At 65.9% G+C, this 52,527-nt stretch carries 43 protein-coding genes and 1 pseudogene; 16 read left to right on the plus strand and 28 right to left on the minus strand.

The features are described 5' to 3' along the window. Positions 1-224: 224 nt before the first annotated feature. The 3 genes from ispG to ACQR2C_RS31130 all read right to left on the minus strand — a co-directional run bounded on the left by ispG (position 225) and on the right by ACQR2C_RS31130 (position 3,198). Positions 225-1,514 (minus strand): flavodoxin-dependent (E)-4-hydroxy-3-methylbut-2-enyl-diphosphate synthase, encoded by a 1,290-nt coding sequence (ispG, locus tag ACQR2C_RS31120; protein ID WP_316215289.1) that lies wholly within the window; start codon positions 1,512-1,514, stop codon positions 225-227. Between the two features lie 13 nt (positions 1,515-1,527). Continuing rightward, positions 1,528-2,481, minus strand: coding sequence for a DMT family transporter (locus ACQR2C_RS31125; RefSeq protein WP_434847482.1), 954 nt, complete (start codon positions 2,479-2,481; stop codon positions 1,528-1,530). A gap of 225 nt (positions 2,482-2,706) precedes the next feature. Next, entirely contained in the window at positions 2,707-3,198 is a 492-nt protein-coding gene (locus ACQR2C_RS31130) for a Fur family transcriptional regulator (RefSeq protein ID WP_315751916.1), read from the minus strand. A gap of 174 nt (positions 3,199-3,372) precedes the next feature. On the opposite strand from ACQR2C_RS31130, the gene ACQR2C_RS31135 reads away from it, so the two are divergent. The 3 genes from ACQR2C_RS31135 to ACQR2C_RS31145 are packed head-to-tail and all read left to right on the plus strand — an operon-like array spanning position 3,373 to position 6,563. Further along, positions 3,373-3,852, plus strand: a complete 480-nt coding sequence (locus ACQR2C_RS31135; RefSeq protein WP_315803810.1) for a MarR family winged helix-turn-helix transcriptional regulator — start codon at positions 3,373-3,375, stop codon at positions 3,850-3,852. After that, entirely contained in the window at positions 3,845-5,002 is a 1,158-nt protein-coding gene (locus ACQR2C_RS31140; RefSeq protein WP_434882836.1) for an HlyD family secretion protein, read from the plus strand. Before ACQR2C_RS31135 ends, ACQR2C_RS31140 begins: the two co-directional genes overlap by 8 nt. A gap of 4 nt (positions 5,003-5,006) precedes the next feature. Continuing rightward, positions 5,007-6,563: a DHA2 family efflux MFS transporter permease subunit gene (locus ACQR2C_RS31145; RefSeq protein ID WP_315803812.1), complete on the plus strand. Its 1,557-nt coding sequence runs from the start codon at positions 5,007-5,009 to the stop codon at positions 6,561-6,563. A 263-nt stretch (positions 6,564-6,826) separates the two neighbouring features. Here ACQR2C_RS31145 and ACQR2C_RS31150 read toward each other — a convergent pair whose 3' ends face one another. The 6 genes from ACQR2C_RS31150 to pcaF all read right to left on the minus strand — a co-directional run bounded on the left by ACQR2C_RS31150 (position 6,827) and on the right by pcaF (position 14,006). Further along, the gene (locus tag ACQR2C_RS31150) at positions 6,827-8,521 is read right to left on the minus strand and encodes a flotillin family protein (RefSeq protein ID WP_315803813.1); all 1,695 of its coding nucleotides are present in this window, start codon (positions 8,519-8,521) and stop codon (positions 6,827-6,829) included. 35 nt (positions 8,522-8,556) lie between these two features. Beyond that, a complete protein-coding gene (locus tag ACQR2C_RS31155) occupies positions 8,557-9,207 on the minus strand; it encodes an OB-fold-containig protein (protein ID WP_434882837.1) in 651 nt (216 codons plus the stop codon). Positions 9,208-9,229: 22 nt separating this feature from the next. Then, positions 9,230-10,396: a PspA/IM30 family protein gene (locus tag ACQR2C_RS31160; RefSeq protein ID WP_434882838.1), complete on the minus strand. Its 1,167-nt coding sequence runs from the start codon at positions 10,394-10,396 to the stop codon at positions 9,230-9,232. Between the two features lie 250 nt (positions 10,397-10,646). Further along, positions 10,647-11,711, minus strand: coding sequence for a phosphotransferase (locus tag ACQR2C_RS31165; protein WP_434874601.1), 1,065 nt, complete (start codon positions 11,709-11,711; stop codon positions 10,647-10,649). A 60-nt stretch (positions 11,712-11,771) separates the two neighbouring features. Beyond that, positions 11,772-12,665 carry a dioxygenase gene (locus ACQR2C_RS31170; protein ID WP_434882839.1) on the minus strand — a complete coding sequence of 298 codons (894 nt, stop codon included), beginning with the start codon at positions 12,663-12,665 and terminating at the stop codon, positions 11,772-11,774. 132 nt (positions 12,666-12,797) lie between these two features. After that, on the minus strand, positions 12,798-14,006 hold the full coding sequence (pcaF, locus tag ACQR2C_RS31175) for a 3-oxoadipyl-CoA thiolase (protein ID WP_434882840.1): 1,209 nt from the start codon (positions 14,004-14,006) through the stop codon (positions 12,798-12,800). Positions 14,007-14,369: 363 nt separating this feature from the next. On the opposite strand from pcaF, the gene mutS reads away from it, so the two are divergent. Next, positions 14,370-17,102: a DNA mismatch repair protein MutS gene (mutS, locus tag ACQR2C_RS31180; protein WP_434839909.1), complete on the plus strand. Its 2,733-nt coding sequence runs from the start codon at positions 14,370-14,372 to the stop codon at positions 17,100-17,102. Between the two features lie 327 nt (positions 17,103-17,429). Here mutS and ACQR2C_RS31185 read toward each other — a convergent pair whose 3' ends face one another. From ACQR2C_RS31185 to ACQR2C_RS31195, 3 genes and pseudogenes are all read right to left on the minus strand, one after another. Next, positions 17,430-18,236 (minus strand): hypothetical protein, encoded by an 807-nt coding sequence (locus ACQR2C_RS31185; RefSeq protein WP_434882841.1) that lies wholly within the window; start codon positions 18,234-18,236, stop codon positions 17,430-17,432. Between the two features lie 214 nt (positions 18,237-18,450). Then, complete coding sequence (locus tag ACQR2C_RS31190) at positions 18,451-18,966, minus strand: OsmC family protein (protein WP_315803820.1); 516 nt, start codon at positions 18,964-18,966, stop codon at positions 18,451-18,453. Between the two features lie 57 nt (positions 18,967-19,023). Continuing rightward, positions 19,024-19,378, minus strand: a pseudogene (locus tag ACQR2C_RS31195) (ABC transporter ATP-binding protein); the annotation flags it as partial. Positions 19,379-19,622: 244 nt separating this feature from the next. Here ACQR2C_RS31195 and ACQR2C_RS31200 point away from each other — a divergent pair. From ACQR2C_RS31200 to ACQR2C_RS31215, 4 genes are all read left to right on the plus strand, one after another. Next, the gene (locus ACQR2C_RS31200; protein ID WP_315803821.1) at positions 19,623-22,418 is read left to right on the plus strand and encodes a [protein-PII] uridylyltransferase; all 2,796 of its coding nucleotides are present in this window, start codon (positions 19,623-19,625) and stop codon (positions 22,416-22,418) included. A gap of 93 nt (positions 22,419-22,511) precedes the next feature. After that, positions 22,512-22,877, plus strand: coding sequence for a DUF1304 domain-containing protein (locus tag ACQR2C_RS31205; protein WP_315803822.1), 366 nt, complete (start codon positions 22,512-22,514; stop codon positions 22,875-22,877). Positions 22,878-23,185: 308 nt separating this feature from the next. Then, on the plus strand, positions 23,186-24,412 hold the full coding sequence (locus ACQR2C_RS31210; protein ID WP_315803823.1) for an ABC transporter substrate-binding protein: 1,227 nt from the start codon (positions 23,186-23,188) through the stop codon (positions 24,410-24,412). A 277-nt stretch (positions 24,413-24,689) separates the two neighbouring features. After that, positions 24,690-25,940: an ABC transporter substrate-binding protein gene (locus ACQR2C_RS31215; RefSeq protein ID WP_434882842.1), complete on the plus strand. Its 1,251-nt coding sequence runs from the start codon at positions 24,690-24,692 to the stop codon at positions 25,938-25,940. A 331-nt stretch (positions 25,941-26,271) separates the two neighbouring features. On the opposite strand, the gene ACQR2C_RS31220 is transcribed toward ACQR2C_RS31215, so the two are convergent. The 4 genes from ACQR2C_RS31220 to ACQR2C_RS31235 form a co-directional block, all read right to left on the minus strand. Beyond that, positions 26,272-26,889, minus strand: coding sequence for an ATP-dependent Clp protease proteolytic subunit (locus tag ACQR2C_RS31220; protein ID WP_316179172.1), 618 nt, complete (start codon positions 26,887-26,889; stop codon positions 26,272-26,274). Positions 26,890-26,930: 41 nt separating this feature from the next. Further along, the gene (locus ACQR2C_RS31225; RefSeq protein WP_316179170.1) at positions 26,931-27,290 is read right to left on the minus strand and encodes an SRPBCC family protein; all 360 of its coding nucleotides are present in this window, start codon (positions 27,288-27,290) and stop codon (positions 26,931-26,933) included. Further along, positions 27,287-27,601, minus strand: coding sequence for an ArsR/SmtB family transcription factor (locus ACQR2C_RS31230; protein WP_434874605.1), 315 nt, complete (start codon positions 27,599-27,601; stop codon positions 27,287-27,289). Before ACQR2C_RS31230 ends, ACQR2C_RS31225 begins: the two co-directional genes overlap by 4 nt. Positions 27,602-27,881: 280 nt before the next feature. Beyond that, positions 27,882-28,307 (minus strand): DUF1330 domain-containing protein, encoded by a 426-nt coding sequence (locus ACQR2C_RS31235; RefSeq protein WP_434874606.1) that lies wholly within the window; start codon positions 28,305-28,307, stop codon positions 27,882-27,884. Between the two features lie 154 nt (positions 28,308-28,461). Here ACQR2C_RS31235 and ACQR2C_RS31240 point away from each other — a divergent pair, with 154 nt between their 5' ends. Then, positions 28,462-30,666: a transglycosylase domain-containing protein gene (locus tag ACQR2C_RS31240; protein ID WP_316179421.1), complete on the plus strand. Its 2,205-nt coding sequence runs from the start codon at positions 28,462-28,464 to the stop codon at positions 30,664-30,666. A gap of 208 nt (positions 30,667-30,874) precedes the next feature. Here ACQR2C_RS31240 and ACQR2C_RS31245 read toward each other — a convergent pair whose 3' ends face one another. The 5 genes from ACQR2C_RS31245 to ACQR2C_RS31265 form a co-directional block, all read right to left on the minus strand. Next, positions 30,875-33,538 carry an EAL domain-containing protein gene (locus ACQR2C_RS31245; protein WP_434882843.1) on the minus strand — a complete coding sequence of 888 codons (2,664 nt, stop codon included), beginning with the start codon at positions 33,536-33,538 and terminating at the stop codon, positions 30,875-30,877. Positions 33,539-33,854: 316 nt separating this feature from the next. After that, complete coding sequence (locus ACQR2C_RS31250; RefSeq protein ID WP_315803829.1) at positions 33,855-34,694, minus strand: M48 family metallopeptidase; 840 nt, start codon at positions 34,692-34,694, stop codon at positions 33,855-33,857. Positions 34,695-34,902: 208 nt separating this feature from the next. After that, on the minus strand, positions 34,903-36,231 hold the full coding sequence (locus tag ACQR2C_RS31255) for a polyhydroxyalkanoate depolymerase (protein ID WP_315803830.1): 1,329 nt from the start codon (positions 36,229-36,231) through the stop codon (positions 34,903-34,905). A gap of 124 nt (positions 36,232-36,355) precedes the next feature. Then, a complete protein-coding gene (locus tag ACQR2C_RS31260) occupies positions 36,356-37,168 on the minus strand; it encodes an ABC transporter permease (RefSeq protein ID WP_316238011.1) in 813 nt (270 codons plus the stop codon). Continuing rightward, the gene (locus ACQR2C_RS31265; RefSeq protein ID WP_434839915.1) at positions 37,165-37,956 is read right to left on the minus strand and encodes an ABC transporter ATP-binding protein; all 792 of its coding nucleotides are present in this window, start codon (positions 37,954-37,956) and stop codon (positions 37,165-37,167) included. The genes ACQR2C_RS31260 and ACQR2C_RS31265 overlap by 4 nt, the downstream gene beginning before the upstream one ends. Positions 37,957-38,053: 97 nt before the next feature. On the opposite strand from ACQR2C_RS31265, the gene ACQR2C_RS31270 reads away from it, so the two are divergent. Further along, entirely contained in the window at positions 38,054-39,409 is a 1,356-nt protein-coding gene (locus ACQR2C_RS31270) for an ActS/PrrB/RegB family redox-sensitive histidine kinase (RefSeq protein WP_316215308.1), read from the plus strand. Between the two features lie 177 nt (positions 39,410-39,586). After that, entirely contained in the window at positions 39,587-40,141 is a 555-nt protein-coding gene (locus ACQR2C_RS31275; protein ID WP_315715137.1) for an ActR/PrrA/RegA family redox response regulator transcription factor, read from the plus strand. Between the two features lie 34 nt (positions 40,142-40,175). Here ACQR2C_RS31275 and ACQR2C_RS31280 read toward each other — a convergent pair whose 3' ends face one another. Together ACQR2C_RS31280 and ACQR2C_RS31285 are read right to left on the minus strand one after the other, a co-directional pair. Continuing rightward, positions 40,176-40,541 carry a hypothetical protein gene (locus ACQR2C_RS31280; RefSeq protein WP_316179158.1) on the minus strand — a complete coding sequence of 122 codons (366 nt, stop codon included), beginning with the start codon at positions 40,539-40,541 and terminating at the stop codon, positions 40,176-40,178. A 235-nt stretch (positions 40,542-40,776) separates the two neighbouring features. Beyond that, the gene (locus ACQR2C_RS31285) at positions 40,777-41,259 is read right to left on the minus strand and encodes an MmcB family DNA repair protein (protein WP_434882844.1); all 483 of its coding nucleotides are present in this window, start codon (positions 41,257-41,259) and stop codon (positions 40,777-40,779) included. Between the two features lie 135 nt (positions 41,260-41,394). Here ACQR2C_RS31285 and ACQR2C_RS31290 point away from each other — a divergent pair, with 135 nt between their 5' ends. After that, the gene (locus tag ACQR2C_RS31290) at positions 41,395-42,063 is read left to right on the plus strand and encodes an MBL fold metallo-hydrolase (RefSeq protein ID WP_434882845.1); all 669 of its coding nucleotides are present in this window, start codon (positions 41,395-41,397) and stop codon (positions 42,061-42,063) included. A gap of 6 nt (positions 42,064-42,069) precedes the next feature. On the opposite strand, the gene ACQR2C_RS31295 is transcribed toward ACQR2C_RS31290, so the two are convergent. Beyond that, entirely contained in the window at positions 42,070-43,572 is a 1,503-nt protein-coding gene (locus ACQR2C_RS31295; protein WP_434882846.1) for an extracellular catalytic domain type 1 short-chain-length polyhydroxyalkanoate depolymerase, read from the minus strand. 444 nt (positions 43,573-44,016) lie between these two features. Here ACQR2C_RS31295 and ACQR2C_RS31300 point away from each other — a divergent pair, with 444 nt between their 5' ends. Further along, a complete protein-coding gene (locus ACQR2C_RS31300; protein WP_434882847.1) occupies positions 44,017-45,255 on the plus strand; it encodes an LLM class flavin-dependent oxidoreductase in 1,239 nt (412 codons plus the stop codon). 134 nt (positions 45,256-45,389) lie between these two features. Here the strand turns inward: ACQR2C_RS31300 and ACQR2C_RS31305 are convergent, their stop codons facing one another. Beyond that, a complete protein-coding gene (locus ACQR2C_RS31305; RefSeq protein WP_434882848.1) occupies positions 45,390-45,800 on the minus strand; it encodes a response regulator in 411 nt (136 codons plus the stop codon). 349 nt (positions 45,801-46,149) lie between these two features. Between ACQR2C_RS31305 and ACQR2C_RS31310 the strand changes: the two genes are divergently transcribed. After that, positions 46,150-46,968: an outer membrane protein gene (locus tag ACQR2C_RS31310; protein ID WP_434882849.1), complete on the plus strand. Its 819-nt coding sequence runs from the start codon at positions 46,150-46,152 to the stop codon at positions 46,966-46,968. 374 nt (positions 46,969-47,342) lie between these two features. Then, on the plus strand, positions 47,343-47,501 hold the full coding sequence (locus ACQR2C_RS31315; RefSeq protein WP_315803846.1) for a hypothetical protein: 159 nt from the start codon (positions 47,343-47,345) through the stop codon (positions 47,499-47,501). 186 nt (positions 47,502-47,687) lie between these two features. Here the strand turns inward: ACQR2C_RS31315 and ACQR2C_RS31320 are convergent, their stop codons facing one another. From ACQR2C_RS31320 to ACQR2C_RS31330, 3 genes are all read right to left on the minus strand, one after another. Continuing rightward, positions 47,688-48,083: a hypothetical protein gene (locus ACQR2C_RS31320; RefSeq protein ID WP_434847466.1), complete on the minus strand. Its 396-nt coding sequence runs from the start codon at positions 48,081-48,083 to the stop codon at positions 47,688-47,690. 78 nt (positions 48,084-48,161) lie between these two features. Then, positions 48,162-48,668, minus strand: coding sequence for a hypothetical protein (locus tag ACQR2C_RS31325; RefSeq protein ID WP_434874614.1), 507 nt, complete (start codon positions 48,666-48,668; stop codon positions 48,162-48,164). Positions 48,669-48,692: 24 nt separating this feature from the next. Further along, complete coding sequence (locus ACQR2C_RS31330) at positions 48,693-50,078, minus strand: hypothetical protein (RefSeq protein WP_434847464.1); 1,386 nt, start codon at positions 50,076-50,078, stop codon at positions 48,693-48,695. Between the two features lie 933 nt (positions 50,079-51,011). Between ACQR2C_RS31330 and ACQR2C_RS31335 the strand changes: the two genes are divergently transcribed. Beyond that, complete coding sequence (locus ACQR2C_RS31335; RefSeq protein WP_434882850.1) at positions 51,012-52,388, plus strand: cytochrome P450; 1,377 nt, start codon at positions 51,012-51,014, stop codon at positions 52,386-52,388. The last annotated feature ends 139 nt before the right edge of the window (positions 52,389-52,527 follow it).

Genomic DNA, 52,527 nt, shown 5'->3' on the forward strand with positions numbered 1-52,527 from the left:
AACCCACAACAGTTGAGCCTCGCAATATGCGGAAGCTGAACCGGACAGCCGTGGGCTTGTCCCGGCCATCCACGTCGTTCGGCATCCTGGGAAAGACGTGGATGCCCGGGACAAGCCCGGGCATGACGGAGAAACTAATAAGCAGATGCTCGGGCACCGATATGAAGCACAGCGCAATCATCCCAGAGGGGCAGGAGGCGCCGCCGATTCAGATCCGGGCGCCCCTACTCCGCCGCGGTCACGCTTTCCGCAGCCTTGGCTCCGCTGCCGTAGCGCTGGTCGATGTAGTCGATCACCAGCGCCTTGAAGTCGGCGGCGATGGTCGGACCGCGCAGGGTGCGGAACTTCTTGCCGTCGACGAACACGGGCGCGGCCGGGGCCTCGCCGGTGCCGGGCAGCGAGATGCCGATATTGGCGTGCTTGGATTCGCCGGGGCCGTTGACGATGCAACCCATGACGGCGACGTTGAGCGCTTCCACGCCCGGATATTGCGTCTTCCAGGCCGGCATCTCCTCGCGGATGAAGTCCTGGATCGAGCGCGCCAGCTCCTGGAACGTGGTCGAGGTGGTGCGGCCGCAGCCCGGGCAGGCCGCCACCAGCGGCACGAAGGTGCGGAAGCCCATGGTCTGCAGCAGCTCCTGCGCGACCTGGACCTCGAGCGTGCGGTCGCCGCCGGGCTCCGGGGTCAGCGAGATGCGGATGGTGTCGCCGATGCCCTGCTGCAGCAGGATGCCGAGCGCGGCCGAGGAGGCGACGATGCCCTTCGAGCCCATGCCGGCCTCGGTGAGCCCGAGATGGATGGCGTAGTCGGAGCGCGCAGCGAGGTCCTGATACACCGCGATCAGGTCCTGCACGGCCGAGACCTTGGCCGAGAGGATGATGCGGTCCTTCGGCATGCCGAGCTCCTGCGCACGCTCCGCCGAGTGCAGCGCCGACTGCACCATCGCCTCGCGCATCACCGCGCGCGCATCGCGCGGGTTTGCGGAGGCCGCGTTCTCGTCCATCAGCTTGCTGAGCAGCTCCTGATCGAGCGACCCCCAATTGGCGCCGATGCGCACCGGCTTGCCGTATTTGTTGGCGAGCTCGATGATGGTCGAGAACTGGGTGTCGCGCTTGTCCTTGAAGCCGACATTGCCGGGATTGATGCGGTATTTCGCCAGCGCCTCGGCGCAGGCGGGATAGTCGGTCAGCAGCTTGTGGCCGATGTAGTGGAAGTCGCCGATCAGGGGCGTGGTGACGCCGCGCTTGTCGAGCTGCTCGCGGATGTGCGGGACCGCCGCGGCGGCCTCGTCGCGATCCACGGTGATGCGGACCATCTCCGACCCGGCGCGCGCCAGCGCTGCGACCTGGGCCACCGTCTGCTCGACATCGGCGGTGTCGGTGTTGGTCATGGACTGGACCACGATCGGCGCCCCGCCGCCCACGGCGACGTTGCCGACCATGACTTTGGTGGTCTGATGCCGGGGAGCGGGTCCGGCGACATCGGTCTGGGTCAGTGTCTCGGGCTTGTTCATGGGCGCTCGGATATCAGGTTTTGGTGACATTCAGCAATGGATCAGTCGCGGCCAGGACCACGCGGTTCGGGCGGTTTACGAGAAAAAGCCCAACGATCACAAGCACGGCGGCCAGGCCAAAGGCCAGCGTCAGGGCGTCATGCAGGATGAAATAGCTCGCCACCACCCCGAATAAAGGGGTGATGAAGGTAAATGCCGACAATTTGCTGGCCGAGTAGGCCTTGATCAGCGCGAACCAGATCGTGAACGTGGCCCCGACCACCCAGATCGACTGGTAGGCCATCAGGCCGGTCACGAACGGGCTGGGAACCTGATGGAGCCGTTCCCCGGCCAGCAGGGCGGCCGCCCCCAGAATCGGAATCGACATGGCAACCTGGTACGCAAGGGCCTTCTCCGGGGGTGCGAAGCGGAGCCGGGTGCCTTTCGCGACGACCGTGGTCGCGCCCCACAGCAACCCGCCCCCGACCACCATGAGGTCGCCCAGCAGCACGGTTCGATCGACATTGGCCTGGGGAACGCCGATCGCGAGCGCCACGCCCGCGAAGCTGAGCGCCAAGCCCGACCATTGCATGGCGCCGAGCCGCTCGCCCAGGAAGCGGTAGGAGCCAAGCGCGACGAAGAAGGGCGCGGTGTAGAGGAACACGACCGCGCGCGAGGCGGACGTCAGCAGCAATCCGCCATAGATCAGCACGAACTCGACGCCGAACATCGTCCCGGCGATCAGGCCCGGGCCGAGCGTGCCGTCGCGCTCGAACATCTTCACGCCGCGCACCCGGGCGATGAGCAGGAGCACGGGCAGCGCGCCGGCCGAGCGCAAGGTCGCCTGCAGCATCGGCGGAATCTCCGGCAGCGCCAGCTTGACCGCGATCTGGTTGAAGGCCCAGGAGATGCAGAGCACGAAAATGACGGCGATGGCGCCGGGGCCAAGGGGACGGGTCACGGCGGACGAGGTGGGCGTTGCGGACACGAGGACGTGGACTCCCGAAAGCGTTTCCTTGTTGGACCGCGATTGAACCTGCGGTCGGCGTGGCCGCGATCCGCCCGAGACGAGGCTGATGTGGCTGCTGCAACGGCACTGGTCACCTCGCCCCGCTGGCGGGGAGAGGGGCGCACCAGCCTCGCGGCAAGGTCATCGCATACGACGGTCGGTCACATGTGTACAGCTGTGCGACTTGAGCTCCAGTGACCGACCTCACGCCGCCTTCTGGCAATGGGCGCACAGCCCGGTGATCTCGACGACCGACAGTTTCGGCGTGAAGCCCGATGCCGCGGCAGCCAGCTTCAGGCTTTCCGCGATCGGCGCGGCCGGAACCTCGCCCACGGCGCCGCAGCTCTCGCAGATCAGGAATGCCACCAGCGCGGTCTGTTCGTGGTCGTGAGCGCAGGCGAGGAAGGCGTTACGGCTTTCGATGCGGTGCACCAGACCGTTGGCCATCAGGAACTCGAGTGCGCGGTAGACCGTGATCGGCGCCGGCCGCGCGGCCACCTTGGCGAGTTCCTCGATGATCTCGTAGGCGCCGAGCGGCCGGTGGCTCGACAGCAGCGCCTCCAGCACCTGGCGGCGCTGCGGCGTGAACTTCTGGCCACGCTGGGCGCAGATGCGCTCGGCATGGTCCAAGGCATCGGCCGCGCAGCGGCCATGATCGTGGTCCGGCGCCGGGAAGGTGGGTTTTGCGAGGGTCATTGGCGACAATCTAGCATCTCGGGCCGCTCTCGCCAAAGGCCGCGGCCGAGCCATGCATCTGCGGCGGAGCGGGTGCGCTCGGCGGGGACATGAAATATTCATAAGCTTGCTTATTATATCCAAGGCTCATTACAGCCAAAGCTTAGTTCCCTCCGATCCCGAATCGAGACCGCCATGAGCCGCACCTCCGCGGACGCCAACTTCCTGTTTACGCTCGGCGAGCTGCAGCGCCTGATGCGCGCCTATGCCGACAAGGAGGCCGCGCGCTTCGGCATGACCCGCGCGCAATGGGCCGTGCTGGCCAAGGTCGAGCGCAACGAGGGGATGAAGCAGTCGGAGCTGGCCGAGCAGCTGGAGATGCAGCCGATCACGCTGACACGGCTGATCGACAAGCTCGCCGAAGCCGGGCTGATCGAGCGCCGCGGCGACGACACCGACCGCCGCGTCAACAGGCTCTATCTGAAGAAGGCCGCGCGCCCGCTGCTCGCCAAGCTCGGCGTGCTCAAGGCCGAGCTGACCGACACCGCCCTTCAGGGCATCAGCGCCGGTGATGCCGAGCGGCTGATGACCCATCTCGAAGCCATCAAGGAAAACGTGAGAAACGCCCTGCAGTCGCTGTGCGACGAGCAGCGAAAGGAACAGCGCTATGGCTGAGCCCGCCCTGAAACTCGCCCCTGAACAGAAGGCCAGCCCGGATGCGGCGGCGCCCGCGGCCGCGGCCGCGAAGCCGGCGCGCCCCGGATTCCTGCGCCGCTACCGTCGCACCTTGCTGCTGGTCGTGCTGCCGCTCGTCGCCGCCATCGGCGGCCTCGTGCTGTATCTCAATGGCGGCCGCTACGTGACGACCGACGACGCCTATGTCGGCGCCCAGAAGGTGCTCATCACGCCCGATATCTCCGGCAAGATCGTCAAGGTCGTCGTCAAGGAAGGCCAGCAGGTGCAGAAGGGCGACGAGCTGTTCGAGATCGACCCCGTGCCCTATCGCCTGGCGGTCGACCAGGCCAAGGCGGCGCTGGAGCAGGCGCGGACCAACTACGACAACCTCACCGCCAACATCAAGATCTACGGTCAGATGCTCGACCTCGCCCAGCAGGGCATCGAGCTCAAGCAGAAGGACGTCGAGCGCAAGCAGACGCTCGCCAAGAACAATTTCGGCTCGCAGCTCGACCTCGACAACGCCGCGAACGCGCTGGTGACGGCGAGCGCGCAGGCGCAGTTCATCAAGCAGCAGCTGTCGAATGCCAGGACGCAACTGCTCGGCAATCCCGAGCTGCCGCTGGAGCAGTTCCCGCCCTATGTCCAAGCCAAGGCCAAGCTCGACGATGCCCAGCGCGACCTCGACCACACCACCTTGCGCGCGCCGATGCCGGGCATCGCCACCCAGGTCGACCAGATCCAGCTCGGCCGCTTCGTCACCGCGGGCACGCCGGTCTTCTCGGTGATCGACATCGCCAATCCCTGGGTCGACGCCAATCCGAAGGAGAGCGACTTCACCTATGTCGCGGTCGGCCAGCCGGTCGAGCTCGACGTCGACGCCTTCCCGAACCACCGCTTCAAGGGCACGGTCGGCTCGCTGTCGCCGGGCACCGGCGCGCAGTTCGCAATCCTGCCGCCGCAGAACGCGACCGGCAATTTCGTCAAGGTCGTGCAGCGCGTGCCCGTCAGAATCCATTTCGACAAGTCCGACAAGTTCGTCGCGAAGCTGAAGGCCGGCATGAGCGTCAACGTCTCGATCGACACCGGGCACGAGCGTTCGCTGGCCGGGCTGTTCGGATCGGCGCACGCGGCGGACAAGGACGAGTAGCGTCATGACCGCGCCGGCAGCCTCATCGGCGGTTCCGGGCCTGCGCCGGAACATGGTGACGATCTGCGCCATGACGGCGACGATCATGCAGGCGCTCGACACCACCATCGCCAACGTCGCGCTGCCCTACATGCAGGGCACCTTGTCGGCGTCGCAGGACCAGATCAACTGGGTGCTGACGTCCTACATCGTCGCCGCCGCGATCATGACCGCGCCGGTGGGATGGATCGCCAACCGCTTCGGCCGCAAGCGCACCTTCATCGTCTGCTCGGCCGGCTTCACCATCGCGTCCGTGATGTGCGGGCTGGCCCAGGACATCACGCAGATGGTGCTGTTCCGCCTGCTGCAGGGCGTGTTCGGTGCCTCGCTGGTGCCGCTGTCGCAGGCGGTGATGCTCGACTCCTACGCGCTGCATGAGCGCGCCAAGGCGATGGCCATCTGGGGCATGGGCGTGATGCTCGGCCCGATCATGGGGCCGTCGCTCGGCGCCTGGCTGACCGAGACCTATTCCTGGCACTGGGTGTTCTTCGTCAACCTGCCGTTCGGCGCCGTGACCGTGCTCGGCCTGATGGCGTTCATGGAGGAAACCAAGCCGAACGCGGAGCTGACCTTCGACTGGTTCGGCTTCGCCGCGCTCGCCATCGGCATCGGCTCGCTGCAGATCGCGCTCGACCGCGGCGAGGATCAGGGCTGGCTGGAGAGCAACGAGATCATCATCGAGTTCATCGTCGCCGGCGTCGGCTTCTATTATTTCCTGGCGCATTCGCTGACGACGAAGCGGCCGTTCATCCAGTTCGCGCTGTTCAAGGACCGCAACTTCGTCGGCGGCTGCGTGTTCATGACGGTGATGGGCTTGGTGCTGTTCTCGACCATGGCGCTGTCCTCGCCCTATCTGCAGAACGTCATCGGCTATCCCATCATCACCGCCGGCGTCCTGCTCGCGACCCGCGGCTGCGGCACCTTCGTCGCGATGATGCTGGTCGGCCGCCTGCTGCGCTACATCGAGGCGCGGACCTTGATCGTGGTCGGGCTGGCGCTGACGGCGCTGTCATTGTTCCAGATGACGGCGTGGACCGACCAGACCGGCGTGCCCGAGATCATCACCATCAGCATCATGCAGGGCTTCGGCTTCGGCCTCGTCTTTGTGCCGCTGTCGACCGTGGCGTTCCTGACGCTGCCGGGCGAGTTGCGCACGGATGGAACCTCGATGCTGACCCTGGTGCGAAATGTCGCAAGCTCGATCGGCATCTCCATCGCGATCGCGCAGCTCACCGAGGGAACGCGGCGCAACCACGCGATCCTGGTCGAGCACATCAATCCGTTCAATCACGCCCTGCAGATGCCCAATGTCGCCGGCCTGCTGAACCTGTCCACCGATGCCGGGCGCGCAATGGCCGACGCGATGGTCATGGTGCAGGCGCAGATCCTGGCCTTCTCGCACGACTACCAGCTGGTCATGACGTTCATCCTGGTGTCGATCCCGCTCGCGGTCATGATCGGCTCGACGCGCAGCGCGCTGCGCGCCCAGTCTGCCCCGGCCGACCACGCCGTGATGGAGTGACGCTTCCCCGTGACGGAAAATTCGCGTGCTGTTGAGACGCAGCGGGACCGGGATAGCAAAAAGGTGACCACGACGTGATGGATTTGTAACTTCAATCCGGCGCGTTTCCGGCTATCTTCTGTTCACCCCACTCGGTTCTCTGCGTATGAGTTGCGCGCAGAGACTGCACCTCATGAGCGCCCCACTCGTGATGTGCCGGGCGGGGGCGGTGGCTCCTCCAGCGCCGCCCCCAGCCCCGGGGCTTCCCTTTTCATGTGTCTTGCTTACGGCTTCTGCAGTGGCTCGATCTTCGGCCCGGCAGCGGTATTCGTCTCCGTGGCCGGCACGATCACACCCGCCAGCGCCTGCACCGGATCGTCGCCGGGCTTGAATCCGGACTGCACCAGGATCTCGTCGATCAAGGGCTTCAGCGCGTGCACGCGCAGCAGCTCGCCGGCGAGGCCTTCGCCGAAGCCGACATTGCCGCCAGCGCCGACATTGCCGTTGCCGCCGAAGGCGCCACCGGTGTGCAGGATGCGGACGTCCTTCAGGTTGGCGATCGGCTTGACCATCTCGCCGAGCGCGGCGGGCATGGTCGCGATGCGCTGCTTGGCGAGCTCGAAATCGATCACGTTGCTGCCGAGCTTGTTCTGCGCCTCGTTCTTCATCAGGATCACCGCGGCTTCCGCCTCGCCGATCTGGCGCACGCCGACGGCCTTGATCTTGTTGGCCTCGGCCTCCGCTTCGGCCAGGGTCTTCGCCGCCGCGCCGCGATCGACCGCGGCGCGCTTCTCGGCCTCGGCGGCAACGGTGATGCCGGTCGAGCGCTGCTCGGCCTCTTTCCGCGCCGCCATGACCGCGGTCTGACGCTCGCGATCGGCGATCTCGATGGCGCGCGCCGTCGTCACCTTTTCCTCCGCGGAGACCGCGAGCGCCTCGGCCGCCTTGGCGACCGCGCGCGCCTCCGAGGTTTCCTTGCTCTTGGTCGCGATCTGGATGTCGTTGTCCTGGGTGGCGATCTGGATCTCGCGGTCGGCGTCGGTCTTGCGGCGGTTGATCGCGAGATTGCTTTCGATCGCCGCGGTCTCGCGCACCTTCAATGCCTCGGCTTCGCGCTGGGCGATCTTCTGCTGCGCCTCGATGCGGGCATTCTCCTCGGTCTGCCACGCGGTCTGGGTGGCGCTCGCAACCTCGGCGCGGGTGCTCGCGGTCTTGTTGGCGATGTCGCGCTCCTGGCTGAGCTCGGCCTCCTTCTTGGTGCGCTCGATCGTCAGGGTGAGCTGGCGCGCCTCGAGGTCCTTCTGCGCAATCGCGACCTCGTTGTCGCGCACGATCGCGTTGCGGTCGCGGCGGCGGGTCTCGGTGACCGTTTTCAAGAGAGTGAGGCCTTCGGCGTCGAAGAAGTTCTCGGCGTTGAAGAACGAGATGTCGGTCTGGTCGAGCTTGGTCAGCGACACCGATTCCAGCTCCAGGCCGTTGGACTGCACGTCGGCCTCGACCGCGGCCTGGACGTGCTTGACGAAATCCGAGCGCTTCTCCTGCAGGTCCAACAGCTCCATCGTCGCCGCGACCGAGCGCAGTCCGTCGACGAACTTGGCCTCGACCTGGTCGCGCAGCAATTCGGCATTGTTGGTGACGGCGCCGAGCGTCTGCGCGGCCAGCGCGATCGAATCGACGTCGGGTTTCACGCGCACGTAGAATTCGGCGTCGATGTCCACGCGCATGCGGTCCTTGGTGATCAGCGAATCCTTCTTCGAGCGCTCGACGCGCAGCCGCAGCGTCTTCAGATTCACGCGCGCGATGGAGTGGAAGATCGGCAGCACCACGGCGCCGCCGTCGAGCACCACCTTCTTGCCGCCGAGGCCGGTGCGCACGAACGCCTCGTCGCGGGTGGAACGATGGTAGAGAACGGCAAAGACAGTGCCGAGAACGACCAGCAGCACAACGCCGATCGACGCAGGCAGAACCAGATCAAACATGGGATTTACTTTCGGGTTGAGGAAAGTGTCTTGGGCTAAAGTGTCTTGGAGCTCGTGAGCTCGTCGGCTGCGGCGATCGCGATGAAGCGACCGTCCTTGCGGTCGACGAGGAGAACCGATGCGCCCACCGGCAAGGAAGGCGAGTCCGGCGCGGCCGAGGCCGTCACCATGTGCCAATTGCCGTGGACGTCCTTGACGCGGACGCGGCCGGGCAGCCCGCCGTCGAGCGGGCCGATGGCGACCTCGCCGGTGCGGCCGACGAGATCGGACAGGCCGACCGCATAGCTCTCATCCTGCGGGACCAGCCGCGCCGCATAGCGCGTCGAGCTGCGCAGCAGCGGCACGGTGACGACGGCGGCGAGCACGCCCGCGGCCGTTGGCGGCAGCGCCACCGCTACCAGCCGCGCGGCATCCTGGATGAGAAAACCCGTGATCGAGAAGATGCCGAGCGCGAGCAGGATGCAGATCATCAGCGGCACACCGCCGACATTGATCCAGGACAGCACGTGACCGACGCTGGTGCTGTCGCCGTCGTGACCGAGATCGACGGTCTGGCCGAGCAGCTCGCTGATCGACAGGCCGATCAGCATCGAGCCGATCTCGACGCCGCCGACCAGCACGATCATCACGGCGGCGATCGCGAACGGCCGCACCTCGGGTTGCATGAAATGGTCGACGATGGTCATGGGACGACGCGCCCCTGCCCGTTCAATTCTGCGATTTCAGCCGTGCCAGCCGCTCGGCAATGTCCTTGTCGCGCTTCAGCTTCGACAATTCGTCGATGTCGGGCGACGGCGCGATGCCTTCCGCCACGCCGGTCGCGCGGGCGATGACGCGGGAGGCGCGCGCGGCCCTGGCGAGGCCGGTATCGCCCGACTTGCGCGATGTGGCCTTCGGCTGCTCGGCGAGCGCCTCGCTGCGCTCGAGCTCGACGAGACGCGCCTGCGCGTCCTGCAGGCTCGACAGGATCGCACGCAGCGTCGTGAGCACCGCATCGACGCGCTCGGCATTCTCGTCGATCGCCTTCGACAGCACCTCGAACTGGGCTTCGAGATCCATCTGCCGGGCGATGCCGGCGCGGGCGAGATCGTCGCGGTGCTCGGCGATGGCGACGCGGATCTGCTCAGCCAGCACGGTCGTCTCGCGCTCGATCTCGGCGCGACGGGCGTTGAGCCGATATTCCTCGGCGCGCGCATGCGACAGGCTCTCGCGCGATTCGCGCTCGGCCTGCTCGATCTCGCGGATCGCCTGGCTGACCAGCGCGACCCGATTCTTGTCCTCGGCCTTTTCGATCGCTCCATAAGCGATGCCGGCGATGAGGCGCCCGGCGCGTGACAGGAGCGTGTCGGGAGCCGGCGCGTGTTCGGCGAGCATGACGTGGTCCTTTCCTGGGCTGATGGTCGGATGTGAGCTGGCGGTGACGCCGAAACGGACTTCGACGTCGCCATTATCGGTGCGGACGAGTTGCGCCGGCGTCGCGTGCGTCCAGCCCGCGGCATAGCCGGTGACCTCGAACGGGATGGTGAAGCGGCCGAGGGCGGTGCCGAGCGACAGCGTGCCGGCGTCCCGAACATTCACCAGGCGGTCGTCGAGCGGCAGTCGCGGGGTCGATGCGGCGCGATAGGCGGCGCGGTCGCGCAGGCCGAGCGTGACCAGGCGCGAGGGCAGCCGGGTGGCCTTGCGGACCGGCCCATAGGCATGGCCGTGCAGCGCGACCAGATTGGCGCCGATGCCTTTGGCGGCAGCGATCTCGTCGAGCATGTCCATCATCCGGGCATAATCGGCGAAGGTCGCCTCGATCGCCGCCCGCGCCTCGGAGTTGGGGACGAGACGGTAGCGAACAGCCTGATCGTAAATTCCGGCCATGAGGAACATCAAAGCACTATTTTCGTGCTTTCGCAAGCCACCCTCTACCCCCGGGGAGCCGCACCTTTCCGTGACCACGCCGAACGCCGTGCACATGCAGATATGTCGCGCCGCCCCCAGCCGGCGGTTTAAGGCCGATGAACAATCTCTGGTGATCGTTAAGACGGCTGATAACGGCAGCGCCAAAAGCACGGCATTGACGTGCAACGTCGCGATGAACACGCCTGACGTGCAGCGACCTCAGTGGATGTCGGGACGATCAGTCCAGCAGATCGCGGCAGCCGAGGTCGTCGATGGCGAGGAAGATGCGCTCCAGATGAGCCCACCAGATCAGCGGCGGGATCTCGATCGCCCATTGCCAGACCGGCTTGGTGATGTGCCACAGCACGGCGTAACGATAGTCCCGATCGAACGCCGCGCGGTCATAGCCGGTGACACCATGCGCAACCAACGTCTCGTGATAGCAGTCGAGCAATGGCCGCTCGACGACGGAGCGGCGCTCGGGAAAGAGATGCAGCGCGATCATGTAGGCGAGATCCTGCGCCGGCACGTTGATCCGCCAATGGTCGAAGTCGAACACACGGACGTCATCGCTGCCTGCGGCCTTGGGCACGAGGAAATTCCAGACATGCGCATCGCCATGGGCGATGCTGAGATTTCGCCGCGAATGATAGCGCTCCAGAAGCTGTGGCGTGGCCGCGAGGAAACGCTCGTAGATGGCGCGACGCTCTGCGCTCAGCCGGTCACCCAGCTGATCGGCGAAGCGCGCGTAGTGGCCGGCAAACTCGCTGACATTCGCCGCCGTCTGCTCTGGTGTCGCGAAGCTACCGACGCTCACGCCGAGCCGCGGATCGTCCCACCACGCCGCATGCAGCCGCGCCAGCGCGCGCACGATTCGCTCGGCGTCCGGCACGGTCGGCGGCAGCGGCCATTGTGTCGCCATCCGATGGGTGTCGGTGAGATCCTCCAGCAGCAGGTGCCAGGTCATGGCGCCTTCGTCCCAGGCACCGCCGAAGCCGCCCGGCACGAGGCGCGGCGGCATGACCCGTGCCAGCTCCCGATAGAAGGTGACCTCGTGGCGGCCGCCCTGCCACAGCGTCTTGGCAAAGGCCGGCAGCGGGGTCTTCAGGATCAGCGTCTTCGGCGCATCCGGCGCGGCGCCATCGTAGGTCAGCCCAAGACGGATGATGCGCGACACCAGCATCGGGCGGTCGCTGATCACGGTGACATCCGACACCGTGCCAGAATCGAGCACGCCCGCGTCGCGCATCGTGGCCGTCAACGCGGCAGGCTCGGCAGCGGAGGGCAAGTCGGTTGAGGCCATGCGGGCGCTATCCCTTCAGGGTTGCAGCCTGGCCCACACTAGCATGGAAGTCGTTGAGCGCTACTTGATCGGCGCCCGCGGCAGTACGGTGTCGCCGGCTTCCATCCGGTAGACGTGATCGAGCGAGTACCAGGGCGCGGTGATATCGACCTCCGTCGGGTGCGGCGCATCGTGGCGAATGAAGTTGCCGAGCAGCGCCTTGGTCACGCCGAACTGCACGTCGCTGTCGATGTGCGGGTCGTTGGGGTCGTAGACCTGCGAGATCAGGACCTTGAAGCCGGGCTTGACGATCAGCGCATGCAGATGCGCCGGGCGATAGGGATGGCGGCCCTGCGCCTTCAGGAGACGGCCGACGACGCCGTCGGTCGGGATGGGGTAGCCGACCATCATCACCGAGCGAAACCAGAAGCGGCCGTCGGCGTCGGTCACGAGCTTGCCGCGCAGGTTCATGTCGGCCTGCTCCGGATCCTGGTTCTCGTAATAGCCGACCGGCGAGGCGTGCCAGACGTCGACCTCGGCGCCGGCAATCGGCGCGCCCTTCGGATCGACCACGCGCCCGTGCACGAACAACGCCGGACCCGGCGTCGCCGAACGCACGATCGAGCCGCCGTTCTCGGTAACAGGCGAATTCAGCCGCCAGAACGGGCCAAGCAGCGACTGCGCCGTCTCTGTGTTGCCGCCATCGCCATTGTTGAGCAGGCAGACCAGCGGCGAGACGCCGAGCGAGCCGGCCATCAGCACGACTTCGTTATGCGTGTCGTTGGTGCGCTGTCCGAGCTCGGCAATGATGGCGGCGGCTTCGCGAAATTCCGCCTCGGTCAGCCTGACATCGCGGACGAAGCCGTGCAGGTGCTTGATCAGCGACACCATGATCTCGCGCAGCCGCGGATTCTCGGTGGGCTCCATCACCGCCAATACGGCCGGCGTGACGTCCTGTTCGCGGGAGATGGTCATGGCGGCGCTCTCCGCTGTTTCCCCTCATGGTGAGGAGGCGCGAAGCGCCGTCTCGAACCATGAGGCCAGTGCCGGGCCTCATCCTTCGAGACGCCCGCCAAGAGGCGGGCTCCTCAGGATGAGGGTTTGGGATCAGTTGATCATCTCGACCGCCAGCGCGACGCCCTGACCGACGCCGACGCACATCGTGGCCAGCGCACGCTTGCCGCCGCGCACCTCAAGGCCGTGCACCGCGGTCATCGCGATGCGCGCGCCGCTCATGCCGAGCGGGTGTCCTAGCGCGATGGCGCCGCCATGCGGGTTGACGAAATCGGCGTCCTCGGCGACGCCGAGCTGGCGCAGGCAGGCGATGCCCTGGGAGGCGAACGCCTCGTTGAGCTCGATCAGGTCGAAATCGCTGATCTTCAAGCCGAGCCGCTCCATCAGCTTGCGCACCGCCGGCACCGGGCCGATGCCCATGATGCGCGGCGGCACGCCGGCGGAGGCGAGACCGAGCACGCGCGCGCGGGGCGTGAGGCCGTGCTTCTTCACCGCCGCTTCCGAGGCGAGAATCATGGCGGCGGCGCCGTCATTGACGCCGGACGCATTACCGGCGGTGACGGTGCCGGGATTGCGCACGATCGGCTTCAGCTTGGCGAGGGCTTCGAGCGTGGTCTCGGGGCGCGGATGCTCATCCTTGTCCACCGTCACAGGGCCGGCCTTGCCGCCGGGCACCATGACCGGCGTGATCTCGGCGGCGAAATAGCCCGACGCGATCGCCTTTCCGGCGCGCTGCTGGGAGCGGATCGCGAACGCGTCCTGGTCGGCGCGCGAGACCTGGAATTCCTCGGCGACGTTCTCGCCGGTCTCCGGCATGGAGTCGACGCCATACTGCTGCTTCATCAAGGGATTGATGAAGCGCCAGCCGATCGTGGTGTCGAAGATCTCGGCCGAGCGCGAGAACGCCTCGGTCGCCTTGCCCTGCACGAACGGCGCGCGCGTCATGGATTCGACGCCGCCGGCGATCGCCAGATCGACCTCGCCGGCGCGGATCGCACGTCCCGCCGCGCCGACCGCGTCGAGACCGGAGGCGCAGAGACGGTTCAAGGTCTGGCCGGGAATGGAATCCGGCAGGCCCGCGAGCAGCAGCGCCATGCGCGCGACGTTGCGGTTGTCCTCGCCGGCCTGGTTGGCGCAGCCGAAGAACACCTCGTCGACGGCAGCCCAGTCGAGATTGGGATGCTTCGCCTTGAGCGCCTTGAGCGGGGTGGCCGCGAGATCGTCGGTGCGCACCTTGGCCAGCGCGCCGCCGAAGCGGCCGATCGGAGTCCGCACCGCATCACAAATGAACACGTCTCGCATCGCTCTCTCCCGGGGATATCGGTGTTTCTGATCAAGAATTGACGGCGGTTTTAGGAGTGCGATGGAGGCAGGTCAAATGACGGGAGCGCGGGGTGGCATGCGCGGCGCTGTCGTATGCGACGCTCTCTCAACGCGAGCGGTGCGCCCCCTCCCCCGCTTGCGGGGGAGGGTTGGGGTGGGGGCCGCCCCAAGCGAGAATCCCCGTGAGGAGAAATTTCCCCCACCCGTATCGCATCTTCGATGCGATACGACCTCCCCCGCAAGCGGGGGAGGTGCGACAGCAGGCACCGCTCATCGTGGAAAACCGGGACATCGCCTGCAAAGCGGTAGGACCGTCCGGGCAAATTGGCTAGTTTCCGCGCCATGACGATCCAGCAACCCATCTCCGCCCCGGTTCCGCCTGACACCGCGCCCGCCGAGGCGCCGGCCAAGCTCACGCCGATGATGGAGCAGTATCTCGACATCAAGGCAGCGCATCCGGGGCTGATGCTGTTCTACCGGATGGGCGACTTCTACGAGCTGTTCTTCGAGGATGCGGAGGTCGCCTCGAAAGCGCTCGGCATCGTGCTGACCAAGCGCGGCAAGCACCTGGGCCAGGATATCCCGATGTGCGGCGTGCCGGTGGAGCGCTCCGAGGACTATCTGCATCGCTTGATCGCGCAAGGCATCCGCGTCGCCGTGTGCGAGCAGATGGAGGATCCGGCGGCGGCGCGGGCGCGCGGCAACAAGAGCGTGGTCAAGCGCGGCGTGGTGCGCGTGGTGACGCCAGGCACCTTGACGGAAGACAATCTGCTCGACGCGCGCGCCAACAACTATCTGCTGGCGATCGCGCGCAGCCGTGGCTCGTCCGGCGGCGACCGGCTCGGGCTCGCCTGGATCGACATCTCGACTTCGGACTTCATCGTCACCGAATGTGCCTTTGCCGAGCTCACGGCGACGCTGGCCCGTATCAACCCGAACGAGGTCATCGTCTCCGACGCGCTGTATTCGGACGCGGCGTTCGAGCCTGTGCTGCGCGAGCTCACCGCCGTGACGCCGCTGACCCGCGACGTGTTCGACGGCGCCACCGCAGAGCGGCGGCTGTGCGACTATTTCGCGGTCGCGACCATGGACGGGCTCGCGGTGCTGTCGCGGCTGGAGGCGACCGCCGCCGCTGCCTGCGTCACCTATGTCGAGCGCACGCAAGTGGGCCAGCGCCCGCCGCTGGCGCCGCCAGCGCGCGAGGCGACCGGCAGCACCATGGCGATCGATCCGGCGACCCGCGCCAATCTCGAATTGACGCGCACGCTCGCCGGCGAGCGGCGCGGCTCGCTGCTCGACGCCATCGACTGCACGGTGACCTCGGCCGGCTCGCGCCTCCTCGCGCAACGCCTCGCTGCGCCGCTGACCGAGCCCGCGCAGATCGGGCGAAGGCTCGACGCGGTCAACGTTTTCGTTGCCGATAGCGCCGCGCGCGAGGACATCCGCTCGATCCTGCGCGGCGCGCCCGACATGACCCGCGCGATGGCGCGGCTCTCGGTCGGCCGCGGCGGCCCGCGCGATCTCGCCGCTCTACGCGATGGCATCCTCGCCGCCGACCAGGCGCTGGAGCGGCTGTCGGCGCTCGACCAGCCGCCGCAGGAGATCGCCTCGGTGATGGCCGCGCTGGCGCGGCCGGCGCGCGCGCTGGCCGACGAATTCGCCCGCGCGCTCGACGAGCAGCTGCCGCTGATCAAGCGCGACGGCGGCTTCGTTCGATCAGGCTATGATGCGACCTTGGACGAGACGCGCAATCTGCGCGACGCCTCGCGGCTCGTCGTCGCCTCGATGCAGGCGCGCTACGCCGACCAGACCGGCGTCAAGGCGCTCAAGATCCGGCACAACAACGTGCTCGGCTATTTCGTCGAGGTCACCGCGCAGCACGGCGACAAGCTGATGACGGCACCGTTGAACGCGACCTTCATCCATCGCCAGACGCTGGCCGGCCAGGTGCGTTTCACCACGTCGGAGCTCGGCGAGATCGAGGCCAAGATCGCCAATGCCGGCGAGCGCGCGCTCAATCTCGAGCTCGAGATCTTCGACCGGCTGTGTGCGGCCGCGCTCGCGATCGGCGACGATCTGCGCGCCGCCGCGCATGGCTTTGCGATGCTGGATGTCGCCACCGCCCTCGCCAAGCTCGCGGTCGACGACAACTACGTCAGGCCCGAGGTCGATGGCTCGCTCGGCTTTGCCATCGAAGGTGGCCGCCATCCGGTGGTCGAGCAGGCCCTGAAGCGCGAGGGTCAGCCGTTCATCGCCAATTCCTGCGACCTGTCGCCGACGCCGGGACACAAGAGCGGCCAGCTGTGGCTGCTCACCGGTCCGAACATGGCGGGTAAATCGACCTTCCTGCGTCAGAACGCGCTGATCGCCTTGCTGGCGCAGATCGGCAGCTTCGTGCCGGCGAGCCGCGCCCGCATCGGCATCGTCGACCGGCTGTTCTCGCGCGTCGGCGCCGCAGACGATCTCGCGCGCGGACGTTCGACCTTCATGGTCGAGATGGTCGAGACCGCCGCGATCCTCAACCAGGCCGGCGAGCGCGCGCTGGTGATCCTCGACGAGATCGGACGCGGCACCGCGACGTTCGACGGTCTCTCCATTGCCTGGGCGGCGATCGAGCATCTGCACGAGAGCAACCGCTGCCGCACGCTGTTCGCGACGCATTACCATGAGCTGACGGCCCTCGCCGCCAAGCTGCCGCGGCTGTTCAATGCCACGGTGCGGGTCAAGGAATGGCAGGGCGACGTGGTGTTCCTGCACGAGGTGCTGCCCGGCTCGGCCGACCGCTCTTACGGCATTCAGGTGGCGAAGCTCGCCGGTCTCCCCCCGGCGGTGATCAGCCGCGCCAAATCGGTGCTGGCGAAGCTGGAGGCTCAGGACCGCGGCCAGAGCGCGCGTGCGCTGGTCGACGACCTGCCGCTGTTCGCGGTGCCGTCGCGCGCGGCCGTGGAGCCTGCGATGTCGAAGGAAGCGGAAGAGCTGATCGCCGCGGTCAAGGCGCTGCATCCCGACGAGATGACGCCGCGCGAGGCGATGGACGCGCTGTATCGGCTGAAGGCGAAGCTGCCGCGCAACTGATTTGTTTCTCCGTCATTCCGGGGCGCGCATCAGCGCGAACCCGGAATCCATCTCTCGTCAGCGCACGCGGCCCAATGGATTCCGGGCTCGCGCTTCGCGCGCCCCGGAATGACGGCGGTGGGCTGGGAGGCGGCTGCTCCAGACTGTCCGTCATTGCGAGGCGCCCCCGCGCCGAAGCAATCCAGAGTCCCACCTGAGCCCTGGATTGCTTCGCTTCGCTTGCAATGACGGCGGAGAGAGCCGTAGGGTGGGCAAAGACGCGCAGCGTCGTGCCCACCATGTCGAGCACGTGGCGCAGAGTGGTGGGCACGCTGCGCTTTGCCGACCCTACGCGACCCGCCTCGCCGCCTTCCGCCGACCCAGCCACCACAGGCCGAGATTCCAGCCGACGCAGGTTGCGAGCGCGCCGCTCAATCCCACTGTAGCGCCCAGATGCAGGCTGCCGAGATGCAGCACGACGACGGCGAGCGAGAAGCCGATCAGGCCCCAGGCACCGTTGGCCAGCACGGCCGCGGTCGCGGGTCCGCCGATGCGCGGCTGCAGGATCAGCATCATCGAGGTGAAGACGATCGGAAACAGCGCCAGGATGCCGGAGACGCTCGGGCCGGCCCAGCCCGACACCGAGGTCACGGTCGCAACCAGCGTCGCGACCAGCGAGGCGCGTAAGGGAACGTCGTACCAGCGCCGTGTGATCAGCGGCATCTTTGCATGACGGTAGCGCGCGAGCTGCGGCAGGCAGATCGCAAAGGTCACGACGTTGGCAGCGATGCCCATCGACAGTGTCCACTCGACGCTCTTGATTAGGGCGGCGAGACCAAGCCACACCGCGACGGCGGTGGCGCTCGCCACCCCCACGCTGTGGCGCTGCGCCAGCACGGCATAGGCGAGACTGAGGAAGATCGTCGCGGCATTGATCGGCAGGCTGGTCAGCGCGCCCTGCGCGATGAAGGCGGCGTCGTGGTCGAGCGCGAGGAACACGTAGGTCGGCCCCGCCGAGATCGGCAGGGTCGCGACTAGCGCGCCAATGACGGGTCCCGTGCGCTCGGCGATCATCGACGCCGAGACCACGAATGACGCCGCGATCGCCATGCGCAGGGCCAGCAGCAGCAGCAGGAAGGAAGGATCGAGGGACATCAGCTCATGCCGCAGCGGCGGTGGGCTCCCTCTCCCGTTTGCGGGGGAGGGCCGGGGTGGGGGCGCGGCTCGGGTGGTGCACGTCGTGTGGAGAGAATTCCCCCACCCGCCTCGCATCTGCGATGCGACCTCCCCCGCGCGCGGGGGAGGCGCAGACCGAGCGCGCCTCGCCGGCTCGCGCTCACCAACGGCGGGACACAGAATGAACGAAGGGCTACGCCGCCACCCGCTTCAGACTGACCGACACCTTCGGGCCGTTCTTGATGGTCTGATAGACCACGCAATAGCGCTCGGTGAGCTTGAGCAGCAGGTCGAGCTTGTCCTGCGGGGCGTCGGTGTCGACCTCGAAGCGCAGGCGGATCTCCTGGAAGCCGACCGGGGCCTCCTTGTCGACGCCGAGCGTGCCGCGGAAATCGAGATCGCCTTCGGCCAGCACATGGCCGCTCTTGAGCGGCACCTCGACCGCGGTCGCGACCGATTTCAAGGTGACGCCGGCGCAGGCGACCAGCGCCTCCAGCAGCATGTCGCCGGAGCACAGCTCGAGCCCGGAGCCGCCGGTTCCCGGATGCAGACCAGCCACGGCAAGCGCGCGCCCGGTCTCGAGCTTGCAGGTCAGCCCCTCCTGCCCGACCTCACCCTTGGCCTTCAAGGTGATCACGGCGGCGGACGGGTCGGCCTTGTAGCGTTCCTTGATCGGCGCCTGCATGGCGCGCAGCTCGGCAGCATCCATTTGTCGTTCTCTCCCGGATTTATTTCAGACGAGATGTACCGGGACCGGCTGCCGCTGTCACCACCACAGGCCGCCGCCGGGCTCACCCCTGCCCTGCGCGTCCGGCATCGTCCGGTCGAGCGAGCGGTCCAGCGCGGTTAGCACGTGGCGCTTGAAGTGGTCGAACAAGGGCGCGTTGCGGTCCCGCGGCCGCGACAGATTGATGGTGATCTCCTCGAACAGCCGGCCGGGATGCGGCCGCATCACCAGCACGCGGTCGGCCAGCACGAGTCCAGAGATCGAGAAGATGATCCTGCAGGTCCTTGCGGGTGAGGGCGTCGAGCGCCGAGAACGGCTCGTCGCGGCAGAGCGCACGCGCGCCGCAGACCTCATTCACCGGCTCGGCCGCGCGTAAAGCGTCGCCCCCCAGTAGAACCACGGCCGCAACCGCAGCAAATCCGCGGCCCCGACAATCACCCGTCGCAGCTCCCTTGGAGCCTCGGAAATCTCTCTTTTATTACAATAGTTTATTCCGGAAGCGCGCGAGAATTGCTTTTCCTTTCGACGGCGCGGTTCAGAACGATCATCATCCCGTGACCACCGATGACAGCATGGATCGATTGTTGCATTGGAAGTTTCGTGACAGCACAGGCCTTGTTCGATATCCGGTTGCAGCCATGGACAGCGTCGCCCCCCATTCCCACCCTGATAGCATTTCCGATTTCGACAGCGCCGGTATCGCGGCTGCGGTCGACGCGCTGGCCGCGCAGCATTCGGGACGCGAGGACATGTTCCGCGCGGCCGTGGTGCAATTCCTCAAGGCCGAGCTGGTCAAGGCGCGCGCGGCGGCCCAGGCGCAACTGCTGAAGGACCGCCACGGCCGGCGCTGCGCCGAGCAGCTCTGCTTCGTGCAGGACGAGATCATTCGCATCCTCTACGCCGCGGCCACCCAGCACCTTTATCGCTCGCAGGTGCCGAGCGGCGCCGAGCGCATGGCGGTGGTCGCCACCGGCGGCTATGGCCGCGGCCTGATGGCGCCGGAATCCGACATCGATCTGCTGTTCATCCTGCCCTACAAGCAGACCGCATGGGGCGAGCAGGTGGCCGAAGCCATCCTGTATTCGCTGTGGGACATGGGGCTGAAGGTCGGCCACGCGACCCGGTCGGTCGACGAGTCGATCCGCCAGGCGCGCGGCGACATGACCATCCGCACCGCCATCCTGGAGACGCGTTATCTCGCGGGCGACCGGCCGCTCTATGACGAGCTGGTCGCGCGGTTCGACAGCGAGGTGGTGCAGGGCACCGCCGCCGAATTCGTCGCCGCCAAGCTCGCCGAGCGCGAGGAGCGGCATCGCCGCGGCGGCCAGTCGCGCTACCTGGTCGAGCCCAACGTCAAGGACGGCAAGGGCGGCCTGCGCGACCTGCACACGCTGTTCTGGATCGCCAAATACGTCTACCGCGTGCGCGAGACCGCCGAGCTGGTCGAGCGCGGCGTGTTCGACGCGCATGAATACCGCACCTTCCGGCGCTGCGCGGACTTCCTGTGGTCGGTGCGCTGCAACCTGCATTTCGTCAGCGGGCGTCCGGAAGAACGGCTGTCGTTCGACCTGCAGCGCGAGATCGCGGTGCGGCTGGGCTACACCAGCCATCCCGGCATGCAGGATGTCGAGCGCTTCATGAAGCACTACTTCCTGGTCGCCAAGGAGGTCGGCAATCTCACCGCGATCCTGTGCGCCAAGCTCGAGGACCAGCAGGCCAAGCCGGCGCCGGTGCTGAGCCGGATGATCTCGCGCCTGACCACCGGCTCGACCTGGCGGCGCGTGCCGGAGAGCGACGACTTCATCGTCGACAACAACCGCATCAACCTCGCCGCGCCCGACGTCTTCAAGCACGATCCGGTCAATCTGATCCGCATCTTCCGGCTGGCGCAGAAGAACAACCTCGCCTTCCATCCCGACGCGATGCGTGCGGTCACGCGCTCGTTGAACCTGATCAACACCGAGCTGCGCGACGATCCCGAGGCCAACCGGCTGTTCATGGAGATCCTGACCTCCAACGATGCCGAGGTCGTGCTGCGGCGGATGAACGAGACCGGCGTGCTCGGCCACTTCATTCGCGCCTTCGGCCGCATCGTCTCGATGATGCAGTTCAACATGTATCATCACTACACGGTCGACGAGCACCTGATCCGCTGCATCGGTTTCCTGCAGGAGATCGAGCGCGGCGGCATCGACGAGTTCACCCTGGCCTCCGACCTGATGCGCAAGATCCGGCCGGAGCACCGCGCCGTCATCTACATCACCGTGCTGCTGCACGACGTCGCCAAGGGCCGCCCCGAGGATCATTCCATCGCCGGCGCCAAGATCGCGCGCCGGCTGTGCCCGCGGCTCGGCTTCAACAATGCCGACACCGAGCTGGTCGCCTGGCTGATCGAGGAGCACCTGACGATGTCGACGGTGGCGCAGTCGCGCGACCTGTCGGACCGCAAGACGATCGAGAATTTCGCCGCGGTGGTGCAGTCCGTCGAGCAGATGAAGCTGCTGACCATCCTGACCACCGCCGACATCCGCGGCGTCGGCCCCGGCGTCTGGAACGGCTGGAAGGCGCAACTGCTGCGCACGCTCTATTACGAGACCGAACCGGTGCTGACCGGCGGCTTCTCCGAGGTCAACCGCGCCAAGCGCATTACCGCGGCGCAGGCCGAATTCCGCAACGCCTTCACCGACTGGCCCGACGACGAGCTCAACACCTATATCGGCCGGCATTATCCGGCCTACTGGCTCAAGGTCGAGCTGCCGCGCAAGATCCGCCATGCCCGCTTCGTGCGATCGAGCGAGGATGCGGGACACAAGCTCGCGATCAATGTCGGCTTCGATCCGGCCCGCGCCGTCACCGAACTGACGATTTTCGCGATGGACCACCCCTGGCTGCTATCGATCATCGCAGGCGCCTGCGCCTCGGCCGGCGCCAACATCGTCGACGCCCAGATCTACACCACGACCGACGGGCGCGCGCTCGATACCATCGCGATCTCCCGCGAGTATGAGCGCGACGAGGACGAGGGCCGGCGCGCGACCCGGATCGGCGAGACCATCGAGCAGGTGCTGGAAGGCAAGCTGCGGCTGCCCGACGCGGTGGCGCGGCGCACCACGCGCGGCAAGCAGCACAAGGCGTTCTCGGTCGAGCCGGAAGTGACCATCAACAATCAGTGGTCGGAGCTCTACACGGTGATCGAGGTCTCCGGCCTCGACCGCCCCGGCCTGCTCTACGAGTTGACGACGGCGATCTCGAAGCTGAACCTCAACATCGCCTCCGCCCATGTCGCCACCTTCGGCGAGCGCGCCCGCGACGTGTTCTACGTCACCGACCTCCTGGGCGCGCAGATCAACGCGCCGACCCGGCAGGCCGCGATCAAGAGCGCGCTGCTGCATCTGCTGGCGAACGACGACGCGGCCGCTCAACCGGCGGCATGAAGGACCATCGCGCGGCCCTGAGCCGCTCGGAGCCGATTTGAAGAAGGGGACCGGCACCAGCGCCGGCCCACGCAGGCTTGGGGGAGCCGAACCATGGCATTGATTGCAGACATCGTCGTCGGGCTGATCGGCCTGCTGCACGTCTACATTCTCGTGCTGGAGATGTTTCTCTGGACCAAGCCGGCCGGCTTGAGGGCGTTCAACAACACGCCGGAGCGCGCGGAGCAGACCAAGGTGCTCGGCGCCAATCAGGGCCTCTACAACGGCTTCCTCGCCGCCGGCCTGTTCTGGGGCCTGGCCCACCCGACGCCGGCCTTCGCGTTCCAGATCAAGATCTTCCTCCTGCTCTGCGTGCTGGTCGCCGGGCTTTACGGCGCGGCCACCGCGAGCCGCAAGATCCTGTTCATCCAGAGCGTGCCGGCCGCGATCGGCCTCGTGCTGGTCTGGCTCGCGGGCTGACCATCGAGTTTGCGGCCGTCCTTCGAGACGCCGGCCTCCGGCGGGCTCCTCAGGACGAGGGCGGAATTCGCGGCGCAATCTCCACCCTCATGGTGAGGAGCGCCGCCTTTGCGGCGCGTCTCGAACCATCAGGCCAATGCTCTCGCCTAAAGGCGACGAAATCAGCACACGCCCCCGCCCCGCGGAACCGCCCCACCCGCGCTCCCCTCGCCTTGCGTCCGCCAAGCCGTTCCTCCACACTGCCTTCCAGCGATGGCGCCCATTGGGCAGACCAGCCGCACAACAAATCAGGAGGAACGATAGACCCCATGCGACAGGGATATTTCCGTCTTGCAGGGGCGGCCGCTCTGGCCGTCACCCTCTCCGTCACGTCAGCCTCGGCCCAGAAGAAGTACGATCCCGGCGCTTCGGATACCGAGATCAAGATCGGCCAGACCGTGCCGTTCTCGGGTCCCGCCTCGGCCTATGCCTCGATCGGCAAGACCCAGGCCGCCTATTTCAACATGATCAACGAGCAGGGCGGCATCAACGGCCGCAAGATCAAGCTGATCCAGTATGACGACGCCTACTCGCCGCCGAAGGCCGTGGAGCAGGTGCGCAAGCTGGTCGAGGACGACGAGGTGCTGCTGACGTTCCAGATCATCGGCACGCCGTCCAACGCCGCGGTCCAGAAATACCTCAACGCCAAGAAGGTGCCGCAGCTGTTCGCGGCCACCGGCGCCACCAAGTTCACCGATCCGAAGAACTTCCCCTGGACCATGGGATACAATCCCAACTACTTCACCGAGGGCCGCATCTACGGCCAGTACATTTTGAAGGAGCACCCCAATGCCAAGGTCGGCGTGCTCTATCAGAACGACGATCTCGGCAAGGACTACCTCAACGGCATCAAGGCCGGCCTCGGCGACAAGGCGGCGACGATGATCGTGTCCGAGGCCTCCTACGAGGTCTCCGATCCCACCATCGACTCCCAGCTCCTCAAGCTCAAGGCGGCCGGCGCCGACCTCTTGTTCTCGGCCGCGACGCCGAAGCAGGCGGCGCAGGCGATCAAGAAGCTGCACGAGCTCGACTGGCATCCGGTGCACATCGTCGACATCAATGCGACGTCGGTCGGTGCGGTGCTTCAGCCGGCCGGTCTCGAGGCGTCCAAGGGCGTGATCTCGGTCAATTACGGCAAGGACCCGCTCGATCCGCAGTGGAAAGACGATCCGGGCATGAAGCGCTATTTCGAGTTCATGGCCAAGTATTATCCTGAAGGCGACAAGAACTCGAACTTCAACACCTATGGCTACGGCAACGCCGAGCTGCTGGTGACCATCCTGCGCATGTGCGGCGACAATCTCACCCGCGAGAACGTCATGAAGCAGGCGACGTCGCTGAAGGATGTCGTCGGCGACCTGTCGCTGCCGGGCATGAAGATCAACACCTCGCCGACCGACTACCGCGTCAACAAGCAGTTGCAGATGATGAAGTTCAACGGTGAGCGCTGGGAGCTGTTCGGCCCGATCCTGGAGGACAAGGGCGCGGCAGGTTAGCACTGCTCAACGTCGTTCTGGGCGGCGCGCAGCGACGAACCCGGAACCTCGAGATTCCGGGTTCGCGCTCCGCGCGCCCCGGAACGACGTGATCGACATCGAAGGTGCGGGGCTGCGCGAGGGCGCGGCCCCGTTTTGCGTCGCGGCACGGATTGCGCCGGTTGGTCGCTCCCTGAAACGTTGCCTTGTCGACTTGCTTCCTCCACACTCGCGTGCAGCGATGGCGACATAACAACCAGGAAGAACCATCGACAACATCACCGGAGGGAGGACTCGCATGAGAACGTCACTGTTCGGTCTCGGCGGCGCCAAGACATGTGCAATCGCACTTGCTGCGTCGCTTGTCATTGCTCTGCCCACGTCATCCGCCGACGCCCAGAAGAAATACGACACCGGCGCGACCGACACCGAGATCAAGATCGGCCAGACCGTGCCGTTCTCCGGCCCGGCCTCCGCCTATGCCGGCATCGGCAAGACGCAGGCCGCCTATCTAAAGATGATCAACGACAAGGGCGGCATCAACGGCCGCAAGCTCAACCTGATCCAGTATGACGATGCCTATTCTCCGCCTAAGGCGGTCGAGCAGGTGCGCAAGCTGGTCGAAGGCGACGAAGTGCTGTTCACCTTCCAGATCATCGGCACGCCCTCGAACGCCGCCGTGCAGAAATATCTCAACGGCAAAAAGGTGCCGCAGCTCCTGGCATCGACCGGCGCCTCGCGCTTCACCGATCCGCAGAATTTCCCGTGGACCATCGCCTACAATCCGAACTACCAGTCGGAGGGACGGATCTACGCCAAATACATTCTCGCCAACCACCCCAATGCCAAGATCGGCATCCTCTACCAGAACGACGATCTCGGCCGCGACTACATCGCCGGCCTCAGAAGCGGCCTCGGCGCCAAGGCCGATACGATGATCGTGTCGGAAGCATCCTATGAGCTGTCCGATCCGACGGTCGACTCGCAAATCGTCAAGCTGAAGTCGTCGGGCGCGGACCTGCTCTACGACGCCTCGACGCCGAAATTCGCGGCGCAGGCGATCAAGAAGCTCGCCGATCTCGGCTGGAAGCCGGTGCACATCCTCGACATCAATGCGAGCCCGGTGTCGGCGACCTTGAAGCCGGCCGGCCTCGACATCTCCAAGGACATCATCAGCACCAACTACGGCAAGGACCCGGCCGACCCGCAATGGAAGGACGATCCGGGCGTGAAGGCCTATTTCGAGTTCATGGACAAGTATTATCCGGAGGGCGACAAGCTCAACACCGTCAACACTTACGGCTATTCGACCGCGGAGCTGCTGGTGCAGATCCTGCGCCAGTGCGGTGACGACCTGACGCGCGAGAACGTGATGCGCCAGGCCGCCAGCATCAAGGGCTTCGTCCCCAGCCTCGCGCTGCCCGGCCTCTCGATCACGACGTCGCCGACCGACTTCCGCATCAACAAGCAGATGCAGATGATGAAGTTCAATGGCGAGCGCTGGGAGCTGTTCGGCCCGATCATCGAGGACACGGGCGCGGCGGGGTAAGGCCACGCGACTAAGCGCAAGAGGCAACAAATCGTGCCAAAACCTCAACTCCGCTCCCTCCCCCCTTGTGGGGGAGGGTTGGGGAGGGGGTAGCCACGAAGACGGTCGCCCGGAGCTACCCCCCTCCCTAGCCCTCCCCCCACAAGGGGGGAGGGAACGGACGATTTTCGTGGCAAAGCATAATGGCCCACGCGACGCTAACGAGCCTACGCTGCCCTCACCGGCCGCGGCCGCTCGGGTCATCACGGCGGCCTCTGGAATACTAGGTCACCCGCCTTCGGCGGATGACGACACTCGTCGCGACAGCAACCACCGTCGCCTCACAGGCGCATCAATCGCTGCTGACGCTACCCAGGTCCCGCTGCTTCACGACCCGGTCGATCAAGCCCCACTGCAGGCCTTCATCCGCGGTCATGAAATGATCGCGATCGAGCGTACGTTCGACATCCTCGTAGCTGCGTCCGCAATGCTCGGCATAGAGCCGGATCATGCGGCGCTTGGTCTGCTCCATCTCCCTGGCGTGGATCAGGATGTCGGACGCCTGGCCCTGGAAGCCGCCGAGCGGCTGATGCACGTGAAGGCTCGCATTAGGCAGCGCCGTCCGCTCGCCGGGCTCTCCCGCCATCAGCAGAAACGACCCCATCGAGCGCGCCGTTCCCATGCACAGCGTGTGCACCGGCGCCTTGACGAATTGCATCGTGTCGTACATCGCCAGCCCGCTGGTGATCACGCCGCCGGGCGAATTGATGTAGAGGTGGATCGGCCGCTTCGGGTTCTCCGCCTCGAGAAACAGCAGTTGCGCGCAGACCAGGGCGGAGACGGTGTCGTTGACCTCGCCGTTGAGGAAGACGATCCGCTCGCGCAGCAGCCGCGAATAGATGTCGAAGGATCGCTCTCCCCGGCTCGACTGCTCGATGACCATGGGGACGAGTTGCATCGTGTCGCGCATGCGCGAGCTCCCGTTCAGTGAGTTGCTGATGAGTTGAAGCGTCAGGCCGCGCGCATCAAACTGCGCGTGTTGCCGTTCGCCGCCGGCGGCGTTCGCCGCATCAGCGTCGCCGCGGCCAGCCCGTGGATGATCCTGAGCCGCGTGCCGCCATCGGCGTTGGGCATGACCTGGAACGTCACGATGCTTTCGAGGTAGGGCGGCTCGTCGTCGCGCATGCGGTAGCGCACTTCCTCGCCTGGCGTCGACGAGATCGGCGCGGCATCGGCGAGGTCGCCGGGCGGCAGCCAGGTGTCGCGCAGCGCCGGACTGCTGATGGCACGCCAGACTTTCTCCGGCGGCGCATCGAGCTCGTAGTCGAGCACCAGTTCATCGCCCTGCGCGTCAGCCTCGAGGTCGGTCATTGGTCCGTGTCCTTCAGCAGGGTTTTCAATGCATCGACCCGTGATGGCCAGTAGGCGCGGTACTTCGCCAGCCAGCGCGCGATGTGCGCCAGGCCATTCGGATCGACCTCGTAGTTGACGAAGCGGCCCTGCCGCTCTTCCCGCACCAGCCCTGCGTTCCGCAGCACCGCGAGGTGCTGCGACATCGCCGGCTGGCTGATCGTCAAACCTTCGCGAAGGGCGCTGGCGTTCATGCCGCCGGCCGCGAGCTTCTCGAAGATCGCGTAGCGCGTCGGATCGGCCAGCGCCTTGAAGATGTCACTCTCGATCATGACGACACATAAGCATAAACTTATGCGTTGTGCAAGCCCGCAGCCCAAGCATTGGCGAGCCTATCGAGCGATCCCACGCTCGCGGACTGCATTCCACTGTAGAAAACACTCTCGCAAAGTCCCCCGCTGCGCTCCCTCCCCCTTGTGGGGGAGGGTTGGGGAGGGGGGCCTCCGGGCGACCGTCCTCGTAGCTACCCCCCTCCCTAACCCTCCCCCACAAGGGGGGAGGGAACCTACCGCCGATGGGGCGTCGACTTCGACCAACACTGCTGAGAAAAAACTACGCCGGCACCTCGCCAAAGTTCTTCCCCACCGGCAGTACCGCATGCCGGATGAGCCGCGAGTCTTCCACCGCCGCCTGCCTGTGCTTCACCGCTTCGCGGTAGACGGGATCCCGGATCATCTCGACGAACGCCTGCGCGGACGGATATTCCGCGATGAAGCAGTGATCCCAGCGCTCCTCCTGCGGGCCGATCAGCATCAGCTCGAAGCGGCCCTGCCAGATGATGCGGCCGCCGAGGCGCTCGAACACCGGGCCGCTCTCGCGGCCATAGGCGGCATAGGCTTCCGCGCCGCTGACCTTGCGTCCGTCGGGATAGGCCGCCTCCTTGCGCAGTCGCACCAGGTTCAGCATGTGGATCGGACCCGGGCGGTCGTTCTCCCGGAACTGCGCGAACACCTCCTTGGTGGGATCGATATGGCCCATGAACTCCCTCGTCTGTTGTTGTTTACCTTGGCTTAACCATAACGCGGCGTTACGAGCGCGAAACTCCTAATCGCGCGTTAAGCTCTTCCTAACTGCCCCTTAAACTCCGGACATTACCGTGGTCGGACGGCGGGATCGCGGGCTCGGGTTGCGTATGGCGCGGGGACGGAAACAGGGCGGCGGACGCAAGGAGCCGCGATTCGGTCTTGCGGCCGCGATGGCCGATCTGCGCCTCGACCCCAAGGATCGCATTCCCTCCGACAACGCGCCCAAGAAGTCCGCTGCAAAGAAAAGGCCGGTCGAGCCGGACGACGAGGACGATGTGCCGGCGCGCGCGCCGAAAGCCACCCCACCGAAACCGAAGCCTGCCCGAGCCAAGTCACGCTGGGGGATGTCGGTCGGCCGCATGTTCTACTGGGCACTGGTTTGCGGCCTGTGGGGCGTGATCGCGCTGGTCGGCGTCGTGATCTGGGCCGGCGCGCATCTGCCGCCGATCCAGTCGCTGGAGATCCCGAAGCGGCCGCCGACGATCGAGATCGTGGGCTATGACGGCAGCATGCTGGCGCAGCGCGGCGAGATGGCGGGCGCCAATGTCGCGCTGAAGGATCTGCCGCCCTATCTGCCGAAGGCCTTCATCGCCATCGAGGACCGCCGCTTCTATCAGCATTTCGGCATCGATCCGATCGGCATCGCCCGCGCCGTGGTCGCCAACGTCCTGCATCGCGGCGTGTCGCAGGGCGGCTCGACCCTGACGCAGCAGCTCGCCAAGAACCTGTTCCTGACCCAGGAGCGTACGCTGGCGCGCAAGCTGCAGGAGGCCGAGCTGGCGCTGTGGCTGGAGCGCAAATATTCCAAGCGCGAGATCCTGGAGCTGTATCTCAACCGGGTCTATTTCGGCTCCGGCGCCTATGGCGTCGAGGCGGCGGCGCAGCGCTATTTCGGCAAGTCGGCGCGGCAGGTGACGATCGGCGAGGCCGCGATGCTCGCAGGTCTCGTCAAGTCTCCGTCGCGGCTGGCGCCGAACCGCAACCCGGAGGGCGCCGCCAAGCGCGCGCAGACCGTGCTCGCGGCGATGGCCGACGCCAAGTTCATCACCGACGCCCAGGCGCAGGCCCAGATCGCGCACCCTTCCGTCGCAGTGAAGCCGGCGGGCGCCGGTACCATCAACTACGTCGCCGACTGGATCGGCGAGGTGCTCGACGATCTCGTCGGCCAGGTCGAGGAATCGATCGTGGTGGAGACCACGATCGATCCGAAGCTGCAGAGCGTCGCCGAGGCGGCCATCATCGACGAGCTCGCGGCGAAGAGCGTCAAGTTCAACGTCAGCCAGGGCGCGCTGGTGGCGATGACGCCGGACGGCGCCGTGCGCGCCATGGTCGGCGGCCGCAACTATTCCGACAGCCAGTTCAACCGCGCCGTCACCGCCAAGCGCCAGCCCGGCTCGGCGTTCAAGCCGTTCGTCTATCTCACCGCAATCGAGCAGGGCCTGACGCCGGACACGGTCCGGCAGGACGCGCCGCTCGATCTGAAGGGCTGGAAGCCGGAGAACTACACCCGCGAATATTTCGGCCCGGTGACCTTGACCCAGGCGCTGGCGATGTCGCTCAACACGGTCGCGGTGCGCGTCGGCCTCGAGGTCGGGCCGAAGAACGTGGTGCGGACCGCGCACCGGCTCGGCATCGCCTCCAGGCTCGATCCCAACCCGTCGATCGCGCTCGGCACCTCCGAGGTGTCGATGATCGAGCTGGTCGGCGCCTATGCGCCGTTCTCGAATGGCGGCCTCGCCGTCTCGCCGCATGTGGTGACGCGGATCAGGACGCTCGACGGCAAGCTGCTCTACATGCGCCAGACCGAGCAGCCGGTGCAGGTGATCGAGCCGCGCAACGCGGCGATGATGAATCAGATGATGCAGGAGACGCTGATCTCCGGCACCGCGAAGAAGGCCGAGATCCCGGGCTGGACCGCTGCCGGCAAGACCGGCACCAGCCAGGATTTCCGCGACGCCTGGTTCATCGGCTACACCGCGCATCTCGTCACCGGCGTCTGGCTCGGCAATGACGACAACTCGCCGACCAAGAAGGCGACCGGCGGCGGCCTGCCGGTCGAGGTCTGGACGCGCTTCATGCGATCAGCGCATCAGGGCGTGCCGGTGGCGGCGCTGCCGAATGCACAGAGCCCCGGCGTGGTCCCGACACTGGCGCAGATCGCCTCACAGATCACGGCGCCGACGGCCCCTGCCCCCAATGCCGCCTACTCCGCGCGCTCGGCGCCGCCGCCAAGCCGCAACAATGTGCGGCCGGAGCCCGCCGCCGGCCTCGATGGCTGGCTGGTCGACCGGCTGTTCGGTGGTCGGCGCTGAGCTGAGCTCATCGCGTGACGACTTGCGCCACGCCCACCGTCATTCCGGGGCAAGGCCGCAGGCCTTGAACGCGGAATCTCGATGTGGCCTGGCTGGCGTTCGTTCAACAAGCTCGGCTTCCGGGTTCAATCGTCAACGCGCATGCGCGCGTTCACGATTGCCCCGGAATGACGATGGCTCGGCTGAGGATGGATGGAGCCCGGCTGGCTCAGCCGGCCGCCTTGGCGATCGGAAGCGGAGCCGGGTCAACCGCCCCAGAACCAGCCGTCTGCGCCAAAACGCGTCCGATCTGCCGCAGCATCAGGCTCGCGCGGTGGGCGCTGTAGTCCAGCAGCCAGCGGCTGAAGGCACTGGCGGCCATCGGCCGCGCGAACAGGAAGCCCTGCATCGCATCGCAGCCGAGCTCGGCCAGCAGCTTGCGCTGCGGCTCGGTCTCGACCCCTTCGGCGACCACGGCCACGTCGAGGCTCTGGCCGACGCGCACGACCGCGGTCACGATCGCCCGCGTGCCGCTGTCGTTCTCGAAATCACGCATGAAGCTGCGATCGATCTTCAGCTCGTCGATCGGCAGCTGGGCCAGCCGGCTCAGGCTGGAATAGCCGGTGCCGAAATCGTCCAGCGACAGGCCGACGCCCATGTTGCGCAGCTCGTTCATGGTCGCGATCACCGTGGCGCGCTCGTTGAGGATCACCCCTTCGGTGATCTCCAGCATCAGCATCTTCGCCGGCAGGTCGTTGGCGGCCAGGATCTGCGCCACCATCGCCGCCAGGTTGACGTTCTGGAAGTTGATCGGCGACAGGTTCACCGAGATGCAGGGGATATCGAGACCCGCACGCCGCCACGATGCCATCTGCTGACAGGCCAGCTTGATCGACCACACACCGATCTGCTCGATCAGACCACATTCCTCGGCAAGCGGAATGAACTTGGCAGGCGAGACCTCGCCGAGCACCGGATCGTGCCAGCGCGCCAGCGCTTCGACGCCGTGGATCGCGCCGTCGCGGGTGCGGATCTGCGGCTGATAGTGCAGGGTCAGGGCCTCGCTGGCGATCGCCTCGCGCAGCGCGGTCGAATGCATCAGCCGCTCTTCGGCGAGCTTGTCGATGTCGGCGCTGAAGAAGCGGTAGGTCGCCCGTCCCCCGCGCTTGGCCTTGTACATCGCCGCATCGGCCTGCTTGATCAGGGTCTCGATGTCCTTGGCGTTGTCAGGATAGAGGCTGAGCCCCATGCTCGCCGACATCGGCACCTGCCGCTTGCCGATCGTCAGCGGCATGGCGAGCGCCGCGGTGATCCGCGCCGCCGCCAGCGAGGCCTCGAGCGGATCGCGGTTCTGCAGCACGATCACGAACTCGTCGCCGCCGAGCCGGCCCAGCATGTCGCCGGCGCGGATCTGCGCCCGCAGGCGGTTGGCGAAGCCGACCAGGAACTCGTCGCCGGCGGCATGGCCCAGCGTGTCGTTGACGTCCTTGAAATTGTCGGCGTCGAGGAAGGCGACGGCGACGTGTCCGCCTTCCGGACAGGCCTTGATGGCCTCGGCGATCAGCGACGGGATGCGGGCACGGTTGGGCAGGCCCGTCAGCATGTCGTGATAGGCGACCTGCGAGATCGTCGAGCGGACCTCCTGGCGCTCGATGGCGAGCGCACCGAGCTGGACGCAGGCGGCGACGATCTGCTCGTGCCAGGGGCTGGGGCCGCGGCATTCACGGAAGTAGAAGGCAAAGGTGCCGATGACGCGGCCGTCCTTGCCCTTGATGGGCGACGACCAGCAGGCTCGCAGGCCGGCGGCGAGCGGGCCGGCCTTGTAGGGCTGCCAGCGCGGATCATTGTCGATGTCGCGCGACAGCACCGGCTCGCAGAGATAGGCGGCGGTGCCGCAGGAGCCGACGTCCGGCCCGATCGGGATCCCGTCGAGGCTGGCGGAAAAATCGGCCGGCAGGCTCGGGCCGCCGAGCGGATGCACGTGCCCATCGGAATCGACGTGCAGGATCGAGCAGACGACGTCAGGGGCGAGCTCTTCGACCCGGCGGCACAGTTGATCGGCGATGGTCGTGATCGAAACGTCGGACGCCAGCGACGCCATGATCAGCTGCTGCAGCGAGCGCAGCTGCTTGGTCTCCCGGATGTCCGTGAGCAGCCCGAACAGATATCTGACCTTGCCCCGCCTGGTCCGGTGCGCCTTGACATAGGCGGTCGTCCAGATCTCGCGGCCGTCCTTGTCGTAGACCAGCACGTCCTCCTCGATGCCGCGGTCGTCCTCGAGGCATTGCCTCAGCCGGTTGACGATGGCGGGATCGGTGCAGGGGCCGGTCAGCAGTTCCTCGGCGCGGCGTCCGATCGCCTGTTCAGGCGTGTAGCCGAACAGGCTGGCAAAGGCGGCGTTGGTGTACAGGACGTTGAGATGGCGATCGGTGACGATGACGGCCCGGTTGGTCCGATCGGCGACCGATGTCAGCAGCGCATTGCGCTCGCGCATGTCGACTTCGGTGGTCACGTCACGAATGAACAGCAACGAACGGACCGGCTCATCCTCCCGGCCCGGCGGGAGCGCGCACAACGACAGGCGGAGGCGGGTCCGCCCGCCGTCGGCATGACGCATCGTCATTTCGCGGGCGTCGGACTGATCCGGCTCCTGCTGCGTGTCGGTCGCCTCGGCGCACGGAGTCGCCGCGATCAGATCCGCGGGGAGACCCAGGCTTTCGAGGTCGGCGCCGACCAGAGCGGCCGGCTCACGCCGCAGCAGCACCGACGCCGCCTGATTGGCGTGCTGGACGTGGCCCTGCGCGTCGAGAAAGAGAATCGCCTCGGAGGCACCGTCGAGCGCGGCAGAGAGCAATTGTGTGGATGCGGCCGGTTGAAACTCGCTTGCAAACATCGTTCGATTCGAGGCGCGCTGCACGTTTCGAGAGAAACGATCGGCGCTTTGGTTGCAGCGAACGGCCCGGCAGCTCGCTGGGACGTCACCTTGGGTTGATTGCGGTAAATCTGGCGAGCGCAGCGTTACAGCCACGTTAAGGCGCCGCCGATTTGGGCAATATCCTGCGACTGCAGGCGAGAAGGCTTAAGAATTCGATAGTCCGCAGGCGGGTTCTGAGTTCATCGATGCAGATTGGAACCCGACGAAGAAATGGCCCGGACCAGAAGGCCGGGCCATTGGGACTCACATCGTCGAGAGGTCTGTCGTCGAGACCTCAGTCGTCGATGCCATAGCGATGCAGATCGTTGCCGCAGGTGTCGAGCCACTTCTTGGCGCGCTCGACCGAGGCGCAGATTCTGCCGCACACCTTCCAGAACCGCGGCGAGTGGTTCATCTCGATCAGATGCGCGACCTCGTGCGCGGCGAGATAGTCGAGCACGAAGGGCGGCGCCAGGATGAGACGCCACGAGAACGACAGCGAGCCGGCCGAGGTGCACGAGCCCCAGCGGCTCGACTGGTCGCGGATCGACAGCCGCTTGACCTTGACGCCGAGCTGCTCGGCATAGCCGTCGGCGGCCTTCTGAAGGTCACGGCGCGCCTCGCGCTTGAGGAAGTCAAGCACGCGGCGTTCGGTGTGCTCGATCCCGCCGGCCACGCACAGGATCTTCTCGCCGCTGTCGCGCGTCTCGGTCCACACCGTGCCGCGCTCGCCGGCGCGATGCACGATCTTGTGCGGCACGCCGCGCAGCGGCACCAACGTGCCCGGCAGGAATGGCGCCGCCTTCGGCAGACGGCCGAGACGCGCCGCGATCCACGCGCCGTGACGCTGCGCGAAGTCTTTCGCTTCGATGATGGTGCCGCGCGGAGGCATCGTCAGGATCGCTTCGCGATCCGACGGATGAATTCTCAGGGTATAACGTCGCGCACGACGGTGACGCCGCAATCTAATCGAGTAGATTTGCGAGCCGTGCTTGACGAGAAGACGCGAGGGTTCGGCGGGCCGCCGATAAAGTAGCGCGCGAGTGGCCATTTCTGTCAGTCCGGGGGGTAAGAACTCGCCCGGATTTTGCCATATCCACCGCCAGGGAAAGCGCTCGGCGCAAAAACAAATCATTTGCCCAACATACAGGGGTTCCGAAGGTTCCGCACCCCAGCAGTTGGGCCTCTCAGGCTCCCGAAGATATGAATTCAGGTTCAAAAGCATCGCTCAAGGAGCGACGCCACATTCACTGCTTGAGTCACTCCTGAATTCCGGTTTCTACCGTCCCTTCAAAGAGTTACCGCGCAGCCGGATTCGGATGCGCGGTGAATGTGATTGTCGCTCATTCAGCCGCAATGGCGAGCAGCGACTTGGGATCGGCCGCCGACAACATGAAATCGTTGATGCGCGGCACGATCTCCGACTTGAATCGCGAGCCGTTGAACACGCCGTAATGACCGACACCTGGTTGCACGTAGTGAACCCGGCGATGATCCGGGATCGACGAGCAGAGTCCATGCGTCGCTTCGGTCTGACCGAGACCGGAGATGTCGTCCTTCTCGCCTTCGACGGTCATCAACGCCACACGCGTGACCTTCGACGGGTCGACCAGCGTGCCGCGGTGGGTCATCTCGCCCTTCGGCAGCGCGTGTCGGATGAACACCGTCTCAACCGTCTGCAAATAATATTCCGCAGCCAGGTCCATGACGGCGAGATACTCGTCGTAGAAGTCGCGGTGCTTGTCGACCTGGTCGCCGTCACCCTTCACGAGGTTGGCGAACAGCGCCTTGTGGGCGTCGACATGGCGGTCGAGGTTCATGCTGATGAAGCCGTTTAGCTGCAGGAAGCCCGGATAGACGTCGCGCATCACGCCGGGATGCGGGAACGGCACCTTGGTGATGACGTGGTTGCGGAACCAGTCGATGCCGCGCTCCTGGGCGAGATTGTTCACGCCGGTCGGATTGCGCCTGGTGTCGATCGGGCCGCCCATCAGGGTCATCGAGATCGGTGCGAACGGATCGCGCTCGGCCTCCATGACCGACACCGCGGCCAGCACCGGCACCGCCGGCTGGCACACCGCCATGACGTGCATGTTGGTGCCGAGGAAGCGCAGCATCTCGATGACGTAGTCGATGTAGTCGTCGAGGTCGAAACGGCCCTCGGCCAGCGGAACCATCCGCGCGTCGGACCAGTCGGTGATGTAGACCTCGTGGGTCGGCAGGAACGCCTCGACGGTACCGCGCAACAGCGTCGCGTAATGGCCGGACATCGGCGCCACGATCAAGAGCCGGGGCTGGGGCGCGCGCAGAGGGCGGGTCAGCTTGCGGTCGAAATAGAGCAGCCGGCAGAACGGCTTTTCCCAGATCGCGCGGACCTCGACCGGGGTCCGGATGCCGTTGACCTCGGTCTCGTCGAGACCCCATTCGGGCTTGCCGTAGCGGCGCGTGGTGCGCTCGAACAGCTCGCAGGCCGCTGCGACCGACTTGCCCATCTCGGTATGCGCCCAGGGATTGAGCGGGTTCTGAAACAGGATCTTGGTGGCATCGGTGACAGCGCGCGCCGGATTGAGCGATGCATGCGCCATTTCGTACATCCAGTACATCGGTGTCGTCAGGACCGGACTGCCTTCCGACGCCAGGGGCGGTGCACCGCCAAACTCACCTATCGGCATTCTCGTTCAACCTCTCTGCAACGCAGCATACTGCCGAATGCGTAATTAAGCGTCAATGCGGTGTTGTACGTGTCAACGCCGCAAAGCGACGAAATGAGCCCGGAAATCCACGGGAAAAGCGCAATTATTCCCCTGCCGCCAGCAGCGAGCCGGCGCGCCGCGCGCTGCGCAAAAGAGCAATGAATGCCGCAAACGACGCCAGCAGCAGGGCGGCATTGAGCCCGAGCGCGGTCAGCATCAGGTCGGACCGGAAGACGTGATCGGCCAGCAGCGCGCGCATGCCTTCGAACACGTAGGTCGGCGGCAGCGACCAGGCGACGAGCTGCAGCCAATGCGGCAGCACCTGGACGGGATAGTACACGCAGGCCAGCGGCATCAGCGCGAACATCAGCGTCCAGACGATGCTCTCGGCGCCGAGCCCGTTGCGCAGCACCAGACCCGACACGAAGATTCCGACCGCCCAGGAGGTGAAGATCAGGTTGCAGAAGAACGCGATCAGCGGCAGCCCGAGGCTGTAGAAGTTGAAGTCGAAGAACCAGACCGCGATCAGGGTCATCGGGATGATGCCGATGGCCAGCCGGATCAGGCTCATCGTCATCAGCGCCAGCAGGAATTCGATCGGCGTCAGCGGGCTCATCATCAGGTTGCCGATGTTGCGCGCCCACATCTCCTCCAGGAAGGAGATCGAGAAGCCGAGCTGGCCGCGGAACAGGATGTCCCACAGGATGACCGCGCCGATCAGCGTGCCGCCGGCTTTGGCGAAGAAGCCGGCATTGGCGGTGATGTAAGTCTGCAGGAACCCCCAGGTGATGATCTGCAGGGTCGGCCAGTACATCAGCTCCAGCAGCCGCGGCCAGGACGACAGCAGCAGGTACCAGTAGCGCAGGATCATCGCGCCGATCCGGTGCGGCGAGATGTGGAGGGAAAGATCGTTCATTGCGCCGCCTCCCGGTCGCGGCCGCGGGCGACGTCGAGAAACACCTCCTCGAGCGTCGAGCGGTTGTAGCGCGCCATGATCTGCGCCGGGCTGTCGTCGTCCTCGATGCGACCGCGCTTCATGATGATGACGCGGTCGCACAGACGCTCGACCTCCAGCATGTTGTGGGAGGCGAGCAGGATGGTGGCGCCGCGGCGCGCGCGATAGCGCTCGAGATGGCCGCGCACCCAGTCGGCGGTGTCGGGATCGAGCGAGGCGGTCGGCTCGTCCAGGAGCAGCAGCTCGGGATCGTTGATCAGCGCCTTCGCCAGCGCGACGCGCGTCTTCTGCCCGGCCGAGAGCTTGCCATTGGCGCGATCGATGAAGTCGGTGAGGTCGAGCTGCGACGCGAGTTCGGCGATCCGCTCCTTGAGGTGGTCCACCGCATAGAGCCGGCCGAAGATGGTGAGGTTCTGCCGCACCGTGAGACGCATCGGCATGTCGACATAGGGGCTCTCGAAGTTCATCCGCCCCAGCACGGCCGCCGCCTCGTCCGGCATGCTGTGGCCGAGCACGGCGACCTCGCCCGAGGTCGGCTGCACCAGCCCCATGATCATCGCAATCGTCGTGGTCTTGCCGGCGCCGTTGCCGCCGAGCAGCCCGGTGATGCTGCCCCGGCGGATCGCAAAGGAGATGCCGTCGACGGCCGTCGTCGTCTTGTAGACCTTGGTCAGCCGCGACACGGCAATCGCGGGCGAAACCGAGCCGGAATCGGATGAGAGGGTCGGCACTGCGTCATCTTGCGTCATGGGAGGGGTTCATTGAGGCATTGTGCCGCAAACCGCAACAGGCCACCAACGGCCGCCCAGATTTGTCGCCGCGCCTGCGCGGCATTAGGTTCCCGTCATGACCGACGACGCCCTGATCATCGACACGCCCGACACCGACTATCGCCATCCGCGCCAGCGCGTCCGGCTCGACACCATCCTGCGACTGCGCTGGCTGGCGGCGCTCGGTCAGTTGAGCGCGATCTTCATCGTGGTGCAGGGGCTGGAGTTCGACCTGCCGGTGGTGCCCTGTCTGGCGGTGATCAGCATCTCGGCGCTGCTCAATCTCGGCCTGCAGATCGCCTTCAACCCGATGCAGTTGCTGGAGCCGGCCCACGCCGGTGGCCTGCTCGCGCTCAACATCATCGAGCTGACGGTGCTGCTCTATCTCACGGGAGGGCTGGAGAATCCGTTTTCCTACATGTTCCTCGCGCCGGTGCTGATCTCGGCGACCGCGCTGCCGGTCCGCCTGACGATCATGCTCGGCCTGCTCGCCGTCGCCTGCGCCACCGCCTTGTTCTTCATGCACCTGCCGCTGCCGTGGGAAGGCGAGGAGCCGCTGATCTTCCCGCCGATCTATCTGTTCGGCGTCTGGCTCTCGATCGCGCTCGCGATCGGCGTCACCAGCCTCTATGCGTTCCAGGTGACCGAAGAGGCACGGAAGCTGTCGGACGCGCTGGCGGCCACCGAGCTGGTGCTGGCGCGCGAGCAGCACCTCACCCAGCTCGACGGTCTCGCGGCGGCCGCCGCGCACGAGCTCGGCACCCCGCTCGCGACCATCGTGCTGATCTCGCGCGAGTTGGAGCGCGCCCTGCAGGACAACAGCCAGGTCACGTCCGACATCAAGACCCTGCGCGAGCAGGCGCAGCGCTGCCGCGACATTCTCGGCAAGATCACCCAGCTGTCGTCGATCGGGTCGATGTACGACCGGATGAAGCTGTCGACCTTGATCGAGGAGACGGTCGCACCGCATCGCGACTTTGGCGTCGACATCAAGGTGCGCGTCGCGGTGGCCGCGGCCAAGGAGCCGGTCGGCTCACGGAATCCTGCGATCCTCTATGGCGTCGGCAACATCCTGGAGAATGCCGTCGATTTCGCGCGCAACGCCGTCGAGGTGAACGCCTGGTGGAACAACGAGACGGTCGAGATCGTGGTGTCCGACGACGGCCCCGGCTTCGCGCCTGACATCCTGAAGCGGATCGGCGAGCCCTATCTGTCGCGGCGGCCCAGCGCCGAGGACGGCCCGGGAGGTAACCAGGGCGGCGGACTCGGGCTCGGCGTGTTCATCGCCCGCACCCTGCTGGAGCGGACCGGGGCCAAGGTCTCGTTCAGCAATCGCACCTTCCCCGACCATGGCGCCGTGGTCCAGATCGTCTGGCCGCGGCGGCGCTTCGAGGCCAGCGAGGATGACGATGGCGAGGCGGAGCCGGAATGAAACCTGCGGGGCAGCCGCCGCTGGCGCGGTCCTGGCATACGGCACACCGGCCCCGCGCGGCGTCACGCCGCAGACTGCGGCAACCCGCGATCTTGGCAGCGGCGACTCGGCAGACCATATGAAGATGGACCAGATCGTCTCGCAACCATCGAGCCATCTTCTCAAGGATATATGACCGTGGGCGCCATCGCCGAACTGACGAACCACCCGGACCGCTCTCTCCTCATCGTGGAGGACGACAAGCCGTTCCTGGAGCGCCTGTCGCGCGCCATGGAGACTCGCGGCTTCACCGTCACCTCCTGCGAAAGCGTCGCCGAAGGTATTTCACAGATCGGCAAGGCGGCGCCGGCCTTTGCCGTGGTCGACCTCCGGCTCGGCGACGGCAACGGCCTCGACGTGGTGTCGGCGCTGAAGCGCAAGCGCCCCGAGGCGCGCGCCATCGTGCTGACCGGCTACGGCAACATCGCGACCGCGGTGACGGCCGTGAAGATGGGCGCGGTCGACTATCTCGCCAAGCCGGCCGATGCCGACGACGTGGTCGCCGCGCTGCTGTCGACCACCAGCGAAAAGTCCGAGCTGCCGCAGAATCCGATGTCGGCCGACCGCGTGCGCTGGGAGCACATCCAGCGCATCTACGAGATGTGCAATCGCAACGTCTCGGAAACGGCGCGCCGCCTCAACATGCACCGCCGCACCCTGCAGCGCATCCTCGCCAAGCGCGCGCCGAAGTAAGGCCGAAGTAAGCGAGCGTTTGCTCGCTCCGGCGTCAGTGCGACTTCACGAACGCCTGCAGCGCATGGAACACGGTGCGCCGCGGGTTGCGGCTGCACCAGTTGCGCATCCAGCTGTCCACCTCGGTCAGGTCGAGCTTGATCTGCCGGCCCTCGTCGCCGCGGTCCGCATTGATGGCTGAGACGTAGCCCATCATCCATTGCTGATATTTTGATATGGCGTTGACGTAGGGCTCGTCGCCATTGCTGATCGCCTTGTAGGTGCCGGGTGGCTGCTCCTCGGCGGCGGCGATGAATCGCTCGCAGGAATCGGCGCCCGCGCCCAGGACGTAAAACGCCTTTTCCTCCGCGCGGACTCCAGTCGCGAAGAGCAGTGCCAACGCCAAGACCACCCGTCGCATTTGTCGTCCCTGTCCGCACCCCTGGGCTGGATACTGCTCGAACCTTAAAATTGTTCCGGCATGTTGCGCCCTATGCGGGGCAATTGTCGGGCGAAGTCGGGGAAATCAGCCCGAAAACGAGATGGAGACGGCCCGCAGCAACAATGGGACCCGGCTCTTGTCCCGCCGCATCCGCAGCGACAGTCTTCACCGGTACATGGATGCTGGATGCGTGCCACGTTACACGTCGCGGCGATCAATCGCCGGCATGGCCCTGCGGGTCGATCAGCCGGTTGATCCGCCGCGCCGCCGCGAGCCCGAAGCGCACCGTCATCAGCTTGCGCGTCGGCGCCGGCAATTTGTGCTCGGGCGCCTCGCAATGCAGGTGGGCGCCGTAGGCATCGGCCACGATCAGGCCGGTGTCCCGCGGAAAGATCTCGCACGGCAGGTCCTGCGTGAAGGCGAAGAACAGCCGGTCGCAATGGGCACGGTAGTCCTCCCATTTGTGATCGGCGCGGAGGTCCTCGACCGACGACTTGATCTCGACGATCCAGATCTCGCCGCGCTCGTTCAGCGCCACCAGGTCGGCGCGACGGCCCGACGGCAGCGGCAGCTCGCTGATGGTGGCAAAGCCGAGCGAGCGCAGCAGGCGCGAGGTGCCGCGTGCGATCGCCAGCGCCGTCTCCGACTGGCGGCGGTCGACGGGAACGAGGCTGATCCTGGCGGCGGACGATTCCATCGGTGCAGCATAGCCGATTCCAGGCGTCTCCCAAGCCCGGTTGACGCCCCGATGCGGGCCGCTGCAGCGCGGAGCTCTGCACCCGACAGCCGCCTTTTCACTTGGCGCACTGCGAAAAATCGGCATGCTGGCGGCATGAGCGAACAGGACCAGACCAGGGCGAAGGCCGGCGCGATGATCGTGCCCGTGACGCCGTTCGAGCAGAACTGCACCATCCTGTGGTGCGAGGCGACGAAGAAGGCGATCGTGATCGATCCCGGCGGCGACGTGCCGAACATCCAGGCGGCGATCGCGCAGGCCAAAGTCACCGTCGAGAAGATCTGGCTGACGCATGGCCATATCGATCACGTCGGCGGCGCGGCCGATCTGCGCGACCAGCTGAAGGTGCCGATCGAGGGACCGCATGTCGCCGACAAATTCCTGCTCGACAACGTCGTCGCCAGCGGTGCGCGCTTCGGCATCACGGGCGTGCGCGACGTGACGCCCGACCGCTGGCTCGAGGAAGGCGATACGGTCGAGATCGGCGAGCTCGTCTTCGACATCCTGCACTGCCCCGGCCATTCGCCGGGCAGCATCGTGTTCTTCAACAAGGACATGCGCTTCGCCCATGTCGGCGACGTCCTGTTCAACGGCTCGGTCGGCCGCACCGACCTGCCCGGCGGCAGCCACGACACGCTGATCCGCTCGATCAAGGACAAGCTGCTGCCGCTCGGCGACGACGTCGGCTTCATCTGCGGCCACGGCGCCGGCTCGAGCTTCGGCCAGGAGCGGATGACGAACCCGTTCCTGACGGGGATGGCCTGAGACGAACTACTTCAGGCCGGCCGCCTGCAGCGCGCGCTCGATCACCGCGGCCACGTCGATCACACGGCGCCGCTTCTGCGGCGGCGCCTGCGTCGGGACGGCGGTCGCGGGCTTGAGAACCGGCGGCGCGTCGGCCGGCGTCATGTCGACCGCCTTCGCGCCTGACGGCCTTGGAGCTGAAGGCTTGATTTCGACCGGCGTAACGGCCGGCTTCGCGGCCACCGCTTGCGCGACCACCGGCGCCGATGGCCTGGATCCCGGCAACTCGGTTTTCGGCTTCGCGGCCTTGCCGGAAGCAGACCGCGTCCCCTTCGCCCGCGCCGGCGGACGCGCCGGTGTCGGCTTGACCGGCGCCGCCTTGACCGGTGTCTCCGGCACGGGCTTGGCCTCGGTCGGCTCAACCGCGGCCGGCGCATCCGGCCGCCGCAGCATCTTCGTCAGGGCCGGCAGCGCCGAGATCGGCGACACCTCGGGAATGAGCTTCGTGCTCGGGGAGGTCGCGGCGGGCTTCGGCTGGCGGATCCAGTCCGTCACGCCAAAGAACTTCGCGATCAGATACGACGAGGAGATGCCGGCTTCGAGCAGGAACGGCCCGGCCTTGCCATAGCGCTTGTCGTTGGCCGCGACGCCGATTGGCGTGCCATGCGCCATGTTGGAGATGGTGAAGGATTCGACGATCGTCTCGCCATCGGCATTCCACCACTGCTCATGCGGATAGCCGTTGACCTCACCTGCGGCCATCGGCGCCAGCGGCAGGTGATGCAGGTCGAGCCATTGCTTGACGATCTCGCCGGCATTGTCCGGATGCACCGTATAGTCGGCGGTGCCGTGCCACACCGACAGCTTCGGCCATTTGCCGCGATGGCTGGAGGCGCGGCGCACGAGATCGCCGAGCTCGCCGGCCGGACGCGCCGGCGGCATCCGCATCTGCAGGATGGCGTCGCGCATGTTGCGCGCGGTGCCGAATGGCAACCCGGCGATCACGGCGCCGGCCGCGAACACCTCCGGATGCGCCGCCAGCATCGCCATGGTCATGGCGCCGCCCGCCGACAGGCCGGTGACGAAGATGCGGTTCACATCGATGGCGTAGTCGGCCACCATGCGGGCGATCATCTCGCGGATCGAGGCGACCTCGCCCTGGCCGCGCGTGATGTCCTCGGACTGAAACCAGTTGAAGCAGCGCTGCGGATTGTTGATGCGCTGCTGCTCCGGCATCAGCAGCGCGAAGCCAAAATGCTTTGCGAGCGTCGACCAGCCAGCGCCGAGATCGTAGTCGGCCGCGCCCTGCCCGCAGCCATGCAGCACGACGACGAGCGGCAGCAGCGGCTGGCGCTGCGCCGGCACATGGGCGAACATCTTCAGACGGCCGGGATTGCTGCCGAAGCTTTCGACCTCGACCAGCGGACATTCGGGAGCGGGACGGGACTGGCGGTGGAAATCTGCGAATCCGGTGATGCCATTCAACTCGCGCAGCCGTCGCAAATACTCAACATTTTCAGCGAGGGACAACGGCAGCTCCTTGGCAGTCACGGATCAAACCCACCATCACCCAGATGGTTGCTGCAGCGCAAAAGAAAAAGCCCGCGAGATTGCGGAGCTCGGCAATTTGATTGCGAATTTCGCTCTTGCTGCGATCTAAATGCCACGCCGACGCGGCTCTTCACGCAGCAATCACCGAAATGCGAACCGACGAGACGTTCGATCGCCGCAAGCGTGAAAACGACACGCGACGCAACCCGGAAAGGCAGTGACCGCGTTTGGCATGTCGCCATTGCAGCCACAGGTCAACGAATCGACAACCCCGCGCCGAGTGTGAGCACCGATCGGTGATCAGTAAACAAACAAATGGCAGCCATGCACCGGTCGTCCCGCGCGGCAAGATGATTGCCTCGCACCGAGGCGCCAATTAGCCTGATCGGTAAGCAACAACGAATTCCGCTTGGGAGAAAACACATGGCGCGGCTCAAATTCGGCGCGTTCCTCGCTCCGCATCATCCGATCGGCGAGCATCCGATGCTGCAATTCCGCCGCGACCTCGATCTGGTCTCGCAGCTCGACGAGCTCGGCTATGACGAGTTCTGGTGCGGCGAGCATCATTCCAGCGGATGGGAGACGATCGCCTCGCCCGAGATGTTTCTCGCTGCTGCCGGCGAGCGCACCAAGCGCATCAGGCTCGGCACCGGCGTCATCTCGCTGCCCTATCATCATCCCTACAACGTCGCCCAGCGCATGGTGCAGCTCGACCACATGACCGGCGGCCGCGCCATCTTCGGCTCGGGGCCGGGCGCGCTCGCCTCCGATGCCCACACGCTCGGCATCGATCCGATGACGCAGCGCGACCGTCAGGACGAGGCGATCGCGATCATCCGCCGCCTGTTCAACGGCGAGCGCGTCACCGCCAAGAGCGACTGGTTCACGATGAACGACGCGGCCTTGCAGATCCTGCCCTTGCAGGAGGAGATGCCGTTCGTCGTGGCGTCGCAGATCTCGCCGTCCGGCATGACGCTCGCGGGCAAATACGGCATCGGCATCATCTCGCTCGGCTCGATGTCGACGCAGGGCCTGATGGCGCTGCCGCAGCAATGGGAGTTCGCCGAGGACGCGGCGAAGAAGCACGGCACCACCGTGAGCCGCGCCAACTGGCGCGTGCTGCTGTCGTGGCACATCGCCGAGACGCGCGAGCAGGCGCGCCGCGAGGCCGGTCCCGGGCTGATGCGCTGGCACAACGAATATACGGTCGGCACCCTGATGCGGCCGGGTTTGAAACCATTCGCCTCGCCGGACGAGGCTGTCGACAAGACCGCCTTCGTCGAGGGCGCGGCGTCGACGATCGGCACGCCCGACGATCTCGTCAAGACGATCAAGAACCTGATGCAGGTGTCGGGCGGTATCGGCCACATCATCGGCTTCGTGCACGACTGGGCCAATCCGGAGAACACGCGCCGCAGCTGGGACATGGTCGCGCGCTATGTCGTGCCGGAGATCAACGGCTACATCGACGGCCTGCGCCGCTCGCAGAAATTCGTCATCGAGAACCGCGACATCTTCGAGCGCGCGGGACAGGCCGTGATGGCCAAGATCATGGACAACGACAAGGCCGCCGCGGCGCTGTCGCAGACCGGACCCGGCCGCATCGCGATTCCCGCGGTGAATGCGCCGGATCTGCAGGAAGCGGCGAAGCGGAGGGGATGAGAGTGTGGGCGGATTAGCGCAGCGTAATCCGCCACATCCGGCGTAGTCGGATCCATGAAGCCGCTGAGACGCACAAATCGAGAAGGCCCGTAATTGTCGGCGGATTACGCTGCGCTAATCCGCCCTACGCACGGCTACCTCACCGCCGCGACCAGCCTCTCGCACTCAGCGAGCGTCGCGATCTGCTTCAGCGTCTCGCGCAGCGCCGGCAGGTCGACCGGCTTCTGGAATTGCGGATAGACCACGAGCCCGAGCACGGTCGCAAGGCGAACGTGCTCCTCGCGCGTGGCGTCCTCGGCGCCGCTGATGAAGATCACCGGCGTGCGCGATTTCAGCTCGTTGAGCAGCAGCAGGATGTCGGCGCCGCAGCGATCGCCGAGCGACAGATCCAAGGTGATGCAGTCGAAGGTCCGCTGGCGCAGCACCTCGGCCGCCGCCTGGACCGACGTCACGCAGGTCGCCTCGTAGCCGCACTGCGCGGCGATCTTGCGCAGAATCGAGAGATGCACCTCGGCATCCTCGATCACCAGCAACTGATTGCTCATGCCCTTGCCCTCGTCGCACGTTGACCCGACGTCAGGTCGAGCCGTTGCTAGATCAGGCCGATGGCCGGGTGGTAAACATTCGGCTCCGTGGATTTACGGGTGAAGGGGACGCGGGGGCCGCCTGGGGCGAGGCAGACCTGATGACGTGCGGGCCAGCCGGAGCAGGCTCGCAGCGATCGTATGGTCATGGATGCCATCTCGTCGAGCGCCGCCTCAACCAGGCGACGTATCCCGCCAGCAACACCATGAACTTTTTGATCCAGCCAATCGCGATGCAATTGCCGCGTTCGATGCAACCGGCGATGGTGCCGCAACCATGTCGAATCGACGTCGCGCGCTGGGGCAAAGCATGACGAAATCTGGAGTGGCCGGGATTGCGGCCGCGTTGGCGAGCATCGTCCTCGCGGGATCAGCGCTGGCGGCCGACCTGCCGGTGAAGGCATCGCCGGTTGTGGCCGCGCCGTCGTGGACCGGCGTCTATGCCGGCGTGTCGGTCGGCGCCCGCTGGGCCGACAATGATTGGCGGACCAGCGACATCTCGCCGAACTTCGGGGCCGGCGTGTTCGTGCCGACGGCCGGCACCGGCGGCGCCATGGACAGCGTGGCGGCCAGGATCGGGGGCTACCTCGGCATCAACTGGCAGTTCGCCCCGTCATGGGTCGCAGGACTCGAGGGCGACCTTGGATGGGCCGACAACAAGACGACCGCGAATCCCCTGCCGGGAACCACCGGGCTGTTCTTCGGCGCGCCGCTGGTCGGCCTTCCAGCAGGCTCCGTGAAGGAGACGTGGGACGGCAGCGTGCGCGCCCGGCTCGGCTATCTGGTTACACCGGACACGCTGGTCTATGGCAGCGGCGGCGTGGCGTGGCAGCGCCTCGAGCTGAACGCCAACTGTACCGTTGTTCCAGGCAATGCTTTCTGCTTCGGCAATCCGCACAACGAGACCCAGGCATCGACCAGGGTCGGCTGGACCGTCGGCGGCGGCGTCGAGCACTTGATCGGCGGCCACTGGATCGTGCGCGCCGACTATCGCTACGCGGATTTCGGCACCTGGACCCAGACCTTCTTCGTTCCCGGCGGCGTCGGCCCCGGATTCGACGACCGCTTCACCGCGCACGTCACGACGCGCACCCACACCGCGACAGTGGGACTCGCCTACAAGTTCTGAGGCGCGGTCGGGCCTGAAGAATGCAAGGTGGGCAAAGCAGCCGCCGCAGGCGGCAGCGTGCCCATTATTGATCTAAGAGCTCCTCAGAAGATGGTGGGCACGGCGCCACCGCAAGCGAGCCCATGGAGCGATCAACGGATCGCCTTTGCCCACCCTACGGCCGCGTGATCCGCGGCGACATCAACCTATGACTTGCCAGCTTTTGGTCGGAGTCTGATCTCCGGAGATGGAGGCGCCAGCAACCGCATGGCGGACACCGGCGCAGCGAGCGTCACGAAAATTTTCTTAACCCGGACCTGCTACCTCTCGCGCGTAGGATGCGTCAGGCAGCCCGCCGCCTCGACCGGCGGGCTCTTCCGCGGGAAAGCTCGCCAATGTCACTCTCTTCAGCCAGGAACTACGCGCTGCGCGCCGAACGGTCGCAGGATCCCAAGGAGGCCGCCGACCTCCTGGCAAAGGCGATCCTGGAGCTGGCCGCCTCGATCGAGGCAACCGACGCCAAGGTGAAGAAGATCAACAAATCGGGCGGCTGACGGTCTCGGCGTCCGCGCCGGAACAGGTGGCGACTTCTGGCCGCGCGGCTTTCTCGCCGCGAAAAGGTGCGCTCATCCGGCTTCGATCGATTGAGGGCATCGCGGACCGGCGCAGGCGACACGTACCCGAATTCGGCGACGCCGTACCTTGATCGGCAGTCGTCCCTGGCGCGACAGGGGACAGGGCTATCGCTCCGCACCTCCGATTTTCGCAATAGCGTCGTCTTGCGACGAGAGCCCCCTCTTGAAGTCCTCCACGCTCCAGTCGCGAGTATCCCCACGAACTCGACCATAAGCCCCGCGTTCAACATCGACGATCGGACTCTCACCCGCCACAACGGTCACCCACATGCGGACGTCGCCGACCTGGAGCCAATAAACCCTGTCGTCCATCTGCTCAATGTGCAGCCAATCGTCGACAACGAGCTCATCGAATGTCCCCTGGTTCTGAAGCTCGACGCTTCGACCACCGTCGCGAACGGCACGAAAGCGCCACCGTCGGCCCGTCTCGTTCGATCGTCCGGCTTGGATCGCATATCGTCGCTTCAGCGCTCCAGACAGCCTTCGGATCAATGCCAACATCCTGAAGTCTCCAATCAGCGGAGGCGTCGCTCAATCAGCTCTCGACCGATCCGGCGACATTCGACCCCTCACATCATATCAGGTTCCGTCCCCGGACAGACTTCGGTCCTTGGCAACCTGGAGCAATGCCTTTGCCTGCGCTTCGGCGCGCTGGATCTCTTCGGACTGAAACAGAAACGCGCCGAGAGCCCCGGTTGTGATGTTCATGAAGGAAATGATGATCGTGACGTAGGTCATCAGCTGCGGGAATGTCATTCCCTGATTGTATCCCGGCTGATTGGAGACGTAGAAATAGAACAGCACCGCCGCAGCAAGACACCAGAATACGGCGAACGGCGCGTAGATCAGCATCTTCAGCAGCCCCTGATCTGCGATGGTGCCGGAGGCGGGGTTGCCTCGGAACAGGAACAACACGGCAGAACCGATATAGCCGGCGAAGACGGGAAAGACGACCTGAACGACCTGCAACGCCTCCTGGGGGCCGAAGGGCGTGAAGAGCGGCGAGACGATCAGGAAGGCAGAAAAAAGAACGGTGGTCACGAGGCTCAGAAAAATCAACTTACGTCGCGCCTGCTCCGCGGTCATCGGCCCCTCCATGATTCATCTCTCTCAGGTCCCGCGCTGGGTCTTGCACTTGAACGACGGCGCTAGCAGTTGCACGACCTTGCGACGCATTGCGGTCGCTTCATTGTCCTGCAGAAGCTTGTAGCCGTCCTGATTCGGGCTGTGTGTCGACGATGTCGCCGCCGTGAGTGATACCGTCGCCGTAATGCCACTCTGCTCGTCGCTGAAAATGTCGACCCTCGTCGTGGAGATTTCCCATGTCGTCTTGTCGGTGAAGAAAGCCGACAAGCCGTAGCGGGTCGCCATGAGAACCGTGCGATTGGCACCCTTTTTGGAAATCTCGACGGCGTATGACGGGTCTGCGGTGCTTGTATTGACCTTTCGGAGGTCATTGGCGACCGCTTCAGCGAGCGTATCGACATCCACCTTGCTCAAGGCCGAGACAGGCTCACACGACACCTCATCACCGCCGATGCCGTCGAGGCCACTGACGGCATTCAAGTAGAGCGACACGCGGAGGTAGGATGCTTTTCCATCGGAAGTGAGCACCGTGTAGCAATTCTCCGGGCTCCCGGCGACCCCTGCGACACTCACCACGCTGCAGTGCGCGATCGAGCGAATATGGTCCTTCGGAGATACAAGCTCGATGGCGATGCTGCAAAGATCGGCGCAGCCACGCAGATCCGCCGTCTTCGAAAATGCGACGTAGTTCTCCCAGAATTCGACGACCTTTGCACCGTCGGCTACGCGCCTGCTGTCGGCAAAATCGCCGAACAGATCGTGCCCCTTGAAATCGAACTCCTTGTGCAGAAGCGTCTCGAAGCGGTCAGGGGCCGTCGAAACCGCGATATCCTTCAGGTCCGACGCCTTTGCGTCATACATTGAGCCGACGACCCAATCCTGGGCGATCTTGTCGAAGCGCTCCTGCTGCGGCTTCGGCGCCTCGTTGTTGTACTCGAGGGAATGGTTGAGCGCGTCGTATGTCGGCGACACCGTTCCGTCATAGGCCGCGAACGGGATGAAACCCGGATAGGGTGCCGACACCAGGACAGGCTGGACCGTGTTGTCTCTGTCCGTCGACGACCTGAAGGCATTGACGATCGTCAGACGATTCATCGGAGGGTAATCGTATTTTCGCAGGACCCGAACAGCCTTCGGCACGGCCCGCGCAGCCGAGCTCTTGACTTTGGTCTGCTCTGACAGGCTGAGATAGCGGCGCGTACAAAGCAGCCGATAGCCGAAGAAGTCGCACGGGCGTGCGTCTTGCTTGCTCAACAGCATGTCCACTGCAGCACTTGCGGCGTTGGAATATTCGGCCTCCGCAAACACCTCGCGAATGCGGGCGGCTGAGCCTTCGCCGGCCTCCGATTCCCGTTGCCCGGCGATCCAGATCGCCAGGAGAACGCATCCGAGCCGAAGTACACGCTGCATGCCCCGCCTCCGATCGGTTTGGACTCACTGCATCGCAAACGAGAAGGCCCGCCAACGGCGACACCACCAAGCTGAACGGAAACTGGCATGAAAACGGCCAGGAGTCGGCGCCGGCAGACATCCCCAAGGCGATCACAATAACACAGCAACCTGGAATTCGCCGCAAAAGCCGGTAAAGTCGGCTAGCGACCCGACGAGCAAATCACTTCGAAAACGCGCAGTCTCCTCCGCGCGGGACACCGACCACCATCGACGGCCGGGCAACCGTGCGCGCTTAAAAGGCAATTTTGCTCGCCCGCTCAACCACATCACCCGTGTCCAGTCCTTCTCGCAAAAATATTGTCGTTTCCTTTTATCCGAATTCGTGATTGTATCTCCGCGTCCCGTCTCGATCAGAGGGGCGCTTCGCGGTCGTCACGAACGTTGAGGCGGGATGCGGTGGGCGCGTCGATGTTGCAGCGTGGGGGTGATCCCGCGCCGACGAACAGCAGAGATGCGCACGGTCAAGTCGCGTGGTCCTGACACCCCGACGCTGGTGTCACGCTCGTGTTGGCGCTCACGCGCCGCGCGGGCAACGGTGGCCAGAAAGCCCGGTGCACCGGGGAGATCGCGAAGCAGCCGTCAAAACCATCGCGCGGGGAATGCCGGGATGCCTCGGCTGAACCTGTGGTACCTGCCGCCTGCATTTTTTTCTGCAGGCGGGCCATGGGTGCGGCCTGCGCCCGGCATTCCCCGTGCCCTCTTTCCAAGGAGGGCAGCAGTCCAGCAGGACTCGGACGCATGAAGCGCGTCGCGAGATCGCGAACGCGTGCGATGCAGCACAACTACACCGAGACGAAATAACGCAGCGTATTGCATGATGGCTGCAACCGCCCTTCAATGATGTGCCGGCGCATCGCCGCGCCCCGCCGATCCGAAAACGGAGCCTCCTTGATGTCGATGCAAAGTGTGGCCACGCCATCGTTCCGCCTGACCTCGCCGCGGCGCAACTCGCTGACCCATATTCCGGGCGACGAAGGCTGGCCGATCATCGGCAAGACGTTCGAGACCCTCGCCGACCCCAAGGGTCACGTCGAGCGTAACGCCAGGAAGTATGGCCCCGTCTACCGCACCCACATGTTCGGCGACGTCAACGTCGTGCTGCTCGGCCCCGAAGCCAACGAGCTGGTGCTGTTCGACCAGGCCAAGCTGTTCTCCTCGGCGCATGGCTGGGGCCACATCCTCAATTTGCTGTTTCCGCGCGGCCTGATGCTGCTCGATTTCGACGAGCACCGCATGCATCGCAAGGCGCTGTCGGTCGCCTTCAAGGCCGGGCCGATGAAGTCCTATCTCGCCGGCCTCGACCGCGGCATCGCCGCGCGCATCGCGCAGTGGAAGGCAAATCCGGGCGAGATGCTGTTCTATCCCGCGATCAAGCAGCTCACGCTCGACCTCGCCGCGACGTCGTTCCTCGGCACCGAGATCGGGCCGGAGGTCGACGCGATCAACCGCGCCTTCGTCGACATGGTCGCGGCCTCGGTGGCGCCGATCCGCAGGCCGCTGCCGGGCACGCAGATGGCGCGCGGGGTCAAGGGCCGCCAGCGCATCGTCGCCTATTTCTCCGAGCAGATCCCGTTGCGCCGCGCGAAAGGCGATGGCGACGACCTGTTCTCGCATCTGTGCCGTGCCACCGACGACCACGGCGCCCTGCTGTCGACGCAGGATATCGTCGACCACATGAGCTTCCTGATGATGGCGGCGCACGACACCCTGACCTCGTCGCTGACCTCCTTCGTCGCCCAGCTCGCCGCACATCCGCAGTGGCAGCAGAAGCTGCGCGACGAGGTGACGAGCCTCGGCCTCGCCAAGGACGAACCGATGAGCTCGGAGCATCTGGAGAAGATGAAGCTGACCGAGATGGCGTTCCAGGAGACGTTGCGGCTGATGCCGCCGGTGCCGTCGCTGCCGCGCCGGCCGATCCGGGATTTCACCTTCAAGGGCTACGCGATTCCCGCCGGCACCGGCGTCGGCATCAACCCGATGTACACCCATCACATGCCGGAGATCTGGCCGGAGCCGGAGCGGTTCGACCCGATGCGCTTCACCGACGAGGCCCAGCGCGGCCGCCACCGCTTCGCCTGGGTGCCGTTCGGCGGCGGCGCGCACATGTGCCTCGGCCTGCACTTCGCCTACATGCAGGTGAAGTGCTTCGCGCGGCACTTCCTCGCCAACCTCGAGGTCTCGTTCGCCCCCGGCTATCAGCCGAACTGGCAGGTCTGGCCGATCCCGAAACCGCGCGACGGTCTGAAGGTGATGTTGAAGGCGGTGTGATCGGTCCGCATAGATGCAGCAAACGCGCCAAGGATCTCGGTTTGTCGCGGACTCGTTCCTCCTCGTCATGGCCGGGCTTGTCCCACGGCTGTCCGGTTCAGACAGACTGGACATGGTGCATGGCGTGGATTCTTCTGCG

Origin of the sequence: Bradyrhizobium sp. HKCCYLRH3061 (genome assembly GCF_051168015.1) — a bacterium.
GTDB lineage: Bacteria > Pseudomonadota > Alphaproteobacteria > Rhizobiales > Xanthobacteraceae > Bradyrhizobium.

Coding starts and splice junctions, on each gene's coding strand:
- ACQR2C_RS31235 (WP_434874606.1), bottom strand. CDS start 28,307: ATGGGCCATATCGATCCCACCAAGGAGGTGTTCGCGCAGTTCCGGGAG.
- ACQR2C_RS31255 (WP_315803830.1), bottom strand. CDS start 36,231: ATGCCGATAGGTGAGTTTGGCGGTGCACCGCCCCTGGCGTCGGAAGGC.
- ACQR2C_RS31205 (WP_315803822.1), top strand. CDS start 22,512: ATGGCATTGATTGCAGACATCGTCGTCGGGCTGATCGGCCTGCTGCAC.
- ispG (WP_316215289.1), bottom strand. CDS start 1,514: ATGAACAAGCCCGAGACACTGACCCAGACCGATGTCGCCGGACCCGCT.
- ACQR2C_RS31265 (WP_434839915.1), bottom strand. CDS start 37,956: ATGACGCAAGATGACGCAGTGCCGACCCTCTCATCCGATTCCGGCTCG.
- ACQR2C_RS31260 (WP_316238011.1), bottom strand. CDS start 37,168: ATGAACGATCTTTCCCTCCACATCTCGCCGCACCGGATCGGCGCGATG.
- ACQR2C_RS31200 (WP_315803821.1), top strand. CDS start 19,623: ATGGACAGCGTCGCCCCCCATTCCCACCCTGATAGCATTTCCGATTTC.
- ACQR2C_RS31130 (WP_315751916.1), bottom strand. CDS start 3,198: ATGACCCTCGCAAAACCCACCTTCCCGGCGCCGGACCACGATCATGGC.
- ACQR2C_RS31150 (WP_315803813.1), bottom strand. CDS start 8,521: ATGTTTGATCTGGTTCTGCCTGCGTCGATCGGCGTTGTGCTGCTGGTC.
- ACQR2C_RS31170 (WP_434882839.1), bottom strand. CDS start 12,665: ATGACCATCTCCCGCGAACAGGACGTCACGCCGGCCGTATTGGCGGTG.
- ACQR2C_RS31270 (WP_316215308.1), top strand. CDS start 38,054: ATGACCGACGACGCCCTGATCATCGACACGCCCGACACCGACTATCGC.
- ACQR2C_RS31155 (WP_434882837.1), bottom strand. CDS start 9,207: ATGACCATCGTCGACCATTTCATGCAACCCGAGGTGCGGCCGTTCGCG.
- ACQR2C_RS31145 (WP_315803812.1), top strand. CDS start 5,007: ATGACCGCGCCGGCAGCCTCATCGGCGGTTCCGGGCCTGCGCCGGAAC.
- mutS (WP_434839909.1), top strand. CDS start 14,370: ATGACGATCCAGCAACCCATCTCCGCCCCGGTTCCGCCTGACACCGCG.
- ACQR2C_RS31305 (WP_434882848.1), bottom strand. CDS start 45,800: ATGAGCAATCAGTTGCTGGTGATCGAGGATGCCGAGGTGCATCTCTCG.
- ACQR2C_RS31245 (WP_434882843.1), bottom strand. CDS start 33,538: ATGTTTGCAAGCGAGTTTCAACCGGCCGCATCCACACAATTGCTCTCT.
- ACQR2C_RS31225 (WP_316179170.1), bottom strand. CDS start 27,290: ATGACCGACCTCGAGGCTGACGCGCAGGGCGATGAACTGGTGCTCGAC.
- ACQR2C_RS31210 (WP_315803823.1), top strand. CDS start 23,186: ATGCGACAGGGATATTTCCGTCTTGCAGGGGCGGCCGCTCTGGCCGTC.
- pcaF (WP_434882840.1), bottom strand. CDS start 14,006: ATGCGAGACGTGTTCATTTGTGATGCGGTGCGGACTCCGATCGGCCGC.
- ACQR2C_RS31300 (WP_434882847.1), top strand. CDS start 44,017: ATGGCGCGGCTCAAATTCGGCGCGTTCCTCGCTCCGCATCATCCGATC.
- ACQR2C_RS31140 (WP_434882836.1), top strand. CDS start 3,845: ATGGCTGAGCCCGCCCTGAAACTCGCCCCTGAACAGAAGGCCAGCCCG.
- ACQR2C_RS31290 (WP_434882845.1), top strand. CDS start 41,395: ATGAGCGAACAGGACCAGACCAGGGCGAAGGCCGGCGCGATGATCGTG.
- ACQR2C_RS31240 (WP_316179421.1), top strand. CDS start 28,462: ATGGCGCGGGGACGGAAACAGGGCGGCGGACGCAAGGAGCCGCGATTC.
- ACQR2C_RS31280 (WP_316179158.1), bottom strand. CDS start 40,541: ATGCGACGGGTGGTCTTGGCGTTGGCACTGCTCTTCGCGACTGGAGTC.
- ACQR2C_RS31250 (WP_315803829.1), bottom strand. CDS start 34,694: ATGATTTGTTTTTGCGCCGAGCGCTTTCCCTGGCGGTGGATATGGCAA.
- ACQR2C_RS31335 (WP_434882850.1), top strand. CDS start 51,012: ATGTCGATGCAAAGTGTGGCCACGCCATCGTTCCGCCTGACCTCGCCG.
- ACQR2C_RS31230 (WP_434874605.1), bottom strand. CDS start 27,601: ATGATCGAGAGTGACATCTTCAAGGCGCTGGCCGATCCGACGCGCTAC.
- ACQR2C_RS31325 (WP_434874614.1), bottom strand. CDS start 48,668: ATGACCGCGGAGCAGGCGCGACGTAAGTTGATTTTTCTGAGCCTCGTG.
- ACQR2C_RS31315 (WP_315803846.1), top strand. CDS start 47,343: ATGTCACTCTCTTCAGCCAGGAACTACGCGCTGCGCGCCGAACGGTCG.
- ACQR2C_RS31330 (WP_434847464.1), bottom strand. CDS start 50,078: ATGCAGCGTGTACTTCGGCTCGGATGCGTTCTCCTGGCGATCTGGATC.
- ACQR2C_RS31215 (WP_434882842.1), top strand. CDS start 24,690: ATGAGAACGTCACTGTTCGGTCTCGGCGGCGCCAAGACATGTGCAATC.
- ACQR2C_RS31285 (WP_434882844.1), bottom strand. CDS start 41,259: ATGGAATCGTCCGCCGCCAGGATCAGCCTCGTTCCCGTCGACCGCCGC.
- ACQR2C_RS31160 (WP_434882838.1), bottom strand. CDS start 10,396: ATGTTCCTCATGGCCGGAATTTACGATCAGGCTGTTCGCTACCGTCTC.
- ACQR2C_RS31190 (WP_315803820.1), bottom strand. CDS start 18,966: ATGGATGCTGCCGAGCTGCGCGCCATGCAGGCGCCGATCAAGGAACGC.
- ACQR2C_RS31185 (WP_434882841.1), bottom strand. CDS start 18,236: ATGTCCCTCGATCCTTCCTTCCTGCTGCTGCTGCTGGCCCTGCGCATG.
- ACQR2C_RS31135 (WP_315803810.1), top strand. CDS start 3,373: ATGAGCCGCACCTCCGCGGACGCCAACTTCCTGTTTACGCTCGGCGAG.
- ACQR2C_RS31165 (WP_434874601.1), bottom strand. CDS start 11,711: ATGGCCTCAACCGACTTGCCCTCCGCTGCCGAGCCTGCCGCGTTGACG.
- ACQR2C_RS31320 (WP_434847466.1), bottom strand. CDS start 48,083: ATGTTGGCATTGATCCGAAGGCTGTCTGGAGCGCTGAAGCGACGATAT.
- ACQR2C_RS31310 (WP_434882849.1), top strand. CDS start 46,150: ATGACGAAATCTGGAGTGGCCGGGATTGCGGCCGCGTTGGCGAGCATC.
- ACQR2C_RS31220 (WP_316179172.1), bottom strand. CDS start 26,889: ATGCGCGACACGATGCAACTCGTCCCCATGGTCATCGAGCAGTCGAGC.